This is a genomic window from Micromonospora sp. NPDC049257, assembly GCF_040678915.1.
Classification (GTDB): Bacteria; Actinomycetota; Actinomycetes; order Mycobacteriales; family Micromonosporaceae; genus Micromonospora; species Micromonospora antibiotica.
Map to the genome: position 1 here is coordinate 46,731 of NZ_JBFAQU010000005.1, position 55,302 is coordinate 102,032.

Annotated in this window: 56 protein-coding genes and 1 pseudogene; 26 read left to right on the top strand and 31 right to left on the bottom strand. The window is 72.7% G+C overall.

Annotated elements, in window-relative coordinates; all coding sequences use genetic code 11:
- Nucleotides 1–171 precede the first annotated feature (171 nt).
- The 3 genes from AB0K25_RS10340 to AB0K25_RS10350 all read left to right on the top strand — a co-directional run bounded on the left by AB0K25_RS10340 (nt 172) and on the right by AB0K25_RS10350 (nt 4,031).
- The gene (locus AB0K25_RS10340; protein WP_219464885.1) at nt 172–1,551 is read left to right on the top strand and encodes a GH1 family beta-glucosidase; all 1,380 of its coding nucleotides are present in this window, start codon (nt 172–174) and stop codon (nt 1,549–1,551) included.
- A gap of 19 nt (nt 1,552–1,570) precedes the next feature.
- Nucleotides 1,571–2,578 carry a LacI family DNA-binding transcriptional regulator gene (locus AB0K25_RS10345; protein ID WP_219464886.1) on the top strand — a complete coding sequence of 336 codons (1,008 nt, stop codon included), beginning with the start codon at nt 1,571–1,573 and terminating at the stop codon, nt 2,576–2,578.
- 439 nt (nt 2,579–3,017) lie between these two features.
- The gene (locus AB0K25_RS10350) at nt 3,018–4,031 is read left to right on the top strand and encodes a GNAT family N-acetyltransferase (protein WP_363819646.1); all 1,014 of its coding nucleotides are present in this window, start codon (nt 3,018–3,020) and stop codon (nt 4,029–4,031) included.
- Nucleotides 4,032–4,063: 32 nt separating this feature from the next.
- Here AB0K25_RS10350 and AB0K25_RS10355 read toward each other — a convergent pair whose 3' ends face one another.
- Nucleotides 4,064–4,882, bottom strand: a complete 819-nt coding sequence (locus tag AB0K25_RS10355; protein ID WP_208567898.1) for an EI24 domain-containing protein — start codon at nt 4,880–4,882, stop codon at nt 4,064–4,066.
- 84 nt (nt 4,883–4,966) lie between these two features.
- Between AB0K25_RS10355 and AB0K25_RS10360 the strand changes: the two genes are divergently transcribed.
- Nucleotides 4,967–5,959 (top strand): YafY family protein, encoded by a 993-nt coding sequence (locus tag AB0K25_RS10360; RefSeq protein ID WP_219464888.1) that lies wholly within the window; start codon nt 4,967–4,969, stop codon nt 5,957–5,959.
- A 22-nt stretch (nt 5,960–5,981) separates the two neighbouring features.
- Here AB0K25_RS10360 and AB0K25_RS10365 read toward each other — a convergent pair whose 3' ends face one another.
- Nucleotides 5,982–6,899, bottom strand: coding sequence for an SDR family oxidoreductase (locus AB0K25_RS10365; RefSeq protein WP_208567896.1), 918 nt, complete (start codon nt 6,897–6,899; stop codon nt 5,982–5,984).
- 76 nt (nt 6,900–6,975) lie between these two features.
- Between AB0K25_RS10365 and AB0K25_RS10370 the strand changes: the two genes are divergently transcribed.
- Entirely contained in the window at nt 6,976–7,653 is a 678-nt protein-coding gene (locus AB0K25_RS10370; RefSeq protein ID WP_219464889.1) for a nucleotidyltransferase domain-containing protein, read from the top strand.
- Nucleotides 7,654–7,701: 48 nt separating this feature from the next.
- Here the strand turns inward: AB0K25_RS10370 and AB0K25_RS10375 are convergent, their stop codons facing one another.
- The 5 genes from AB0K25_RS10375 to AB0K25_RS10395 all read right to left on the bottom strand — a co-directional run bounded on the left by AB0K25_RS10375 (nt 7,702) and on the right by AB0K25_RS10395 (nt 11,627).
- Entirely contained in the window at nt 7,702–8,259 is a 558-nt protein-coding gene (locus AB0K25_RS10375) for a nuclear transport factor 2 family protein (RefSeq protein WP_219464890.1), read from the bottom strand.
- A 408-nt stretch (nt 8,260–8,667) separates the two neighbouring features.
- Nucleotides 8,668–9,555, bottom strand: coding sequence for an alpha/beta hydrolase (locus AB0K25_RS10380; protein ID WP_219464891.1), 888 nt, complete (start codon nt 9,553–9,555; stop codon nt 8,668–8,670).
- Nucleotides 9,552–9,866 carry a DUF2516 family protein gene (locus AB0K25_RS10385; RefSeq protein ID WP_091242743.1) on the bottom strand — a complete coding sequence of 105 codons (315 nt, stop codon included), beginning with the start codon at nt 9,864–9,866 and terminating at the stop codon, nt 9,552–9,554. Before AB0K25_RS10385 ends, AB0K25_RS10380 begins: the two co-directional genes overlap by 4 nt.
- Before the next feature lie 70 nt (nt 9,867–9,936).
- Complete coding sequence (locus tag AB0K25_RS10390; RefSeq protein WP_363819652.1) at nt 9,937–10,746, bottom strand: hypothetical protein; 810 nt, start codon at nt 10,744–10,746, stop codon at nt 9,937–9,939.
- The gene (locus AB0K25_RS10395) at nt 10,743–11,627 is read right to left on the bottom strand and encodes a helix-turn-helix domain-containing protein (protein ID WP_363819655.1); all 885 of its coding nucleotides are present in this window, start codon (nt 11,625–11,627) and stop codon (nt 10,743–10,745) included. The genes AB0K25_RS10390 and AB0K25_RS10395 overlap by 4 nt, the downstream gene beginning before the upstream one ends.
- Nucleotides 11,628–11,744: 117 nt before the next feature.
- Between AB0K25_RS10395 and AB0K25_RS10400 the strand changes: the two genes are divergently transcribed.
- The gene (locus tag AB0K25_RS10400) at nt 11,745–12,545 is read left to right on the top strand and encodes an alpha/beta hydrolase (protein ID WP_308290921.1); all 801 of its coding nucleotides are present in this window, start codon (nt 11,745–11,747) and stop codon (nt 12,543–12,545) included.
- Nucleotides 12,546–12,608: 63 nt separating this feature from the next.
- Here AB0K25_RS10400 and AB0K25_RS10405 read toward each other — a convergent pair whose 3' ends face one another.
- The 4 genes from AB0K25_RS10405 to AB0K25_RS10420 form a co-directional block, all read right to left on the bottom strand.
- Nucleotides 12,609–13,568, bottom strand: coding sequence for an asparaginase (locus AB0K25_RS10405; RefSeq protein WP_219464895.1), 960 nt, complete (start codon nt 13,566–13,568; stop codon nt 12,609–12,611).
- Nucleotides 13,569–13,751: 183 nt separating this feature from the next.
- The gene (locus AB0K25_RS10410; RefSeq protein ID WP_357538087.1) at nt 13,752–14,579 is read right to left on the bottom strand and encodes a 3-keto-5-aminohexanoate cleavage protein; all 828 of its coding nucleotides are present in this window, start codon (nt 14,577–14,579) and stop codon (nt 13,752–13,754) included.
- 303 nt (nt 14,580–14,882) lie between these two features.
- Nucleotides 14,883–15,995 carry a glycine cleavage T C-terminal barrel domain-containing protein gene (locus tag AB0K25_RS10415; RefSeq protein WP_219464900.1) on the bottom strand — a complete coding sequence of 371 codons (1,113 nt, stop codon included), beginning with the start codon at nt 15,993–15,995 and terminating at the stop codon, nt 14,883–14,885.
- Nucleotides 15,992–16,396 carry a Fur family transcriptional regulator gene (locus tag AB0K25_RS10420; RefSeq protein WP_219470400.1) on the bottom strand — a complete coding sequence of 135 codons (405 nt, stop codon included), beginning with the start codon at nt 16,394–16,396 and terminating at the stop codon, nt 15,992–15,994. The genes AB0K25_RS10415 and AB0K25_RS10420 overlap by 4 nt, the downstream gene beginning before the upstream one ends.
- Before the next feature lie 139 nt (nt 16,397–16,535).
- Here AB0K25_RS10420 and AB0K25_RS10425 point away from each other — a divergent pair, with 139 nt between their 5' ends.
- Nucleotides 16,536–17,378, top strand: coding sequence for an aminotransferase class IV (locus AB0K25_RS10425; protein ID WP_219464902.1), 843 nt, complete (start codon nt 16,536–16,538; stop codon nt 17,376–17,378).
- Between the two features lie 69 nt (nt 17,379–17,447).
- Here the strand turns inward: AB0K25_RS10425 and AB0K25_RS10430 are convergent, their stop codons facing one another.
- Nucleotides 17,448–18,035 (bottom strand): FABP family protein, encoded by a 588-nt coding sequence (locus AB0K25_RS10430; protein ID WP_208567886.1) that lies wholly within the window; start codon nt 18,033–18,035, stop codon nt 17,448–17,450.
- 114 nt (nt 18,036–18,149) lie between these two features.
- Nucleotides 18,150–18,254: a small membrane protein MtfM gene (gene mtfM, locus AB0K25_RS10435; protein ID WP_067315095.1), complete on the bottom strand. Its 105-nt coding sequence runs from the start codon at nt 18,252–18,254 to the stop codon at nt 18,150–18,152.
- A gap of 12 nt (nt 18,255–18,266) precedes the next feature.
- On the opposite strand from mtfM, the gene AB0K25_RS10440 reads away from it, so the two are divergent.
- The 3 genes from AB0K25_RS10440 (at nt 18,267) to AB0K25_RS10450 (ending at nt 21,184) form a co-directional block, all read left to right on the top strand.
- Nucleotides 18,267–18,641, top strand: a complete 375-nt coding sequence (locus AB0K25_RS10440) for a DsrE family protein (RefSeq protein ID WP_208567885.1) — start codon at nt 18,267–18,269, stop codon at nt 18,639–18,641.
- A 111-nt stretch (nt 18,642–18,752) separates the two neighbouring features.
- Entirely contained in the window at nt 18,753–19,130 is a 378-nt protein-coding gene (locus AB0K25_RS10445; protein ID WP_219464904.1) for an SCP2 sterol-binding domain-containing protein, read from the top strand.
- Nucleotides 19,130–21,184 carry a glycogen debranching N-terminal domain-containing protein gene (locus tag AB0K25_RS10450; protein WP_219464905.1) on the top strand — a complete coding sequence of 685 codons (2,055 nt, stop codon included), beginning with the start codon at nt 19,130–19,132 and terminating at the stop codon, nt 21,182–21,184. The genes AB0K25_RS10445 and AB0K25_RS10450 overlap by 1 nt, the downstream gene beginning before the upstream one ends.
- A 180-nt stretch (nt 21,185–21,364) precedes the next feature.
- On the opposite strand, the gene AB0K25_RS10455 is transcribed toward AB0K25_RS10450, so the two are convergent.
- Nucleotides 21,365–22,141, bottom strand: a complete 777-nt coding sequence (locus AB0K25_RS10455) for a hypothetical protein (protein ID WP_363819887.1) — start codon at nt 22,139–22,141, stop codon at nt 21,365–21,367.
- Nucleotides 22,142–22,216: 75 nt separating this feature from the next.
- Nucleotides 22,217–22,717 (bottom strand): winged helix-turn-helix domain-containing protein, encoded by a 501-nt coding sequence (locus AB0K25_RS10460; protein ID WP_308290922.1) that lies wholly within the window; start codon nt 22,715–22,717, stop codon nt 22,217–22,219.
- 304 nt (nt 22,718–23,021) lie between these two features.
- On the opposite strand from AB0K25_RS10460, the gene AB0K25_RS10465 reads away from it, so the two are divergent.
- Entirely contained in the window at nt 23,022–27,404 is a 4,383-nt protein-coding gene (locus AB0K25_RS10465) for a S8 family serine peptidase (RefSeq protein WP_363819663.1), read from the top strand.
- Nucleotides 27,405–27,605: 201 nt separating this feature from the next.
- On the opposite strand, the gene AB0K25_RS10470 is transcribed toward AB0K25_RS10465, so the two are convergent.
- Together AB0K25_RS10470 and AB0K25_RS10475 are read right to left on the bottom strand one after the other, a co-directional pair.
- Nucleotides 27,606–28,520 carry a pentapeptide repeat-containing protein gene (locus tag AB0K25_RS10470; RefSeq protein ID WP_363819666.1) on the bottom strand — a complete coding sequence of 305 codons (915 nt, stop codon included), beginning with the start codon at nt 28,518–28,520 and terminating at the stop codon, nt 27,606–27,608.
- A 282-nt stretch (nt 28,521–28,802) separates the two neighbouring features.
- A complete protein-coding gene (locus tag AB0K25_RS10475; protein ID WP_219464908.1) occupies nt 28,803–29,042 on the bottom strand; it encodes a winged helix-turn-helix domain-containing protein in 240 nt (79 codons plus the stop codon).
- A 461-nt stretch (nt 29,043–29,503) separates the two neighbouring features.
- Here AB0K25_RS10475 and AB0K25_RS10480 point away from each other — a divergent pair.
- Both AB0K25_RS10480 and AB0K25_RS10485 read left to right on the top strand, forming a co-directional pair.
- Nucleotides 29,504–29,701, top strand: a pseudogene (locus tag AB0K25_RS10480) (DivIVA domain-containing protein); the annotation flags it as partial.
- Complete coding sequence (locus AB0K25_RS10485; RefSeq protein ID WP_219464910.1) at nt 29,698–29,952, top strand: hypothetical protein; 255 nt, start codon at nt 29,698–29,700, stop codon at nt 29,950–29,952. The pseudogene AB0K25_RS10480 and the gene AB0K25_RS10485, both read left to right, overlap by 4 nt.
- A 125-nt stretch (nt 29,953–30,077) precedes the next feature.
- Here the strand turns inward: AB0K25_RS10485 and AB0K25_RS10490 are convergent, their stop codons facing one another.
- The 5 genes from AB0K25_RS10490 to AB0K25_RS10510 form a co-directional block, all read right to left on the bottom strand.
- Nucleotides 30,078–30,398, bottom strand: a complete 321-nt coding sequence (locus tag AB0K25_RS10490; RefSeq protein ID WP_208567878.1) for a DUF1416 domain-containing protein — start codon at nt 30,396–30,398, stop codon at nt 30,078–30,080.
- A gap of 3 nt (nt 30,399–30,401) precedes the next feature.
- Nucleotides 30,402–31,250 (bottom strand): sulfurtransferase, encoded by an 849-nt coding sequence (locus AB0K25_RS10495; RefSeq protein WP_208567877.1) that lies wholly within the window; start codon nt 31,248–31,250, stop codon nt 30,402–30,404.
- A gap of 204 nt (nt 31,251–31,454) precedes the next feature.
- Nucleotides 31,455–31,583: an Ms5788A family Cys-rich leader peptide gene (locus AB0K25_RS10500; RefSeq protein ID WP_357538098.1), complete on the bottom strand. Its 129-nt coding sequence runs from the start codon at nt 31,581–31,583 to the stop codon at nt 31,455–31,457.
- 64 nt (nt 31,584–31,647) lie between these two features.
- Nucleotides 31,648–32,427 (bottom strand): DUF2993 domain-containing protein, encoded by a 780-nt coding sequence (locus tag AB0K25_RS10505; protein WP_219464911.1) that lies wholly within the window; start codon nt 32,425–32,427, stop codon nt 31,648–31,650.
- A gap of 163 nt (nt 32,428–32,590) precedes the next feature.
- Nucleotides 32,591–33,637, bottom strand: coding sequence for a hypothetical protein (locus AB0K25_RS10510; protein WP_208567875.1), 1,047 nt, complete (start codon nt 33,635–33,637; stop codon nt 32,591–32,593).
- Between the two features lie 274 nt (nt 33,638–33,911).
- Here AB0K25_RS10510 and AB0K25_RS10515 point away from each other — a divergent pair, with 274 nt between their 5' ends.
- From AB0K25_RS10515 to pstB, 7 genes are all read left to right on the top strand, one after another.
- Nucleotides 33,912–34,628, top strand: a complete 717-nt coding sequence (locus tag AB0K25_RS10515) for a response regulator transcription factor (protein ID WP_088643167.1) — start codon at nt 33,912–33,914, stop codon at nt 34,626–34,628.
- 176 nt (nt 34,629–34,804) lie between these two features.
- Nucleotides 34,805–35,683, top strand: a complete 879-nt coding sequence (locus tag AB0K25_RS10520) for a polysaccharide deacetylase family protein (RefSeq protein ID WP_357538101.1) — start codon at nt 34,805–34,807, stop codon at nt 35,681–35,683.
- 48 nt (nt 35,684–35,731) lie between these two features.
- Nucleotides 35,732–36,655 carry a mycothiol synthase gene (mshD, locus tag AB0K25_RS10525; RefSeq protein ID WP_363819671.1) on the top strand — a complete coding sequence of 308 codons (924 nt, stop codon included), beginning with the start codon at nt 35,732–35,734 and terminating at the stop codon, nt 36,653–36,655.
- Between the two features lie 326 nt (nt 36,656–36,981).
- Nucleotides 36,982–38,085: a phosphate ABC transporter substrate-binding protein PstS gene (pstS, locus tag AB0K25_RS10530; RefSeq protein ID WP_219464916.1), complete on the top strand. Its 1,104-nt coding sequence runs from the start codon at nt 36,982–36,984 to the stop codon at nt 38,083–38,085.
- Nucleotides 38,086–38,130: 45 nt separating this feature from the next.
- On the top strand, nt 38,131–39,225 hold the full coding sequence (pstC, locus tag AB0K25_RS10535; RefSeq protein ID WP_219464917.1) for a phosphate ABC transporter permease subunit PstC: 1,095 nt from the start codon (nt 38,131–38,133) through the stop codon (nt 39,223–39,225).
- Entirely contained in the window at nt 39,222–40,310 is a 1,089-nt protein-coding gene (gene pstA, locus AB0K25_RS10540; protein ID WP_208567871.1) for a phosphate ABC transporter permease PstA, read from the top strand. The genes pstC and pstA overlap by 4 nt, the downstream gene beginning before the upstream one ends.
- A gap of 17 nt (nt 40,311–40,327) precedes the next feature.
- A complete protein-coding gene (pstB, locus tag AB0K25_RS10545; RefSeq protein WP_208567870.1) occupies nt 40,328–41,104 on the top strand; it encodes a phosphate ABC transporter ATP-binding protein PstB in 777 nt (258 codons plus the stop codon).
- A gap of 420 nt (nt 41,105–41,524) precedes the next feature.
- Here pstB and AB0K25_RS10550 read toward each other — a convergent pair whose 3' ends face one another.
- Nucleotides 41,525–42,445, bottom strand: a complete 921-nt coding sequence (locus AB0K25_RS10550) for an NUDIX hydrolase (protein ID WP_363819676.1) — start codon at nt 42,443–42,445, stop codon at nt 41,525–41,527.
- 134 nt (nt 42,446–42,579) lie between these two features.
- Between AB0K25_RS10550 and AB0K25_RS10555 the strand changes: the two genes are divergently transcribed.
- Nucleotides 42,580–43,548: a Gfo/Idh/MocA family oxidoreductase gene (locus tag AB0K25_RS10555; protein ID WP_219464919.1), complete on the top strand. Its 969-nt coding sequence runs from the start codon at nt 42,580–42,582 to the stop codon at nt 43,546–43,548.
- A 54-nt stretch (nt 43,549–43,602) separates the two neighbouring features.
- Here the strand turns inward: AB0K25_RS10555 and AB0K25_RS10560 are convergent, their stop codons facing one another.
- The 3 genes from AB0K25_RS10560 to AB0K25_RS10570 form a co-directional block, all read right to left on the bottom strand.
- Nucleotides 43,603–44,607, bottom strand: coding sequence for an inorganic phosphate transporter (locus AB0K25_RS10560; protein ID WP_208567867.1), 1,005 nt, complete (start codon nt 44,605–44,607; stop codon nt 43,603–43,605).
- 4 nt (nt 44,608–44,611) lie between these two features.
- Nucleotides 44,612–45,238 (bottom strand): DUF47 family protein, encoded by a 627-nt coding sequence (locus tag AB0K25_RS10565; RefSeq protein ID WP_067311399.1) that lies wholly within the window; start codon nt 45,236–45,238, stop codon nt 44,612–44,614.
- A 119-nt stretch (nt 45,239–45,357) separates the two neighbouring features.
- Nucleotides 45,358–46,359 (bottom strand): PPK2 family polyphosphate kinase, encoded by a 1,002-nt coding sequence (locus AB0K25_RS10570; protein ID WP_219464920.1) that lies wholly within the window; start codon nt 46,357–46,359, stop codon nt 45,358–45,360.
- Between the two features lie 130 nt (nt 46,360–46,489).
- On the opposite strand from AB0K25_RS10570, the gene sigJ reads away from it, so the two are divergent.
- The gene (gene sigJ, locus AB0K25_RS10575) at nt 46,490–47,446 is read left to right on the top strand and encodes an RNA polymerase sigma factor SigJ (protein WP_363819680.1); all 957 of its coding nucleotides are present in this window, start codon (nt 46,490–46,492) and stop codon (nt 47,444–47,446) included.
- A 48-nt stretch (nt 47,447–47,494) separates the two neighbouring features.
- On the opposite strand, the gene AB0K25_RS10580 is transcribed toward sigJ, so the two are convergent.
- Nucleotides 47,495–48,001 carry a DUF402 domain-containing protein gene (locus tag AB0K25_RS10580; RefSeq protein ID WP_219464922.1) on the bottom strand — a complete coding sequence of 169 codons (507 nt, stop codon included), beginning with the start codon at nt 47,999–48,001 and terminating at the stop codon, nt 47,495–47,497.
- A 141-nt stretch (nt 48,002–48,142) separates the two neighbouring features.
- Between AB0K25_RS10580 and AB0K25_RS10585 the strand changes: the two genes are divergently transcribed.
- Nucleotides 48,143–50,335, top strand: a complete 2,193-nt coding sequence (locus AB0K25_RS10585; RefSeq protein WP_219464923.1) for an ATP-dependent DNA helicase — start codon at nt 48,143–48,145, stop codon at nt 50,333–50,335.
- A 64-nt stretch (nt 50,336–50,399) separates the two neighbouring features.
- Here AB0K25_RS10585 and AB0K25_RS10590 read toward each other — a convergent pair whose 3' ends face one another.
- Entirely contained in the window at nt 50,400–51,704 is a 1,305-nt protein-coding gene (locus tag AB0K25_RS10590) for an AI-2E family transporter (RefSeq protein WP_363819684.1), read from the bottom strand.
- A gap of 228 nt (nt 51,705–51,932) precedes the next feature.
- Between AB0K25_RS10590 and AB0K25_RS10595 the strand changes: the two genes are divergently transcribed.
- Both AB0K25_RS10595 and AB0K25_RS10600 read left to right on the top strand, forming a co-directional pair.
- Nucleotides 51,933–52,280, top strand: coding sequence for a co-chaperone GroES (locus AB0K25_RS10595; protein WP_208567861.1), 348 nt, complete (start codon nt 51,933–51,935; stop codon nt 52,278–52,280).
- A gap of 122 nt (nt 52,281–52,402) precedes the next feature.
- On the top strand, nt 52,403–52,570 hold the full coding sequence (locus AB0K25_RS10600; RefSeq protein WP_208567860.1) for a hypothetical protein: 168 nt from the start codon (nt 52,403–52,405) through the stop codon (nt 52,568–52,570).
- A 46-nt stretch (nt 52,571–52,616) separates the two neighbouring features.
- Here the strand turns inward: AB0K25_RS10600 and AB0K25_RS10605 are convergent, their stop codons facing one another.
- Genes AB0K25_RS10605 through AB0K25_RS10615 form a run of 3 tightly spaced genes read right to left on the bottom strand, consistent with a single transcriptional unit; the run spans nt 52,617 to nt 54,732 of the window.
- On the bottom strand, nt 52,617–53,882 hold the full coding sequence (locus AB0K25_RS10605) for a glycosyltransferase (RefSeq protein WP_208567859.1): 1,266 nt from the start codon (nt 53,880–53,882) through the stop codon (nt 52,617–52,619).
- Between the two features lie 8 nt (nt 53,883–53,890).
- The gene (locus tag AB0K25_RS10610; protein WP_219464927.1) at nt 53,891–54,517 is read right to left on the bottom strand and encodes a tetratricopeptide repeat protein; all 627 of its coding nucleotides are present in this window, start codon (nt 54,515–54,517) and stop codon (nt 53,891–53,893) included.
- A complete protein-coding gene (locus AB0K25_RS10615; protein WP_219464929.1) occupies nt 54,514–54,732 on the bottom strand; it encodes a hypothetical protein in 219 nt (72 codons plus the stop codon). Before AB0K25_RS10615 ends, AB0K25_RS10610 begins: the two co-directional genes overlap by 4 nt.
- Before the next feature lie 15 nt (nt 54,733–54,747).
- On the opposite strand from AB0K25_RS10615, the gene AB0K25_RS10620 reads away from it, so the two are divergent.
- On the top strand, nt 54,748–55,302 hold a 555-nt coding region (locus AB0K25_RS10620), incomplete at its 3' end, for a hypothetical protein (protein ID WP_363819689.1).

The window sequence follows — 55,302 nt, forward strand, 5'->3', positions numbered from 1 at the left end:
GAGCCGGTCTTGCGAGCCCCGCAGTCGCGAACGAAAGGAAGCACCGCGTGAGCGCGAGGAGTGAGCCGGTCTTGCGAGCCCCGCAGTCGCGAACGAAAGGAAGCACCGCGTGAGCGCGAGGAGTGAGCCGGTCTTGCGAGCCCCGCAGTCGCGAACGAAGGAGGTAGCCGCGTGAATGAGGTTCGATTTCCGGAGGGCTTCGTGTGGGGCGCGGCGACCGCCGCATACCAGATCGAGGGCGCGGCCCGGGACGACGGTCGCGGCGAGTCGATCTGGGACACCTTCAGCCGTACGCCGGGCAAGGTGTTCGCCGGGCACACCGGTGACGTCGCCTGCGACCACTACCACCGGTACGCCGACGACGTGGCGCTGATGGCCGAGCTGGGCCTGGCCGCGTACCGGTTCTCGGTGGCCTGGCCCCGGATCAGGCCGGACGGCACCGGCCCGGTCAACCCGCGCGGCCTGGACTTCTACGACCGGTTGACCGACGCGCTGCTCGACCGGGGCATCGACCCGATCGTCACGCTCTACCACTGGGACCTGCCCCAGGGTTTGCAGGACCGGGGCGGTTGGACCAGCCGGGAGACCGCCGAACACTTCGCCGACTACGCCCTGGCCGTGCACGCCCGGCTCGGTGACCGCATCCGCACCTGGACGACGCTCAACGAACCGTGGTGCTCGGCGTACCTCGGGTACGGCAACGGGGTGCACGCCCCCGGTGAGCAGGACGCGGGGGCGGCGTTCCGGGCCGTACACCATCTGTTGCTGGGGCACGGCCTGGCGGCGCGGGCGCTGCGGTCGGCGGGCGCGCAGACGGTCGGGATCACCCTCAACCCGGCGGACGTCGCACCGGCCGACCCGGACAGCGCCGCCGACGCCGCCGCGGTACGTCTCGTCGACGGCCTCCAGAACCGGATCTTCCTGGACCCGCTGACCGGGGCCGGCTACCCCGCCGACGTGCTCGAACACGTCGCCCGGATGGTGGAGCCCACGTTCATCCGGCCCGGCGACGAAAAGATCATCGCGGCGCCGCTGGACCTGCTCGGGATCAACTACTACGCACCGACCTATGTCGCGGGACGCCCGGACGGGGGCGGCAGCAGCGCCTACCCGGGCACCGAGGGGGCGGTGGAGTTCCTGCCGGCCAGCGGGCCGGTGTCCGACATGGGCTGGCAGATCGAGCCGGCCGGGCTGACCCGGCTGCTGGTGCGGATCGGCACCGACTATCCCGGGCTGCCACTGATGATCACGGAGAACGGCGGCGCGTTCCCGGACGACAGTGCCGGCCACGACGCCGACGGATCGGGCCGGATCGACGACACCGACCGGATCTCCTACCTTGACGGGCATCTGCGGGCCGCGCACGAGGCCATCTCCCGCGGCGTCGACCTGCGCGGCTATCTCGTATGGTCGTTGCTGGACAACTTCGAGTGGGCCGAGGGCTATCGGAAGCGGTTCGGGATCGTCCACGTCGACTACCTGAACCAGCGGCGCACGCCGAAGTCGAGCGCCCGGTGGTACCAGGAGGTGATCTCCCGGAACGGGCTGTGACGAGGCGGTGGTAACGGGTATGACGGCGGCACAGCGGCCCACCCTGGAGGAGGTCGCCCGGCAGGCCGGCGTGTCCCGGGCGACGGTGTCCCGGGTGGTGAACGGCTCCACCACGGTCGCCGAGCCGATCCAGGAGGCGGTCCGTCGGGCGGTGGCCGAGCTGGGGTACGTGCCGAACCTGGCCGCCCGCAGCCTGGTCACCCAGCGGACCGACTCGATCGCCCTGGTGCTGCCGGAGGCCGCCACCCGGGTCTTCTCCGACGACCAGGTCTTCCCCGGGCTCATCCGGGGTGCGGCCCAGGAGTTGGAGGCCGCCGACAAGCAGCTGGTGCTGATGCTGGCCGGCTCGCCCGCCGGGCACGACCGGGTCACCCGGTACACCACCGGCCGGCACGTCGACGGGGTGCTCTTCGCCTCGCTGCACGGGGAGGACCCACTGCCCGGCCGGCTCGCCCGGCTGGGGATACCGGTCGTGTGCAGCGGCCGACCGCTGGACGCGGCCGACGTGCCGTACATCGACGTGGACCACATCGGCGGGGTGGCCGCGGCGACCCGTTACCTGATCGACAACGGTCGCCGCCGGATCGCCACCATCGCCGGCCCGCAGGACATGGTCGCCGGCATCGAACGGCTCGCCGGCTACCGGGACACCGTGGTCGCCGCCGGCCTGCCCCAGATGATCGAGTACGGCGACTTCACCCGCGAGTCGGGGACCATCGCGATGCGTCGGCTGCTCGCCGCGTACCCCGATCTGGATGCGGTCTTCGCCGCCTCCGACCTGATGGCGCACGCCGCCCTGCGGGCGTTGCACGAGGCGGGCCGGCGGGTACCGGAGGACGTCGCGGTGATCGGTTTCGACGACATCGAGACGGCTGCCTACACCGAGCCGCCGCTGACCACCGTGCGGCAGCCGATCGTCGAGTTGGGCCGGAAGATGACCCGGCTGCTGCTGGCCCTCGCCGACGGTGCGGAGGTGGAGCGGGCGGTGGTGTTGCCGACGGAGCTGGTGATCCGACAGTCCGCCTGACCCCTGCACCGGCCTGCCCCGCCCGGTTTCCGGCCTGGCCGCACGCCCCGGCCACGTGAGCCGGGCCGCCCCTGCCCACCGGGCACCCACACGCGACGGCTGAACGTCGACCGCGACCGTCACCCTCAGCAACATTTCGTCGACCCCACCCCACCCAGGTTCACCCCCTTTGCTCTGCTGCCATCCACGCGACAGGCACCGAGGGTGACCGACTTGACGCCACATCCGCCCGAGCCATAAATGTGCATTAGCAGCTCAAATGCCTGTCGCCTCCATGGCAGCAGAGCAAAGGGGGCGAGGGTGATAGGGCAGGGGTCGACCGTGGATTACGGAGAGTGGGAAAGTCGCAACCAGAGAGAGGCGTTACCCAGAGTCATCGGCATGGCGGTTGGGGAAAAGGTGTGGCTGTGGACTCCGGCCGGTGCCTACGCTCGCGGGCATGCCTGACGCCGTTGCACCGCAGCCCGTGCCGACCAGCACCGAGCGGCAGCGCCGGCACCAGTTGCCGCCCGCCCGCGACCACACCGCGCGGTCCACCGGCCAACCGGGGGTGGGGTGGCGCATCCGCACCGCCCAGCCCGACGACGCGCCCGGGGTGGTGGCGCTGCGGTCCCTGGTCCATCCGTACCTGGTGCGGGGCATCGCGTCGACCCGGCAGATGATCGCCCAGCCACCACCCGAGGAGAAGTGGGCGGCCTGGGTGGCCGAGGCGGACGGCCAACTCGTCGGCTGGGCCTCGGCGTACCGGAACACGCAGACCTCCGTGCCGGACTTCGGGGACATCTCCATCCTGCACGTGCATCCGGAGCACCGGGGCCGGGGCACCGGCACCGCACTGCTCGCCGCCGCGCTGGCCCACCTGGAATCCCTCCGGATCCGCCGGGTGCGGACCTGGGCGCAGACCGACTCGCTGCCGTACGCCCGCCGGCACGGGTTCGCCCCCAGCCGGGAGCTGCGCTACTCGGCGCTCGACCTGCACCCGGCCCCACCGATGCCCGAGCCGCCCGCCGGGGTACGGCTGCTCCCGCTCGCCGGGATCGATCCGTACCAGGTCTACCTCCTCGACGCCGTCGCCTCGACGAGCGAGCCGGGCGACGTGCCGGTGGACGCGATCAGCTACTCCCACTGGCGCTCCGAGTGTTGGGAGAACCCGGGATTGGACCGGGACGCCAGCACGGTCGCCGAGGTCGACGGCACGTTGGTCGCGCTCAGCCTGGTCAAGCGGGACGGCGACCGGATGTGGTCCGACTTCACCGCGACCCGGCCGGAATACCGGGGTCGGGGGCTGGCCCGACTGACCAAGCAGGTCGCGCTGCACCGGGCCGCCGGTCGCGGAGTACGCACGGCCTACACCTCCAACGACGAGGCCAACGCGCCGATGCTGGCGGTCAACACCCGCCTCGGCTACCGGCCGGTGGCCACCGCCTGGTCCTGCCTGCGCGAGCTGCGCTGAGAGGCCCGACCACGACCGGCGGGCCGCCATGGTCACGCCGTCGGCCGGCCGCCGGCTCGGCTCTCCTCGATGTGCTGGCCCAGCGAGCGGCGGGCGAGCAGCGCGGCCCCGGCGACGGCGGCCGGCATCACCAGCACCGCACCCAGCGGGATCAGGAAGCACAGGAAGACCGCCACACCGAAACCGAGCGAGGTGGCCCGGTCCGCCTTCAGCCTGGCCCGCCGGTCCGGCAGCCGCAGCCCGCGCCGGGAGAACGGCGCACCGACCAACTCCACGGCGAGCAGCCAGCCGCCCACCGCCGCGCCGACCACCGGCACCACGGTCTGCCCGACCACCGGGATGAACCCGGCCGCGAAGAGCGGAATGCCGAACAGCACCGAGAGCCCGACCAGCCGCAGCGAGTCGACGATGCTGCGCCGCAGCGACGCCCCGAACGGCACCTCCACCGCGCCCGGGGTGCCGCCGAGCCGGTCCTCCACCCGCTCGGAGATCTTCTCGTAGAACGGGTCCCCGATGACCAGGGTGACCGCGGTGAAGCCGACCACGGTGAGCAGCCCGCCCAACCCGAGGAAGGCCAACCCGGCGATCACCCGGACCAGGCTGCGCGGGGTGTCCGACCAGTCGTCGGCGAACGGGGTCACCCACGCCGCCAGCTCGTCCACGAAGTAGACCAGGGTGGCGAACGCGGTGACGAAGAGCGCGGCGGACAACAGCGCCGGCACCACGCCGAGCAGCATCAGCCCCGGGCTGCGGACATACAGGCCGAGGCCACGCACGAGCAGGCCCACGCCGCCGAAGAAGCGGCGGGTGGCACCGGTGACCGGCGCGGCGAGGGTACGGGGTCCGTTCACGACCGCAGAGCCTACTGGCCGGGGGCCACCGCCACCGGGCACCCGACGGCACCGCCCGACGGGTCGGGCCGGCAGGATACGGGGGTGCGCGCCGCCCGGTTGATCTCCCTGGTGCTGCTGTTGCAGTCCCGCGAGACGATGACCGCCGCCGAACTCGCCCGTGAGCTGGAGGTTTCCGAGCGGACCGTCTACCGGGACGTGGTGGCGCTCTCCGCCGCCGGGGTGCCGGTCTATGCCGACCGGGGGCGGGCCGGGGGTTACCGGCTGCTCGGCGGCTACCGGACCCGGCTGACCGGGCTGACCCGGGACGAGGCGGAGGCGCTCTTCCTCACCGGACTGCCCGGCCCCGCCGGTGACCTGGGACTGGCCGACGCGGTGGCGTCCGCCGAGCTGAAGATGCTCGCCGCGTTGCCACCGGGCCTGCGTGACGCCCCGGCCCGTACCGGCCAGCGGTTCCACCTGGACGTCCCGGGCTGGTTCCGCGAGTCCACCCCGCCGCGCTGGCTGACCGAACTGGCCCGGGCGGTGTGGCGGGACGGGGTGGTCGCCCTGCGGTACCGGCGCGGCGACCGGGAGGTGACCCGCCGGGTCGAGGCGTACGGGCTGGTGCTCAAGAGCGGCACCTGGTATCTCGTGGGCCGGGTCGACGACACGATGCGCACCTACCGGGTGGACCGGGTGCTCGACGTCGTCGCCGACCCGGCGACCTTCACCCGGGACGACGGCTTCGACCTGGGCGGCTACTGGCGGGAGCAGGCCGAGGCGTTCCTGCGGGACATGCTCGCCGCACGGGTCACCGTGCGGCTCAGCCCCGCCGGTCTGCGCCAGCTCCGCTTCCTCGCCGACACCCCCTTCGCGTACGACGAGGCAGTGGCCGCCGCCGGCACACCCGACGGGCAGGGTTGGGTGGTGACCGAGCTGCCCGTCGAGTCCGTCGAGGTGGCGTACCCGCAACTGCTCGGCCTCGGCCCCGAGGTGGAGGTGCTCGACCCACCGCAGCTGCGTGCCCTGCTCGCCGACGCGGCGGCCCGCTCGGCCGCCCGCTACGGCGTCGGCCCGGACCACCCGACCCGCTGACGGCGACCGGGCCGACGAGCCGTCAGCGGTAGCCGGTGACGTCGGCGGGCCGGTCCGTCTCGACCACCTCGGTGAGGTAGCGGAAGGCGTCCGGCCGGCTGCCGTCGAGGTCGGTGAAGCCGTACACCCGGGCCAGTTCGCCGGCCGAGACGGACGCCTGGTTCCAGCGGGCCCGGTCCTCGTCGGCGGCCAGTGCGGCGACCGCCCGCCCGACGAAGGCCGGGGTTTCCGAGATGAGGAAGTGCGGGTCCGTCGCCGCGCCGTCGCGCCAGGTCTGCTCGGTCACCCCGAAGTGTTCCAGCATCGCCTCGGAGCGGATCCAGCCGGGGGTGAGCGCCACGGCGGTGCACCCGTGCGGCGCCAGCTCGTGCCCCCAGCTGTACGCGAGCCGGGTCACCGACACCTTCGCCAGGTCGTAGAAGACGGACAGCCGGTAGTGCGTGTCGTTGTACGCCCGGGTGCCGTCGCCGATCTCGACGACCAGGCCGCCGGGGCGGCGGATCAGCAGCGGCAGCGCGAAGTGGCTGGTGACGATGTGGGTGTCCACCGCCAGCCGCAGGGTGCGGAACCCGGCGTCCAGCGGCTGCTCCCAGACCGGCTTCTCCCAGGTGATCAGCGGGTCGGCGCCCCACACGTCGTTGACCAGCACGTCGAGCCGGCCCTGTTCGGTGTCGATCCGGGCCACCAGGTCGCGTACCTGCTCGGGCACCAGGTGGTCGACCCGGACCGCGATGCCGGTGCCTCCGGCGGCGGTGACCAGCTCGGCGGTCTCCTCGATGGTCTCGGCGCGGTCCAGCTCGGAGCGGCCGGCCCGGCTGCTGCGGCCGGTGGCGTAGACCGTCGCCCCGGCCGCGCCGAGCTGGACCGCGATCTGCCGGCCCGCGCCCCGGGTCGCGCCGGCCACCAGCGCGACCTTTCCTTCCAACGGTGTCGTCGTCATACCGTCGAGGGTGGCAGTGATACCTGACAACCGAAGTCCGGTTTCGCGGAGCGGTTCGGTCCGGCATGCTCCCGGCATGCACCTGCTGCTCTCCGGGATCGTCGGCTCGGTCGCCTACGGGCTGGCCGGCCCCGGCTCCGACGTGGACCGGATCGGCGTCTTCGCCGCCCCGACGGTGGCCTTCCACGGCCTGCGGCCGCCCCGGGAGTCGGTGGTCACCACCGACCCGGACGTCACCCTGCACGAGGCCGGCAAGTACGCCCGGCTGGCGTTGAGCGGCAACCCGACGGCCACCGAGCTGATCTGGCTGCCCGACGACTGCTACGAGACCCGTACGGAGCTCGGTGACCGCCTGATCGCCATCCGGTCGGCGTTCCTCAGCGCACCGCGTGTCCGCGACGCCTACCTCGGCTACGCGAGCCAGCAGTTCCGCAAGCTGACCACCCGCGACTCGACGGTGGGCGGCCGGCGCCGCTCGGCCAAGCACGCCCGGCACCTGGCCCGGCTGCTGCACCAGGGGCGGACCCTCTACGCCACCGGCGTGCTGGAGATCCGGCTGGCGGACCCGGCGTGGTTCCGGGCGTTCGGTGAGCGGGTCGCGGGCGGCGCGCTCACCGAGGCGGAAGCGCTGGTCGCCGAGGCGGAACGGGACTTCGACCGGCTCCGCACCCCGCTGCCCGACCGGCCCGACGAGGCGACGGTGGAACGCTGGCTGCGTGCCGTCCGCGCCGCCCACCTGCCGCCGCCTGACTGACCCACGGCAGCCGTTGCCGGGGTCCGTGCCGGGCCCGCGACGAGGCGATCAGACTGCTTCCACCCCGAGCTGGGTGGTGAGCAGCAGGGTGTCGGCGTTGAGCCAGTAGTCGGTGATCAGGCCGTGCCTCGTCCGCAGCGTGTCGGTGCCCGTGAAGCGGACCGTGGTGCCGGGCGCGGCTGTCGCCCCGGGGAATCCTCCGCCGTACGTGCCGTCGGCGACCCACCGCACGACCACGTGGCTGCCGTCGATGATCGGGCCGACCTCGACGGTGAAGCGCAGGTCGGGGAAGGCTCCCCGGATCTGGCCGATCAGGTCGACCATGCCGGCCGGGCCGTGCACGGCACTGCCGTCGCCGCCGTCGAGCAGCGCGGCCCGGACCCGGACGTCCGGCGCGATGAGGTGCTCGGCCAGCGCGTAGTCGCCGTTCCAGAGCTGGACCCAGTCGCGGGTCACCTGCTGCTGCGTCCGGCGGGTGTCGTCGGGCCCGTCGGGCCGCGTGTGGGTGGTGGCGGTGCCGCCAGCCAGCGCGGGAACGCTGCTGCCGGTCAGCACGCCACCGGCGATCAGGAGCGCGGTGAGGGTGACGGTGGACCTGCGGTTCATGATGACTCCTCCATGAATGAGATCAGCTCGCTTTAGTTATAGCCTATAACTACAGTGATTTGACGTCAACACGAGCGGAGTAGCGGAGTGGTGGCGGGGCGATCGCGGGCCTACCGGTCCGGGCAGACGGACGGCAACGGCGGCAGGCGGGGCCGCACAGGCGGCAGGCCGAGCCGGGGGCAGCCGGGCCGGGGGCAGCCGAGCCGGGGCGGGCGGGCCGGGGCGGGGCAGGCGGGCCGGGGCGGGGCAGGCGGGCCGGAGGCGGGCGAACGCCTGGAACGAGTGCCGGGGCCGGCACCGGGGACATCCGTCCACACCGGACTGCCAGCTCGGATCCGACGGTCCGCCGGATCCCGACCGGGCGGAGGCCACGGGCGGACAGAACGCGTCCCGGGCCCGGCCCGGGGCCTAGTCGTTGAGGAAGGTGGAGATCCGGTCCCGCAGGTCGGCGCGGTCGGTCCAGGCGAACCCGGGACGGTCGTAGACGTGCAGTGTCGCCTGCGGCAACGCGTCGGCCAGCTCGGCGGCGATGTGGGTGGGGTGCAGGTCGTCGCCGACGCAGCCGATCACCAGGGCCGGTGCGGTCACCCCGGCCAGGGCGGCGAGGTCGGCCAGCGGGGACTGCTCCGGCAGGTCGGACAGACCGGCGGCGAGCCCGTCCCGCAGCAGCTGGTCGAGTCGCTGACGCAGGTAGGCCCAACCGGCCGGGGTGTTGCGGACCGACGGCGGCAGTTCCAGGGCGACCACGTCCGCCACGGCCGAGGCGTCGCCCCCGGCGACCGCGTCGAGCAGGTCGGCCAGTCGTTGCCGGGCGACCGGGCCACGTGGCCGGTCGAGGACGGCGGGCAGCAGGAAGACCAGTTTCTCGAACCGGTCCGGGCTCTCGACGAGCAGCCGGCAGAGCGCGCCCGCGCCGAGGCTGGCGCCGAACGCCCGAGTGGCGCCGCTGAGGTCCGCCACCGCCCGCAGGTCGCGGGCCAGGTCGAGGTAGCTCCACGGGCCGGGCGGGGCGTCGGAGCGGCCGTGCCCCCGGAACTGGAAGAAGACCCGTCGGCCGGTGACGGCGCTGCCGAACGGGCGGGTGGTGGCGATGCCGTTGCCGAATCCGTGGGCAAACACGGTGACCGGGTCACCGACGCCGGTGACCAGCCGTTCCAGCTGTACGTCGTGCGGGGTGGCGACCAGCTCGGTCTCCGGTTCCGGCAGGGCGGGTCGCCCGGTACGCGGTGCGCCGGGCCCGGGCCCCCAGGTGCGGGGTCCGCCGTCCGGCGGTGGCGGCCAGCGGAAACCCCTCACCAGAACCCTTTGCCGTCGTGCAGGTCACGCAGCCCGACCCGGACGTCCAGCAGGTAGATCAGGCCGGCCGCGATGCCGATCAGCCCGAAGATGCTCAGCGCGCCGAAACCAAGCAGGGTGAGCAGCATGCAGACGGCCAGGATGGCGATCCAGCCGCCCTTGGGGAGGGTGCCGATGGCCGGGAAGGCGTCCGAGCGCTGGGTGAACGCGTGCACCAGCGAGATGCCCTGCACAGCCAGGGCGAACACGAGCAGGATCAGATCGATCACGTAGACGAGGTGGAACACGAAGATCGGCGCGGCGATGGCCATGCCGGCCAGCATATGCCGACGGCCCCGGAAACGTCCGTCAGGACGCCCCCGGGGCCGGTGTCGGCGACGGTCACTCGGCGGCCGGGCGGGTCCGCTTCGTGGTCTTCGGCTGCTTCGCTGTCGGGTCGGTGGCGACGGGCTTGGCGGCGGCCTTGGTCGCGGCCGGCTTGGTCGCGGCCTTGGTGGCCCGGGACCGGGTGACCTTGGCTGCGGCCGGCTTGGCCTCGACGACCTGCGCCACGTCCGCCGGGGTCGGCGGGTGGTCCGTGTCGGCCTGCGCCACGGCAGCCGGGGTCGGGGTGCGGTGCTGGTCGGTCCCGGCCTGCGCCCCGGCCGGGACGGTGGCGTCGGTCGCCTCGATGTCGGCGTTGACGGTCTCGGCGGCCTCCAGCACCCCGGCACCGACCACCCGCTCACCCCGGGCGATCAACGCGCCGTACGCGGCCAGTGCCCGTTCCTGGGCCGCCTGCGCCCCGGCGAGCACCACGGCGGCGTTGCGGGTGGCGGCACCGCGCAGCTTGTCGAGGTCCAGCTCGGCGCGGAGCTTGTCCAGGTCCAGCTCGGCGCGGAGCTTGTCCAGGTCCAGCTCGGCGCGGAGCTTGTCCAGGTTCAGCTCGGTGGGCGTGGCCTTCTCGCGCAGGCCGGTGGCGGTCAGGTTGGCGGTACGGAAGGTCTCGGTGGCCTTCTGGCGCAGCTCGAACCCGGTCACGACGGCCTTGCCGCCCCACTCGGCGGCGACCTTGGTGCCGTCGGCGACGACCCGGTTGCCCAGCTCGCTCACCACGGTCGGCAGCTTGCGCAGCTGCTGGATGGCCAGTTCCCCGGCACCGGCGGCGGCGTAGACGGGGGCCGGAATGCGGTTGGTCTTCGGCTGGGTCATGACAACTCCTCCTCGGCCGCTCCGGCGGCCTTGTCGTTGCTGGTCGTGGGCGCGGCATCCGCCGTGCCGTCATGGGTGCCGGCGGCGGGCGCGGTGCGCGTCCCGCTGGCGGTGGGCGCGGTGCGCGTCTCACCGGTCGCCGGTGGGGTCCCCACCCCACCGGTGGTGGGTGCGGTGCGCGTCTCACCGGTCGCGGGGGCGGGGGCGGTGCCCGCCTCGGTGACGGCGACCGATTCGAGGACGGCCTCGGTCGGGGTGCCCTCCGGGGTGACCGGTCCGGTGGCGGCCGGCGTCACCGTGGCCGCCGCCTCCGTCGGCCCGGTCGGCGTCGGTACGGCGTACGCGGAGGTCGGCGCGGCCGGTCCGGGGCCGGCGTCCGGGCGGTCCACCGCGGCGGCGGTCCGATCGGTGACGACCGGTTGATCCGTGCCGGCGACCCCATCGGGGACCGTCTGGTCGGTGCCGGGGCGGTTCGTGCCGGCCGGCTCGTCCGTGCCGGGTTCCGCCGGGGCGGACTGGTCGGCGGTGGCCTCGGACAGCCGGGTGTTCTCCCGCCGGAAGGTCTCGTATATCTGGCTGAGCGACTGTTTCTGCGCCATGGTCAGGTCGGGGTCGACCGCGATGGCGGCGAGCACTCCCTGACCCTCCTTGTCGTCGAGCAGCCCGGCCCGCAGGTACATCGCCGGGGTGGAGACCCGCAGCGCGCTGGCGAGCTGCTGGAGCACCTCGGCGCTGGGCTTGCGCAGGCCCCGCTCGATCTGACTGAGGTAGGGGTTGCTCACGCCGGCCTGCTCGGCGAGCTGGCGGAGCGAGATCTTGGCGTTCCGCCGCAGGTCACGGATGAATCCGCCGACGTCGGGTAGATCCTTGGGTGCGGCCATACCCCAACGGTAGTCCGCGCTGCTAGCTCCAGCAAGCAAAACGCTAGCCAGAGTTAGCAAGGTAACAGGAGGCAAAGTACGTTGCGGCCCGGGATGTCCGGTCGTAACTTGCACGGCGTGACCCAACAGATCGCTGTCAACGGCACCACCCTCGGCTACGACGAGGTCGGCACCGGCACGCCGGTGCTCCTGCTGCACGCGGGCATCGCCGATCGGCGGATGTGGCGCGAGGTGTGCGCCGCCCTCGCCGACCGGCACCGGACGATCGCGCTGGACCTGCGCGGCTATGGGGACTCGGCGCTGCCGCCGGAGTCCTTCGCCCACCGCGACGACGTGGTGGCGGTGCTGGACGCGCTCGACATCGACCGGGCCGCCCTGGTCGGCTGCTCCTTCGGCGGGGCGGTGGCGATCGACACCGCGCTGGCGTACCCGCAGCGGGTGTCGGCCCTGGCGCTGTTCGGCACCGCCGTCTCCGGGCACGAGTGGTCGCCGGACACCGAGGAGTTGTGGGACCGGCTGGTCGGTGAGGTCGACGAGGAGGACCTGGCGGCGAGCGCGGCCGGTGAGGTCCGGTTCTGGGTGGTCGGCCCGCACCGCCGTCCGGAGGATCTCGACCCGGCGCTCATCGCCTTCGCCGAGGAGTCGGACCGGCGGGCCCTCGCCGCCGAGCAGGCGTTGAGCGCGGTCGACGTCGTCGACCTCGACCCGCCCGCCATCGGCCGCCTCGACGAGTTGGACCTGCCGGTCCTCGTCACCGCCGGTGCCGTCGACATCCCGGACATCATCCGGCTGGCCGACCGGATCGCCGCCGAGGCCCCCCGGGCCGTCCGCCTGCCCGACATCCCCGAGGCCGCGCACCTGATCCCGGTGGAACGCCCCACCGAGGTGGCCGAGGCCCTCCGCGCCTTCCTGCCCTGACCGGCCCCGCACCCCGGGCCCGTCCCGCACCCTGGTGCGGCCCGGCCACGGATCGCCCGCAGCTCACCAGACGGGACGCACTCCACCGACCGGAAGAGCACCGCCGAGCAGGGGAACCTCCGCGTACTCGGTGAGGACGGGGGCCCGCACACCGAGCCGGCGCAGCGCGGAGACCAGCACCGGCATCCGGGCGCGGGTGGCACCGTCGTCGATCTTGAGGGTGACCGCGCCGACGCCGGGCAGCGCCGCCGCGATCACCCCCTCCGCGCCGATCTTGGCCAGCATTCCGGGTACGCCGCGCATCAGGCGGGTGTCGTCCGCCACGGTGCCGCCGACCACCTCCGGGTACGCCCGCATCGCGTCCGCCACCGTGCGCTCCGGGGAGCCGGGCTCGGCGGCCACCAGCCGCAGGTAGGCCCGGGCCAGCCCGGTCAGCGAGACCGCCAGCACGGGCGCACCACAACCGTCCACGCCGACCGCCGCCGCCGGCTCGCCGGTGAACTCCTCGATCGTGGCGGTCAGCCGCTGCTGCAACGGGTGCTCCGGCCGCCAGTACCCGTCCACCGGCCAGCCGGCCGCCAGGCAGGTCAGCAGCATCCCGGCGTGCTTACCGGAGCAGTTCATCGCCAACCGGCTCGGGCCACCACCGGCCCGCAGCACGGCCTCCCGGGCCGCCTCGCCGAACGGCAGGTCGGGCGGGCAGTGCAGGGCCCCCGGGTCCAGGCCCGCGGAGCCCAGCAGCGCCGCGACCCGGGCCAGGTGGAACTCCTCACCGGCGTGGCTGGCCGAGACCACCGCGACGTCGGCGGGGTCGGTCACCGCGAGCCCGGCCCGGAGCATCCCGAGCGCCTGCAACGGCTTGCTGGCCGAGCGGGGAAAGATCGGCGGGACGCCGTTCCCGGCACCGGCCACCGGCGCACCGGCGGCGTCGAGCACCACCACCGAGCCCCGGTGCACACCCTCCACGAACCCGGACCGGACCACCTCGGCGAGCGGCTCGCCACCCTCGTACGTCTTGGACACCTGGCGAAGGTACCGACGGGGGCCGGCACCCCGACACCCGGGTGACCTGCGACGTCGACCACCGGCGTACAGGAGTGCCGGGGCAGGCGCGGCTTACCGGGCGGACCTGCCCCGGCCGGGCCCACGGCGGGCCCCGACCCGGAACCGCAGCACCGGCCGGACCGGTCCGGCCCGCCGGGCGGGCTAGCGGAACAGCAACTGACGGGCTTCGGTGGTGGTCAGCGGGGGGCGCTGGGCGAGCTGCGCGAACCCGACCGCGCGGGCCACCAGCTGCATGTTGGACTCCACCGGGCGACCCTTGGCGTACGTCACGGTGTCCTCCATACCGACCCGCAGGTGACCGCCGGTGGAGAGCGAAGCCAGCAGCACCGCGATGGTGCTGCGACCGACGCCGGTGGCCGAGAAGGTGGTGCCCGCCGGCAGGTCACGCAGCATCTGCTGGGCGGCGACCAGGGTGGCGGTGGTGCCCGGCATCCCGCCCGGCACCCCCATCACGAAGTCGACGTGCACGTGCCCGCCGTACGGCAGGCCGTGCCGGTCCAGCAGGCGTTGCAGGGCGGTGAGGTGACCGAGGTCGAAGATCTCGTACTCGGGGAGGATGCTGCGCTCCTGCATCCGGGTGTGCAGGTCGACGATGAACTCCCACCGGTTGAGGAAGACGTCGTCGCCGAAGTTGACCGTGCCCATGGTGCAGGAGGCCATGTCCGGCGCGGCGTCCAGCACGGCCAGCCGGTCGGCCTCCGGATCGGTCACCGCCCCACCCGAGGAGAGCTGCACGATCAGGTCGGTGCTCTCCCGCAGCGCCGCCACGGTCTCCCGCAGCCGCCCCTGGTCGAGGGTGGGCCGGGCCTGGTCGTCGCGGATGTGGACGTGGATCACGGAAGCGCCGAGCGCCTCGCACTCCTTGGCGGTGAGCAGCAACTCGTCGAGGGTCACCGGCAGCGCCGGCACCTGCTCCTTGGCCGACTCCGCGCCCGTCGGGGCAACCGTGATCAACGTCCCTGTCGTCATGCCGGCGATGGTAGCCGCCCCGGCCGCCCCCGGTCGACGCCGCAGGCCGGCCCGACAGGAAGAACCGCACATCAGGAGAGAGAGACGCGAAGAAATTCCCGCCGAATCGGCTAGCGGTAGGCATCCTTACTTCGCCGACGAGCACAACCGGAGGCGAACCCACCGCCCGGGCGACGCCGGGAAGCACGGACCCACCGCCCGGGCCACGCCGGGAAGCACGGACCCACCGCCCGGGCGACGCCGGGAAGCACGGACCCACCGCCCGGACCATGCCGGAAAGCGCCACCCACCGGCCGGGACGGGCTACTCCGGGTCGATGGCCGCGGCGGTGTCGCCCACCGACAGCCGGGCGTCGTCGGCGAGGTTGCGTTTGACCACGGCGAGCGCGACCTGACCCAGCTCGTAGTGGTGCACGGCGGTGCCGACGAAGCCGACCGTCCGGCCGTCCAGGGTGACCGGGGTGCCGGACGCCGGCAGCTGGTCGGTGGTCACCCCGTCCAGGTGCAGCAGGACGAGCCGACGCGGCGGCCGGCCCAGGTTGTGCACCCGGGCGACGGTCTCCTGCCCCCGGTAGCAGCCCTTGTCCAGGTGCACCGCCGGGGCGATCAGGCCCGCCTCGGCGGGGATCGTCCGGTGGTCGGTGTCCACCCCGACCCGGGCCCGTCGGGCGGCCACCCGCACCGCCTCGTACGCCCACAGGCCGGCCGGGGGGACGCCGTGCTCGCGCAGCGCGGCGACGACCTCGTCCAGGGCGGGCCGGGGCACCAGCAGGTCCACCCCCAGCGGGACCCGACGGGCCCAGCCACCACCGGTCAGCGGCTGGACGTCGTACGAGACGGTGGGGCGGGGGGGCAGCTCGCCGGAGCGGAACTTCGGACCCGGCACCGCGAGCACCTCGGGGGCGGTCAGGCCGGTGACGCCCAGCGTGGCGACGGCCTCGGTGGCCTGCGGCCCGACCAGCGAAAGCAGCGCGTGGCCGGCGGTGACGTCGCGCGGCTCGACCTGGCTGAAGAACCGCATCTTCTCCAGGTACGTCAGCAGGTCGGCGGTCATCCCCGGCTCGGTGTCCAGCCAGGTGGTCGTGCCGTCCTCGGCGACCATGGCGTGCTGCTCGACGTGCCCGTGCGGGCTGAGCACCAGCAGCTCGGTGCCCTGGCCGGGGCCGAGCGCGGCGAGGTGCTGGCTGGTCAGGGTGTGCAGCCAACCGATCCGCTCCGGGCCGGTGACGGCGACGACACCCCGGTGCGAGCGGTCCACCAGGCCGACCCCGGTGGCCAGGGTGCGCTGCTCGCGCATCGGGTCGCCGTAGTGCGCGGCGACGCCCCGCACCCCGGCCGCCCGGTGCCCGGCGTCCGGCTGGTCCCGGCTGGCCTCGTCGATCGCCTCGACGGCCACCGCTCCCGCGATGTCGATCATGTTGGTTCCCCGTCCTCACAGTTGCCGCAGACGCCGAAGAGCGCCACGTGCCCGATGTCCACCTGGAAGTTCCGCTCGGTGGCGAGCCGGTCGGCCAGCGGGCGCATCAGCTCCGGGTCGATCTCGTCGACCGCGCCGCACTCCCGGCAGACCAGGTGGATGTGCTGGTGCTCACCCGCCGCGTGATAGGTCGGCGAGCCGTGCGACAGGTGGGTGTGGGTCACCAGGCCGAGCCGTTCCAGCAGCTCCAACGTCCGGTAGATGGTGGTGATGTTGACCCCGGCGGCGACCTCCCGGACCGCCGTGTGCACCTGCTCGGGTGTGGCGTGCCCCAGGTCGAGCACGGCCTGCAGGACCAGTTGCCGCTGCGCCGTCAGTCGCAGCCCACGCGAGCGGAGCATTTCCGCCAGGGAGGATTCGGACACCGTCCGATCATAGTTCGGCCCGCGCCGGTCACCGCCCGCCCGCCACCGGGCCGCCGGGCGGGTCACGTCACCGGGCTCGGGGGTGCGACGGGTCACGCCGTTAGGCTCGGCGGTCATGGTGGCATCGAGGGTCGCCGTGCTCGGTCGGGGCGTCGTCCCCGCGACGGAGCCGGTGCTACGCGGGAACGACCTGGGTGTGCTGCGCGGGGACGGGCTGTTCGAGACCATGCACCTGCGCGGCGGAAACCCCTGGTTGCGTACCGCCCATCTGGCCCGACTGCGGGCCGGGGCCGCCGCCCTGGAACTCCCGCTGCCCCCGGACGGGGCGCTTGTGGAACTGTTGGACGGCATCGCCGCCGGCTGGCCCACCGAGGTCGAGGGCGCATTGCGCCTGGTCTGCACGCGGGGGCCCGAGGGGGGTGGGCTGCCCACCGTGTACGCCACCCTGACCGAGGTGCCGGCCGCCGCGAAACGGCTCCGCGACGTCGGGGTCACCGTCGCCACCCTGCCCCTCGGGGTGCCGGCGACCGCCCGCCCCGAACTGTCCTGGCTCCCGGCGGGCATCAAGTCGATCTCGTACGCGACCAACAGCGCCGCCCGCCGCTGGGCCGCCCGCAGCGGGGTCGACGACGTGCTCTGGGTCTCCACCGACGGCTACGTGCTGGAGGGGCCCAGCGCGAACGTCGTCTGGCTGGACGGCGACACGCTCTGCACCGTCCCGGCCGCGCGTACCGGCATCCTGCCCGGCACCACCTGCGGCTGGCTGCTCGACCACGCCGCCGGGCTGGGCCTGGGACGGGCCGAACGGATGGTCACCCCGACCGGGCTGCACGCCGCCGCCGGGATCTGGCTGACCTCCTCGGTACGCGGTCTGGTCGAGGTCAGGTCCCTCGACGGCACCGGCCGCCCACCCGCCCCGCACACCCCCCGCCTCCAGGAACTGCTGGGCTTCGCCTGACCGGCCCGACCGGCGGGTTGGCGGAGGTCAGCCGCCGGTCGGCTGAGTCCGGTGGCCGGTGGCGGAGGGTCAGCCGGCGACCCGGACCAGGCGGGCCGACAGGTGCGGGGAAAGGCTGTGACCCACACCCGCCATCTCCTGGGCGTAGAGCAGTGCCCCCTCCACGATGCCGAAGAGCCGGGCGCCCGCCGTCACCTCCTTGGCCGTGGCGGTACGCACCACCGCGTCGGTGGCGAACTCGATCTGGGTGCCCGTGCGCTTGCCGATGTGCAGCTCCATGATCCCCGTCGGGGTGGTCATCAGCGCTTCCAACTCGTCGGTGACCCGCTCACCATCCAGCACCGGACGCCACCAGCCCACCTCGCGCCCGGCCGGACGGATCGGACGGCTCTCCTCGTCGAGCAGCCACGCCCGCGACTCGTAGAACAGGAACGGCCGGCCGTCGTGGCTGATCCGGATCTCCTGGGCGTAGTCGAAGTCCTCGATGGTGGGGAACCCGCCCCGACCCCGACCCCGCCACACCCCGACGTACGGCAGCAGGCCGTCCAGCGCCGGGTGCAGCTTCGGACCGACCCGCAGGTCATGGCTCTCCTGGTAGGGGTACTCCTCGACCGGCGGCGCGTTCAACCACGGCGGCTGAAGGGGATTCTCGCTCACCGGCTCTCCTTCGTTCGCGACTGCGGGGCTCGCAACCCCGGCTCGCTCCTCGCGCTCACCCGGCCACCTTCGTTCGCGACTGCGGGGCTCGCAACCCCGGCTCGCTCCTCGCGCTCACCATTTACCTCTCGACAGGCGTACGGCCAGGTAGACCAGGCCACCGGCGAGCGCGCCGAGGCCGGCGACCAGCAGGCTGACGAACCCGATCTCGGTAACCATCATGGTCATCCTATGCTGGGTCCCATGGGCCGCACTCTCGTCGTCAAGGCCACCGCCGGAGCGGACGCCCCGGAGCGGTGCGCGCAGGCGTTCACGGTGGCCGCCACGGCCGCCGCCGCCGGGGTGCCGGTGTCGCTCTGGCTGACCGGTGAGTCCGCCTGGTTCGCCGTGCCCGGCCGGGCCGAGCAGTTCACCCTGCCGCACTCCGCGCCGCTGGCCGACCTGCTGGGCGTCATCCTCGCCACCGGGCAGGTCACCGCCTGCACGCAGTGCGTCGCCCGGCGGGACATCGGCCCGGACGACGTGCTGCCCGGCGTCCGGATCGCCGGGGCGGCCGTCTTCGTCGAGGAGGCGATGGCCGAGGGCGCGCAGGCGCTGGTCTACTGACAGCCGGCTGCGGAACGCACCCGCCTCCACCGTTCGGCCACACCGTTCGCCCGTTGTACGCGCACTGCCGATCCTGAACCCAATTGTCGTTTTGCTGCCTACCATTCGGGGGTGAGCCAGGCGACGGAGGAGTTCTTCGCATCGTTGCCGGCGCGCGCCCCGGCGATCCTGCGCGCCCCGGTCACCGGCACCCTCCAGATCGATCTCACCACCGACAACCGCACCGACCACTGGCTGGTACGGCTCAGCCCCGGCAGGGCCGTGGTGGACCGGGCCCGGGGCCCGGCGGACGCGGTGTGGAGCAGCAGCGCCGACCTCTTCGAACGGCTGGCCACCGGCACCGCCCAGAGCATCTCGGCGGTGCTGCGCAACGAGTCCACGTTCAGCGGGAACGTGATGCTGTTCCTGGTCTTCCGGCAGTTCTTCCCCACCCCACCCGGCGTCCGCGACCCCCGGGAGACCGCCCGCGAGCAGACCGGGCGGGCCTGATGCAGCAGCGGGTGAGCATCCTCGACGGCAACACCTTCCTGGTCTGCGACAGCAGCGGGGACGTCGAGCCGTCGTTCGACTTTCCCACCGGGATGTTCTCCTTCGACACCCGGTTCCTCTCCACCTGGCTGCTCACCCTCGACGGGGAGCGCCTGCACGCCCTCTCGGTCGACGACGCGCACTCCTACCAGACCCGGTTCTTCCTCGTCCCCGGCGAGCCGACGCACTACCTCGACGCCAAGGTGTCGATCATCCGCAGCCGGTCCATCGGCGGCGTCTTCACCGAGGAACTCACCGTGCTCAACCACTCCGGCCGGGAGGCGCGGTTCCAGTTGCGGCTGGAGATGGGCTCGGACTTCGCCGACCTGTTCGAGATCAAGCACCAGCGGCCGAAGAAGGGTCGGACCAGCGCGGAGGCCGGTGAGAACAAGCTGCGGCTGACCTACCGCCGCGAAGCCTTCCACCGGGAGGCGCTGATCGTCAGCAGCACCGACGCCCACGTCGACGAGCGCGGGATGACCTGGTCGATCACCGTCGAGCCGCACTCCGGGTGGAGCACCTGCGTGACCGTGACGCCGATCATCCACGGGGCCCGGGGCGAGGACGTCCGGGCGATCACCGCGCTGGGCGCCGCGCGCGGCCCGGCCGTCATCCGTGACGAGCAGGAGGCGCTGGTCGGTCGGGCCCCGCAACTCGGCTGCGACTGCGAACCGCTCGCCGGGGCGTACCGGCAGAGTCTGCACGACCTGGCGGCGCTGCGGTACGAGTCGATCACGTTGGGCGTCCGGCTGCTCGCCGCCGGTCTGCCCTGGTTCATGACCCTTTTCGGGCGGGACAGCATGCTCACCTCGTTGCAGGTGCTGCCGTTCCTGCCGGAGCTGGTCCCGCCGACGATCCTGATGCTGGCCGGGCTCCAGGGTTACCGGCTCGACGACTTCCGCGACGAGGAACCCGGCAAGATCCTGCACGAGCTGCGGTACGGCGAGACCGCCGGCTTCGAGGAGCAGCCGCACTCCCCCTACTACGGTGCGGCCGACTCGACCCCGCTGTTCGTCATCCTGCTCGACGAGTACGAGCGCTGGACCGGGGACGCCACGCTGGTCAAGCAACTGGAAACCCCGGTCCGGGCCGCGCTGCACTGGATCGACACCTACGGCGACCTGCTCGGCACCGGTTACGTCTGGTACCGCAGCCGCAACCCGGAGACCGGCCTGGAGAACCAGTGCTGGAAGGACTCCTGGGATGCCATCTCCTACGCCGACGGCCGGCTGCCCGGCTTCCCCCGCGCCACCTGCGAGATCCAGGGGTACGCCTACGACGCCAAGCGGCGCGGGGCGCGGATGGCCCGGCTGTTCTGGAACGACCCGGAGTACGCCGACCGGCTGGAACGGGAGGCGAAGGCGCTCAAGGAACGCTTCAACCGGGACTTCTGGATTTCCGAGAAGAACCACTACGCCCTCGCCCTGGACCCGGACGGCCGGCACGTCGACTCGCTCACCTCCAACATCGGTCACCTGCTGTGGAGCGGCATCGTCGACGAGCCCCGGGCCGCCCTGGTCGCCGAGCACCTGCTCGGCCCGAGGCTCTTCTCGGGTTGGGGGGTCCGCACCCTGGCCACCGACGAGGGCCGCTACAACCCGATCGGCTACCACGTGGGCACGGTGTGGCCGTTCGACAACGCCTTCATCGCCTGGGGTCTGAGCCGGTACGGCTTCCGTGAGGAGGCCGGCCGGATCTGCGAGGCGATGATCAACGCTTCGCGGTACTTCGATGGGCGGCTGCCCGAGGCGTTCGCCGGTTTCGACCGCACCCTCACCGACTATCCGGTGCAGTACCCGACGGCGTGCAGTCCGCAGGCGTGGTCGGCCGGCACCCCGCTGCTGCTGTTGCGGGTGATCCTCGGCCTCGAACCGCAGGGCGAGCATCTGATCATCGATCCGTTGGTGCCGGAGGGGATGGGCCGGGTCGAGCTGCTGGACATCCCGGGCCGGTGGGGTCGGGTCGACGCCCTGGGCCGCAGCCGCACCCCGCACGACCACGATCACCGCGACTGACCCGGCAACGGACGGACCGGCGGGCGGGGCGGGCCACGGCCCGATCAGGTGGGGCAGGCGTCGGTCCGATCAGGCGGGGCGGGCGTCGGCCCGATCAGGTGGGGCAGCCGGGCAGGGGTCGACCGGATCAGGCGGGGCAGCCGGGCGGGCGTCGACCGGACCAGGCGGGCAGCCGGGCGGTCAGGCGGGGCAGCCGGTGGAGACGGAGAGCCGCAGCTGCGCGCCGGTGCCGTCGGCCAGCACGGTGGTCGGGCCGCTGCGGTAGGCGTACACCTCGGGGAGGTCGACCACCGGGGGGCCGGCGGCCAACGGGCGCAGGCCGGTCAGCGCGGCCGGTGCGGCCCCGGCCGTGACGGCGACGGTACGGGCGGTGCCGCCGCCCGGGCAGGGGGCGGTGACCGGTTGCGGGGCGGTCTGCGCCGCGCGGCCCAGGGCCGCCAGCGCGGCGTCCAGCGTCGGATCGGCCGACGCAGCCGGGGGTTGCGGATAGCCGGCGCCGACCGGGCGGCAACCGGTGTCGGCGGTCAACCGGACCCGGCCGCCGCTGGTGACCCGCCCCTGCACGGTGACGAACCCCCCCGCGTCGGCGCGCAGCCGGGGCCCCGCCGAGCCGGAGCGCACCCCGGCCTGCCAGTCGGCCGGCAGCCGGTCGGCGACCCGGTCCAGCAACGCCCGCTCGCCACCCTCGGCCACCAGCACGTCCAGCCCCCGGCTCAGGGTCGCACCGGCGGACATCGGGGTGATCCGGCAACCGCGCTCGACCTGTGGCCCGGTCAGCGCCCAGGCCCCGTCGCCGACCGCCACGACGAGTCGACCGAGGGCCCGGTCCACCACCGGGCCGGCTTCGGCGAGGGTGCGCTGCTCCCGCACGGTCGGCGCGTCGTTGCGCGCCGACCACCAGGTGAGCACACCCAGCAGCACCGCCCAGGCCACCGTCACCACCAGCAGCCAGCGCAACCGGCGGCGCGGCGCGGACGGGCCGGGCGGTGGGGCGTACCCCGGATGGACGGCACCACTCACCGGATCATCGTGTCACGGCCCCACCGCAGGCCGGCCGGGCGGTACGCCGAGCCGGTAGCCGACACCGCGCACGGTCTGCACCTGCGGGCAGCCCGGCACCGCGCGCAGCTTGCGGCGCAGCCGCTTGACCGCCGAGTGCAGGATCGCCGCGTCGCCCAGCCAGGCACCGCCCCAGACCGAGCCGAAGATCCGTTCGTAGCTCCAGACCGCCCCCGGGTCACCGGCCAGCCGGGCCAGCAGCTCCCGCTCCAACCGGGTCAGCGCCAACGGCTCCCCCCGCCAGGTGACCAGGTGACCGGCCGGGTCGACGACCAGGTCGCCGCAGCGCACCGGGGTCGGCCCGGTCGGTGGCGCGGCGGACGCCGGCGGGGTCGGGAAGAGCATGGCGCGTAGTTCGGCCAGGTCGGCACAGATCACCACCGGGCCGAGGTCGTCGAGCCGGCGGACCACCCGCTCCCGGACCGAGACGTCGGCGCTCACACAGACCACGAACGGGATGTCGACACCGGTCACACGTCCTCCCCAGGAGCGCACCTGCCGCCCGCTGCCGACGGTCCCGTCCGCCCACGACAGGTGCCGACGCGGCTGGAGTCAGCCTAACGGTCAGCGTGGCGCCTGGTTACTGACCAAATACTGACCGACCCGATCCATTGATCAGTATGGTTCTCCGGCTGAGCATGATGCACAGCGGCCGTGGGGGGCCGGCCCTCCAGCACCCACCACCGGCCGTCTCCCCCAGCCGCTCCGCGTGGCCACCACCACGGCACACGCGGCCGGGTCCGAACCGATCGGGCCCGACGACGTGGGGAGGAACAGCGTGCTCAGACGACCGACCGGACGACCGTCCCGGTGGCGATTGGTGGCCGCGCTCGCGGCCGGACTGTTGGGCCTCACCGCCCAGCCCGCACTACCCGCCGGTGCCGCACCGGCCGCGCCCCGGGCCACTGTGGACCAGCAGGTCCTCGACGGGCTCGCCGACGGCACCGAAACCTTCCTGGTCTACCTGCGCGAGCAGGCCCCGCTCGCCGACGCGGCCCGGCTGCGCAGCCCGGACGCCCGCGCCGGTGAGGTGCACCGACTGCTCACCACCACCGCCGAGCGGACCCAGCGCGACCTGCGCGCGGTGCTCGACGACCGCAAGGCCACCTACACCGCGTACTGGATCGCCAACGCGCTACGGGTGACCGGCGACCGGGCGCTGCTGGACGTCGTCGCCGCCCGTCCCGAGGTCGCCCGGATCTCCCCGACCCGCAGCTACCCGCTGATCCGCCCGGTCCGCAGCACTGACGCGCGGGCCGGCACCGACGCCGTCGAGTGGGGGTTGACCAACATCGGCGCACCCCGTGTCTGGGACGAGTTCGGCGACCGGGGTGAGGGCCTGGTCGTCGCCAACATCGACAGCGGCGTCCAGTTCGACCACCCGGCGCTGGTCAACTCCTACCGGGGCAACCTCGGTGGCGGCACCTTCGACCACAACTACGACTGGTACGACCCGGCCAACGTCTGCCCGCAGGACGCCCCCTGCGACAACAACGACCACGGCACCCACACCATGGGCACGATGGTCGGCACCGACGGGTCCGCCAACCAGGTCGGGGTCGCCCCCGGCGCGAAGTGGATCGCCGCCAAGGGCTGCGAGTCCAACAACTGCTCGGACGCCTCACTGCTGGCCGCCGGCCAGTGGGTGCTCGCCCCGACCGACCTCAACGGCCAGAACCCCCGCCCCGACCTGCGCCCCGACATCGTCAACAACTCCTGGGGCGGCGACGGCGGCGACCTGTGGTACCAGCAGACCGTGGCCGCCTGGCGGGCCGCCGGGATGTTCCCGGTCTTCTCCGCCGGCAACGACGGCCCGGCCTGTGGCAGTGCCGGCTCCCCCGGTGACAACTCCAACGCGTACGCGGTCGGCTCGTACGACGTGAACAACAACATCTCCGGCTTCTCCGGTCGGGGCAACGCCACCGACCCGGCCGGCTTGAAGCCGAACATCGCCGCGCCCGGCAGCAACGTGCGCTCCAGCGTCCCCGGCAACGGGTACGCGTCGTTCAACGGCACCTCGATGGCCGCCCCGCACGTGGCCGGCACGGTCGCCCTGGTCTGGTCGGCCGCGCCCAGCCTGCGCGGTGACATCGCCGCCACGGAGGCACTGCTCGACCGCACCGCGACCGACGTCGACGCGACCACCTGCGGGGGCACCGCCGCCGACAACAACGTCTTCGGCGAGGGCCGGCTCAACGCGTACGAGGCGGTCCGGCAGGCCCCGCGCGGGCCGGTGGGCCAGGTCAGCGGCCGGGTCACCGACGCGGCCGGCGGCGACCCGGTGGCGGGTGCCACCGTCGCCACGGGCGAGCGCAGCGTCACCACCGGCACGGACGGCCGGTACACGCTGACCGTGCCGGCCGGCGAGACCACGCTGACCGTGTCCGCGTACGGCTTCCGGACCGCGACCGGCACCGTGACCGTCCCGGAGGACGGCACGGTCACCCGGGACTTCGCCCTGACGGCGACCCCGACGGTCACCGTCTCCGGTCGGGTCACCGACGGCTCCGGGCACGGCTGGCCGCTGTACGCCAAGATCGAGGTCGCCGGCCGGCCCGGCGCACCGGTCTTCACCGACCCGGTGACCGGCCGGTACTCCTTCACCGTGGCCGGCAACACCGACTACAAGCTCACCGTCACCGCGAAATACCCGGGCTACCGGACGGTGACCAAGGACCTGACCGTCGGCGCAACGGCCACCACCGCGGACATCCCGGTCCCGGTCGAGGCGGCCTGTGTCGCCGCCGGTTACACCGGCAGCCTCAGCGCGCCGCTGTTGTCGCAGAGCTTCGACGGCACCACCGCACCGGAGGGCTGGTCGGTGCGCAACCGCACCGAGAAGGGCGGCTGGGTCTTCAACGACCCGGGTGCGCGGGGCAACCTGACCGGCGGCACCGGCGGGTTCGCGATCGTCGACAGCGACAAGCTGGGCACCGGCAACACCCAGGACACCGACCTGATCGCCCCGCCGGTCGACCTGTCCGCCTCGGCCGCTCCGCTGCTGCGGTTCCGCAGCGACTGGCGGGCGGTCGGGATCAGTGACACCGCCGACGTGGACGTCTCCACCGACGCCGGGGCGAGCTGGACGAACGTGTGGCACCAGACCGCCAGCCGGCGGGGCCCCCGCGTCGAGGAGGTGCCGCTGACCCCGGCGGCCGGCGCGACCGGGGCGCTGGTGCGCTTCCGGTTCAAGGGCACCTTCGCCTGGTGGTGGCAGGTGGACGACGTCCAGCTGGTCAACCGGGACTGCACCCCCGTGCCGGGTGGCCTGGTGGTCGGCAACACCACCGACCGCAACACCGGCGCGGCCGTCAACGGGGTGACGGTGACCAGCGTCGACCGGCCCACCGACACGGCCGTCTCGGCGGCCACCCCGGACGACCCGAACCTGCCGGACGGCTTCTACCACCTCTTCTCGGGGCTGACCGGTGCCCACCCGTTCACCGCGTCCCGGCCGCCGTACACCCCGGTCACCCAGCAGGTGACGGTGGTGGCCGACAGCACCCGCCGGGCCGACCTGGCCCTGGCCGCGGGGCGGCTCACCGTCAGCACCACCACGATCGAGGCCCACCAGCCGTACGGCAGCACCCGCAACGCCAAGGTGACGGTCCGCAACACGGGCTCCGCCCCGGCGACCGTGGAGCTGCTGGAACGCGGTGGCGGGTTCGAGGTGCTGTCCACCGGCGGCGCACCGCTGCGGGAGCAGGTGGTCAAGGGGATCAGCACCGGCCGTACCGGTGCCCGGTACGGCGGCGGGAACGCCGACGCCGCGCCGCAGGCCGACGACGCCTGGACGCGGATCACCAACCTGCCCGCCGCGATCTACGACAACGCGGCGGCCAACCTGGACGGCAAGGTCTACTCGGTCGGCGGCGGTGGCGACACCGGCAACGAGCGCAAGGCCTGGGTGTTCGATCCGGCTACCGGCGTCTGGACGGCGCTGCCCGACCTGCCGCACGCCCGTTCCAAGCCGTCCGCCGTGGGCATCAGCGGCAAGCTGTACGTGCTCGGCGGCTGGGGCGACGGCACCGGTGCCGAGCCGACGGTGGACGTCTTCGACCCGGCCAGCGGTTCGTGGAGCACCCTGGCCGGGGCGGTCAACCCGGCCCCTGCCGCCGCAGCCGGCACCGCCGTGGCGGGTGGCAAGGTGTACCTGGTCGGTGGCTGCGTCGACACCACCTGCACGGAGAGCAACAAGCTGGTGGTGTTCGACCCGCGTACCGGGACGTTCCGGGCCGGAGCGGCCTACCCGCACCCGGTCTCCTGGCTGTCCTGTGGCGGGATCGGTGCCCAGGTGTACTGCGCCGGTGGCGTCGCCGACGACGAGTACACCGACGCCTGGCGGTACGAGCCGGCGTCGGACACCTGGAGCCCGCTGCCGAACCTCCCGGTCGACCTGTGGGGCTCCCAGTACGCGTCGGCCGGCGGCATGCTGGTGCTGGCCGGCGGGGTGACGGGCGGCTCGACGTCGGTCACCAACCGGACGGTCGGCTTCGACCCGGTCGCCGGGGCGTGGCGGAACCTGCCGAACGCCCAGTTCAACAGGTACCGGGGCGCTGCCGCCTGCGGGGCGTACAAGATCGGTGGTTCGCCCAGCTCGTTCGTCGGCTCGGCGGACAGTGAGCGGCTCGGTGGGCTGGAAGGCTGCGCCGACGCCAGTGACCTGCCGTGGCTGTCCACCGCACCGACCAGCTTCACGCTGGCCCCGGGGGCGTCCCAGACGGTCACCGTCACGCTGACCGCCACGGCGGCGGCCGGGGTGCTCCAGCCCGGGGCATACTCGGGTGAACTGGGGATCACCTCGGACACGCCGTACCCGGTGTCGTCGGTCGGTGTCGAGATGAACGTCTCGCCGCCGAACAACTGGGGCAAGATCCAGGGCACGGTGACCGGGGTGACCTGCGGCGGCCAGACCGTCGGCGTCCCGGCCACGATCCGGCTGAACCTGGTCGGCTCGACCACCGGCACCACGCTCACCGCCGATGCTCAGGGCCGCTACGCCTGGTGGCTGCCGAAGGGCAAGTACGAGGTGATCGTGGCGAAGGACAGCTGGGTGCCCCAGGTCCAGCGGGCCGTCGTGGAAGCAGGCATCGTCGGCACGCTCGACTTCCGCCTGGCTCCGACGTCGACCTGTGCGGGCGCACGGGCCTCCGGCCTGTAGACCGGCTGACCGGCCCCACCCGGTGGCCGTCGACCCCGCCCGGGGTCGGCGGCCACCGCCATTCTCTCCCCCCGCCCTTTGGGCGGCGTCCGTCGTGATCCATCGCTATTGGGCCGATGTAGCGGTATCGGAGCGGGCGGATACCGCTACATCGGCCCAATGGTTGAGCTATCCCAGTGTGTGCGGCGGTGACGCCGCTCATCAGGAGCACGATTTCGGACGGACCACTCCTGCCGGCAGCCGGGTGTCGTCATTCGTTCTGGCACATCCCAAACGCGCGTTGCGCAGTCCGGTACCCCTCAGATCCGCCCCGAACAGGTTCGCGCCGCTCAGATCCGCCCCGAACAGGTTCGCGCGGCTCAGATCCGCCCCGAACAGGTTCGCGCCGCTCAGGTCCGCGCGGATCAGGTGAGCGCCGCCCAGGTTCGCGCCGCCCAGGTACGCACCCCTCAGATCAGCATGTTCCAGGATCGCGCCATCCAGATCCGCCCGGAGCAGGACCGCATCCCGCACATTCGCGTGGCCCAGGTCCGCACCCTTCAGGTCCGCCTCACCCAGATTCGCGTTGGCCAGATTCGCGTTACTCAGATCCGCGCCGAGCAGGTGCGACCCTTTCAGGTTGGCGCGGAGCAGGTCCGCGCCGCTGAGGTCCGCGCCGCTCAGGTCCGCGCCGGAGAGATTCAACCGGCGGGGACTCGGGTCCTCGTCACCCGCACCGACAGTGCCGTCGCGGGCGCTGTCGCGGCGGCCGAGCACGGTCAGCGCGGCCTGGATGTCAACCGGCGGGTTGGACCGGGCCAGGGAGCCTCGCGGGGAGCGGGAGGGCGTCGGAACGGCCGTCGCGGGGGCGTGGACCCGGACGAACGTGGCGAGAATGTCGACGACCGCGGGTTGGTCCGCAGCCGAGTCACGCATGATGCGTTCCAGTGCATAGATCGCGCCCAGTCGTACGTCGATCTTCTCCGCGCCGGCCTGGCCGAGTTGCTCGATGGCCTTGGAGAACCGGTCGGTGATCTGCCCCTGCGCGGTGAGCCGCTGCTGTTCCCGGTTGGCTTCGTTGGTGAGGTAGAGGCCGATGGCCACGAACAGAACCGACAGGATGCTGCCGACAGCCACCAGCCGCTGCCACGGGTCAGCTACGACGTCGATCTTTCCGGCTGGGACGAGTTCCAGCCGGGTCGTCGTAGGTCGGGAGGGACGTAAAGCCCTGTTCCTGGTCGGTGGCTGACCCGCAGCCCGCCATGGCCGTCTCGATGCGGGCACACCACTGTGTGGACCTCGCGCAGGCGGTTGATCGGCATCCGTGGACACAGGCACCATTAAACGCGGTGTGGGCCACTCTCCGAACACATGCGATCACCCTGCCACGGCGGTGGTAGCTGAACCGTCAGCTAGCGGTCAGGGCTTGCGCAGCCAGGTCGCCGGGTCGGTGATGTAGATGCCCTTGCCCTGGTGGCGGCTGATCACTCCGAGCGCCTCCAGCCGCACGTTGACCAGGTTGATCGTCGACGGACTGACGTTGAACCGGCTGCACTGCTCGCTGATCGAGGGCAGCTTGTCTCCCGGCTTGTACTTACCCGACCTGACGTCGGCGACGATCTCGTCGGAGATCCGGAGGTAGTCCGGGGTCGCAGGCATGGCACTCCTCGCGTGGCACCCGCGATTCGATCACGCTCTCATCACGGCGTGCAACTACGCGCTGCAACCGGTCGTTGACTCTTTCAAGTTCCTCAAATAAGTTGGTCGGCGAGCGCTCCTCGCGTGGCAACGAGCAGGGCTCTCCCCCGGCCGGGGTGGGTGCAGTGGAAGGGAAACCGCCCGCCCCGGCCACCTTCCACGGCAGCACGATCCCCCGCTGCCCCCTGCGGAGAGGTGGTCCCATCGTGTGCAGGTTCCTCCGGCTGTTCCGCCGGAACCGTTCGACGGCAACCGACCGACCCCCGACCAACCAGGTCCCGACCAGCCGTGCCGCGAGCAGCCGGACCGGCAACCGTCCCGTCAGGCGGTCCGGGCCGTCGGGGCGGCAGAACACCGGGCACCATCACGGTCCGGCGGCCCACCACCACCGACCGGTGGGGTACCGGCCGCTCTGCACGAGCCAGCTGCGGCAGCAACGGTTCCGGCGGTCCCGGCACGGGCTGGACCCGGCCGAGGTGGACGGCTTCCTGCACCGGATCGCCGACGAGCTGGCCGAGCTGCACGCCGAGCTGGCCCGTACCCGTGAGGAGAACGCGCGGATCAAGGGTGCGCTGCGCGACTGGCAGTCCCGGTTCGCACCCCGGGTGGTGCGGACGTGACCGCCGCGACCGGGCGCGAGCGGTTCGTCGTACACCTGACTGTCGCTGCCGACGACCTGCCGGCGGCGCGGCTGCTGGCCCGCGCGATCGGCCGGTCCCTGGCGTTCCTGCCGGAGCTGGTGCTCGGCGAGACGACCGTCTCCGAGGAGGGCGGGTCGGAACCGCAGCACCAGGTCTTCTGCGACCGGCGGCTCGGTGGGCGTCGCCGCTGCGTCCGGCGGATCGACCACCAGGGCGGCTGCACCTCGTGACGCGCCCGCCGGACGACCCGGGCGACTGCCGGGGCGGTGCCGACGCGAGGTGCCGGAGAGGGCTACGGCGCGGGGCCGGTCACCCCGGATGGGGTGACCGGCCCCGGGCCGATCGTGAGCGTGGGTCAGGCCACCGTGACGGAGACCTCGTTGATGCCCCGGTTGGCGGTCACGGCGGTGTCGCCGTTGCCGTGCCGGGACAGCGCCCGCAGGGTCCAGTTGCCCGGCGCGGCGAAGAACCGGAACTGCCCGGTCGGCGAGGTGACGACCTCGGCGGTGAACTCGCCTGTCGAGTCCAGCAACCGGACGTACGCGCCGGGCACGACGTCGCCCGACTCGGCCAGCACCTGGCCGGTGATGACGGTTTCCTTCTCCAGGTCCAGGCTGGCCGGCAGGGGCGCGGACTGGTCCGGCGCGGCGCAACCGGCGGCGGTGGGAGCGGTCATGGCTCAGGCCTCCCCGGGCTCGTCGCCGAGCGCCACCGGCACACCGACCAGCGAGCCGTACTCGGTCCAGGAACCGTCGTAGTTCTTCACGTTGGGGTGGCCGAGCAGCTCCTGCAGGACGAACCAGCTGTGCGAGGAGCGCTCGCCGATCCGGCAGTAGGCGATGGTCTCCTTGCCGTCGTCCAGCCCGGCGTCGGCGTAGATCTTGCGCAGCTCGTCGTCGGACTTGAAGGTGCCGTCCTCGTTGGCCGCCTTGGACCACGGCACGCTGATCGCGGTCGGGATGTGCCCGGCCCGCTGCGCCTGCTCCTGCGGCAGGTGCGCGGGGGCCAGCAGCCGGCCGGCGAACTCGTCGGGGCTGCGCACGTCGACCAGGTTCTTGGTGCCGATCGCGGCGACGACCTCATCGCGGAACGCGCGGATCGAGGTGTCCGGCTCCTGCGCGACGTACTGGGTGGCCGGGCGGGTCACCGCGTCCTTGACCAGCGGACGGGCGTCCAGCTCCCACTTCTTGCGACCGCCGTCGAGCAGCTTGACGTCGCGGTGGCCGTAGAGCTTGAAGTACCAGTACGCGTACGCGGCGAACCAGTTGTTGTTGCCGCCGTAGAGGACCACGACGTCGTCGTTGCCGATGCCCCGCTCGGAGAGCAGCGCCTCGAACTGGGCCTTGTTGACGAAGTCCCGGCGGACCTGGTCCTGGAGGTCGGTCTTCCAGTCGAGCTTGATGGCACCGGCGATGTGGCCGGTGTCATAGGCGGAGGTGTCCTCGTCGACCTCGACGAAGACGACGCCCGGGGCGTCGAGGTTCTTCTCGGCCCATTCGGCCGAGACGAGTGCGGTGTCGCGACTCATCAGATCACTCCCTGGTGAGGATGGGTGGTGAGCCAGCGCGGGTGGTGGAGATCGGTGATGTCGCACCATGCGCGGGACCCATAGAGGAACGGATCACGGGTTCGTGCGACGGCGCCGCTGCCGGGCGTTTCGGAGGGTGGGCACCGCAGGATCAGTGGGACCCCGGGTGCAGTGGCCGCTGGGCGGCCGGAGACAGCCCCGCCGTCAGATGACGGAGCGACACAGGCAGGTGGCCACGCGGCACAGGTCGACCGCGCGCCGTTTGGTGAGGTGCGTCCCCATGGTTTCGGAGCCTACCAGCCGTCCCGGAGAGTGCCAGGGGCCGACCACCATACGGGACGCGACCCGGCCGGCAAGGGACCCCGGGGCCGGGCCGCGTTCAGAACTGAGCGGTGGGTCAGCTTGCCGAGTTGATCGGGACGTCCTTCGCGTCGGCGGTCACCGTCAGCCCCTCCGGGCGCGGCTCGACCTTGCGCACGTTGAGCTGGAACGGCAGCGCCGGCAGGGGCACGTCGACCGAGATACCCCGGGCGTAGTTGTTCAGCAGGGTCCGGGCCAGCGCCACGTTCGGCAGCCCCTGGGCATTCAGGTCGCTGAACTTCAACGCCACCTTGCCGCCGTCCGCCACGGTCACCTCGGCGGTGCCGGTGACGGTGAGCTTCTGGCCGAGGATGTCGACCGGCGCGGTGACGGCCAGCTTGCCGTTCTGCTCACCGAGCTTGAGCCCCGGCCGGTCCAGCAGCTTGGCCAGGCTGTCGTAGGTGACCGTGCCGGTGCCGGCCACCGTCTCGGCCACCACCTCACCCTGCCCCGAGCGGATGGTGTCCAGCGAGGCACGCACGTTGCGGGCGTCCACGTCGAGCCGGGGCAGGCTGACCGCGTTGCCCTCCACGGAGCCCTTGACGTCGGTCAGCACGATCGAGATCCGCTCGTACCGGCCGTCGACCACCTGGGTGAGGAACGGGAACCCGCCCACGTCCACCTGGGGCGGCGCGGAGCTGGCGTTCTGCTTGGCGACCTCCTGGGTGACCTGGTCGGCGATGGCCCGTTCGGCCAGGCCGGCCGCCACCCGGTCGGCCACCACCAGCAGCCCGCCCAGGATCAGGACCAGGACGACCAGTACGACGAGCCACCTGCGCCCGCGCCGCCGGGGCCGCTCCTCGTACGTCTGCGCCACGCCCGCCTCCGTCCGTCGTCGCCGTCGCCGTCGCGCGACGTGCCGTCGTGGCCGTCGCGGTCCCGCGACGTGCCGTCATCGATGCCGCCGCCCGCGGCGCACCGCTACTACCCGAGCGCCGTCGCGCCCAACCGCGCCGCGCGCCCACCGCCGTCGACCGGCGTCAGAGAAAGAGCACACACATGGCGTACGCCGCAGGAGCGGCCAACGCGAAGCCACCCAGCGGGCCCTGCATGTGCCGGGCGATCCACATGGTGGGTGGTTCGCCCGCCATCAGCCGGCCCGCCTCGGCGTAGCCGACGGCGAGGTCGGCCAGCACGGCGGTGGCTGCGGTGACCAGCCCGATCAGCGCGGCGCTGGTCGGGGTGAAGCCCACCAGGTAACTGCCGAGCAGGGCGCTGGTGAGGGTGCCGGCCATCGCGCCGACCACCACCCCGGCGGCACCCCGGGGCACCTGCGGCGCCAGCCGGGGCCAGGCCAGCACGGCGTCGGTGAGCCGCGCCACGGTGAGCGCGACGCCGGTGGCGACCAGGCAGACGGTGATCGCCTGGGTGCCGGCGGGAATCCGGCTGAGCGTGATCAGGGTGGCGAACGCCACCACGCCGACCACGATCAGCAGCGTGGTGCCGAGCGAGTCGGTCACCCGGACCCGGTCCACCCGGCGGACGAGTTGACCGAGCACGCCGAGCAGGAACCCGCCCAGCGCCACGAACCCGAGCGGGGCCAGCCCGGCGACGTCGGTCTGCACCGCGGCGACGTCGGCCGCCGCGGCGACCACGCCGCTGGTCAGCGCGACCAGCAGCAGCGCGGGTGGGCGCATGGCCATGGTCCAGGCCAGCACGAAGAGCAGTTGAACGCCGAACACGATGACCGCGAACGGCAGCCGGTGTCCGGGCCCGGCGGTCTGCGCACCGAGCACCAGGCCGACGCCGAGCAGCGCCGCGAAGCCGGCGACGGTCAGCGAGAGCGGCCGGTGCACCTCGACCGGCTCGATCGGCTCCTCGTCCGGCTCGACGTCGTCGTCCTCGCTCCGGCGCGGGGCACCGCCCTTACGGAACCGGCGCGGGCCACGCTCGCGGCGGCTCCCGGTGTCGTCGTCCGGGGCGGGGCGCGGCCCGGGTGCGGGTCCGCCGGCCGGGCCGGCGGGCCCGTCGGGGGCGCCGTCGGCCCACGGGTCACGGCCGGTGTCGGGCGAGGTGGAGGGAAACACGCCCCGATCGTGCCAGACCGACGGGGTCCGGCGGGGATCACGGGGCGTCCGGCGGGGGATCACGGTTTCGGCGACGTTAAAACCTGGGCGGTGATCACGGGCAGATCCGACAAACAGGAAAGGACGCCGGGGCGACGACGGGGCGATCGGTTACGCTCAAGCCGTTACCCGCCCGTCAGCGACGCCGGGACCCACGCAAGTTCTCAGCGCCCCGCCCACCGGCGGGTCAGCTGGTCGCGTGCGGCCATTGAGCCGCCGGGACGGAGGTGATCGTGTGGAGCTCCTGCTGCTGGTGACCGCGCGTGCAGGTGAGCCCTCGGCGGTGCTGCCGGCACTCGACCTGTTGCCGCATTCGGTGCGTACCGCGCCGCGCGACGTGCGCACCCTGGTTTCCGGGCCCAGCCCGGACGCGGTGCTGGTCGACGCCCGGTCGGAGTTGAGCGAGGCCCGTGCCACCTGTCGCATGTTGCACGCCACCGGCCTGGGTGTGCCGCTGGTCGCGGTGGTCACCGAGGCCGGCCTGATCGCCCTCAACGCCGACTGGGGCGTCGACGACGTGATCCTGGCCGGTGCGGGCCCGGCCGAGGTGGAGGCCCGGCTGCGGCTCGCGGTGGGCCGGCTGAGCAACGCCACCTCCGGGGCCGGCGGTTCGATCCGGGCCGGCGAGCTGAACATCGACCCGGACACCTACGCCGCCAAGCTCAAGGGCCGGCCGCTCGACCTCACCTACAAGGAGTTCGAGCTGCTGAAGTTCCTGGCGCAGCACCCGGGCCGGGTGTTCACCCGGGACCAGCTGCTCCGCGAGGTCTGGGGCTACGACTACTTCGGCGGCACCCGCACGGTGGACGTGCACGTCCGACGACTGCGGGCCAAGCTCGGCTCGGAGTACGAGTCGATGATCGGCACCGTGCGCCAGGTGGGTTACAAGTTCGTCGTCCCGCCGTCGTCCCGGTCCCTGCCGGAGTCCGAGCCCGCGCCGCTGCCGGTCTGATCCCGGTCCGCAGCACCACCGGCCGAGCGCACTGTTTCCGATACGCCCCTTTTGCACCTGTTGTCGGCTCTATTCTTATTGCCGTAATCAGCAGGAGTGAAAGGGGCGACGGTGCGTGCACTGACCACGGGGGCGACGAGAGGGCCGTCCCGTCATCCTGACCGGTGGGGGCACTGATGCGCCCCCGGTCCACCGGCGGGACCGTCGGCGTCGTCACCCTGGTGCTGGCCGCCCTGCTCGGGTCCACCTACGCCCTCGGGCGCAGCATGACCCCGGGCCCACCCCGGCAGCCGACCGGCGCGTCGACGCAGATCGCCGGCGCCCAGTACGGCGAGCAACCCGCCGACCCGGACGCTGCACCGACCGGCCCGGACGGCACCGGCCCCACCGGCGCCCCCACCGCCGACGGGACCGATCCGGACTCGGCCCAGCCGGCCAGCGGCGGCGACGGCCCGTTCGGCAGCCACGCCAGCACCGGCACCGGCGAGGTCGCGCTGACCTTCGACGACGGGCCGGACCCGACGTACACACCGCAGGTGCTGGACGTGCTCCGCGCGTACGGGGTCAAGGCGACGTTCTGCGTGGTCGGCGAGAACGCCCAGGACCATCCGGAGCTGCTCCAGGCGATCGTCGCCGACGGGCACACCCTGTGCAACCACTCGTGGCACCACGACGTGCTGCTCGGCAAGCGCTCCCCCGCCCTGATCCGGGCCGACCTGATCCGGACCAACGAGGCCATCCACGCCGCCGTGCCGGACGCCCGGATCAGCTACTTCCGGCAGCCCGGCGGGGCCTGGACGTACCCGGTGGTGTCGGTCGCCGAGGGGCTGGGGATGACCCCGCTGCACTGGACCGTCGACCCCAACGACTGGCAGGTCCCCGGTGCCGCGAAGATCACCACGGTGGTCACCCGGGACACCGGGCCGGGCGCGGTCGTGCTCATGCACGACGCCGGTGGTGACCGGCAGGGCACCGTGGACGCGCTGCGCCGGATCCTGCCCGACCTGCTCGCCCGGTTCCGCCTGGAGGCGCTGCCGCCCGGCGGGGCCAACTGAACCGATCGACGGGCGGGACGATCGGGCGGATCCCGCTACGGTGATCAGATGAGCAGCGGCGAGTCGACGACCGACCGGTTGACCCAGAGCGACCGGCTCACCCCGGCCGAGGTGACCGAGGTGCTGGCCCTGGCCCGCCTCGCGGGCGACACCGACGGAGCCGACCCCTTCGACGAGCACACCCTGCTGCGGCTGCGCGACCCGCAGGCGGCAGCCCGGCACCTGACCATCCACGCCCTCGACGGCACCCTGACCGGGTACGCCCACCTGGACACCACCGACCCGACGTCCGGTGTCGGGGTGGAGCTGGTGGTGCGCCCGGGTTTCCGGCGGCGGGGCACCGGACGGGCGCTGGCCCGGGGCGTACTCGCGGCGACTCCCGGACCACTGCGGGCCTGGGCGCACGGCGACCACCCGGCCGCCGCGGCGCTCGCAGTCGACCTGGGCTTCGCGCGGGCCCGGGTCCTCTGGCAGTTGCGCCGCTCGTTGACCGACCCGGTGTCGGAACCCCACCTGCCCGCCGGGGCGACGCTGCGTTCCTTCCGCCCCGGCGAGGACGACGACGCCTGGCTCGCGCTCAACGCCCGCGCCTTCGCCGGGCACCCGGAGCAGGGCCGGTGGACCACCGACGACCTGCGGGCCCGACTGGCCGAGCCGTGGTTCGACCCGGCCGGTTTCCTGCTCGCCGCCGACGCCGCCGGGCGGCTGCTCGGCTTCCACTGGACCAAGGTGCACGAGCGGCCCGGCTCGGCCCGCATCGGCGAGGTCTACGTGGTGGGGGTGGACCCGGACGCGCACGGTGGTGGCCTGGGCCGGGCGCTCACCACCGCCGGGCTGGCCTACCTGCGGGACCGGCGCGGGCTGGACCGGGTGATGCTCTATGTCGACGAGTCGAACACGGCGGCCGTCTCGCTCTATGAGCGGCTCGGTTTCGCCCGCTGGTGCGGGCACGTCAACTACCACCGGGGCTGACGCTCTCCCGTCCGCTCCGCCCCGGCCGGTGCCCGGCCGGGGCACGACCGGTGCGGTCTCCGTGCGGTAACGGCGGGGCCACGCCCGGATAACGGCTGCCCGGATATATCGCATCAATGCGGATACCGGGACGGCAGTTCACCTAACGGACAACCCTCCCTCAGGCAGCGGTCACCTTCCCGGCCGGGGCTGTTCATGCCCCGTTCACTTCCGACCGGCGAACCGTCTACCTGGCACTTCTAGCTTTCGTGTCAGCCGGTCAGCGCGCCGGCACTCGGGCCCCAATCCGGGCGACCTGACCAAAGACGTGAAGGGAAACCCCTCAGGTGAAGCTCCAGCGGCACGGCGCCATTGCCTGCCTCGCTCTTACCGCGGTCCTCGGCCTCAGCGCCTGCGGCTCGGACAACAACGAGCCGGCCAGCGCCTCCGCCTCCGGCTCGGCCAGCGCGGCCGACTGTGGCAAGGGCACCCTGAACGCGCAGGGCTCCTCCGCGCAGAAGAACGCCATGGCCGAGTGGATCAAGGCCTACCAGCAGAAGTGCGCCGGCACCACGATCAACTACGAGGCCAGTGGCTCCGGCGCGGGCATCCAGGCGTTCATCGCCGGCACCGCCGACTTCGCCGGCTCCGACTCCGCCCTCAAGCCGGAGGAGCAGCCGCAGGCCGACGCCAAGTGCACCGGCGGCGCGGCACTCAACCTGCCGATGGTGATCGGCCCGGTCGCGGTCGTCTACAACGTCGGCGGCCTGGACAACCTCCAGCTCAAGCCGGCCACCCTGGCGCAGATCTTCGCCGGCAAGGTCACCAAGTGGGACGACCCGGCGATCAAGGCCGACAACCCGAACGCCACGCTCCCCTCCACCGCGATCCAGACGGTGCACCGCTCCGACGAGTCGGGCACCACCGACAACTTCACCAAGTTCCTGTCGAAGACCGCCGCGACGGACTGGACCTTCGGCAACAACAAGGCGTGGAAGGCCCCGGGCGGGCTCGGCGCCCCCAAGTCCGACGGTGTCGCCGCCAAGGTCAAGAGCACCGAGGGCACGATCAGCTACGTCGAGTGGTCGTACGCCGAGAACTCCGGCCTCAAGAAGGCCAAGGTGCAGAACGGTGCCGGCGAGTACGCCGAGCTGACCGCCGAGTCGGCCGGCAAGACCATCGCCGGGGCCAAGATCGAGGGCCAGGGCGACGACCTCAAGATGTCGATCGACTACGCCACCAAGGAGGCCGGGGCGTACCCGATCGTCCTGGTGACCTACGAGATCGTCTGCAGCAAGGGCCTCGCCGCCGACAAGCTGCCGCTGGTCAAGGGCCTGCTGGGCCACGCCGCCAGCACCGAGGGCCAGGCCGAGCTGGTGGAGCTGGGCTACGCCCCGCTGCCCGACTCGGTCCGCACCAAGGTCGAGACCGCAGTCAAGAACCTCGGCTGACCCTCCCGAGCGACAACACCTCCTCAAGTCGAAGCGAGCGAGCAGATGGGTGAAACCCCTCACCGCTCGGCACACGCCGGCACCGGTGGGCATGCCGTGACCCAGGGTCACGAGCGGTCCGCCGGTGCCTCGGCGCGTGTGGCCGAGGCACCAGTCAGCACCCGTACCCCCCACGACGACGACCACGGCCTGGGCGGGGGCGGCGGGCTGCCCCGGGCCCGCGCGTTCGGCGCGGAACGGGCGTTCCGTGGCGTGACCCTGGCCGCCGGTGTCACCGTGCTGGTCGTCATCGCGGCCATCGCGGTCTTCCTGGTCGCCAAGGCCGTGCCGGCGCTGCGGGCCAACAGTGCGAACTTCTGGACCTTCGAGGGCTGGTTCCCCAACGACGATCCACCCACGTTCGGCATCGGCGCGCTCGCCTTCGGCACCCTGCTCACCGCGCTGCTGGCCCTGCTGGTCGCGGTGCCGGTGGCGCTGGGCATCGCCCTCTACCTGTCGCACTACGCGCCGCGGCGGCTCGGCACCGCCCTGGGCTTCGTGATCGACCTGCTGGCCGCCGTGCCGAGCGTGGTGTTCGGCCTGTGGGGGCGGGACTACCTGGTCGGGCCGGTCGCCGACCTGTCGGCCTGGCTGAACCGGTACTTCGGCTGGATCCCGATCTTCGGCGACGGCCCGTACGGCAACTCGATCCTGCTCGGGTCCCTCGTCCTGGCGATCATGGTGCTGCCGATCATCACCTCACTCTCCCGCGAGGTGTTCCTCCAGACCCCGACCGCCAACGAGGAGGCCGCCATCGCGCTGGGGGCCACCCGCTGGGAGATGCTGCGCACGGCGGTCCTGCCGTACGGCCGGCCCGGCATCATCGCCGCCGTCATGCTCGGCCTCGGCCGGGCGCTCGGCGAGACCATCGCGCTCGCGCTCACCCTTGGCTCGACGTACGCCATCTCGTTCAACATCCTCGCCAACGGCGGCAACAGCATCGCCGCGAACATCGCCAACCGGTTCGCGGAGGCCAACGAGACCGGCCGGGGTGCGCTCATCGCGTCCGGCCTGGTGCTCTTCGCCATCACGCTGGTCGTCAACATCACCGCGCGGGCGATCATCTACCGCCGCCGCGAGTTCACGGAGTCGGCCGCATGACCACCACGCTCACCCCCCGCCGTTCCCGCCCACCGGCCCAGCCGGACAGCCTGCGGGCGAAACGCCTGCCCGGGTACGCCGCCCCCGCCCTGGCGGTGCTGGCCCTGCTGGTCTCCGCCGGCCTCGTCTACGGCGTCGACCTCGGCGGCCCCGTCCTGGTCGTGGTGCTCGGCGCGCTGCTCTACCTGGCCGGCCTGTTCGCCGCCGCCAACGCGGTGGAGGGCCGCCGGTCGGCCCGCAACCGGTTCTGGAGCGCCCTGATCCACTCCGCCCTGGTGCTGGCCGTGCTGCCGCTGGCCTCGGTGGTGTGGACGCTGTTCAGCAAGGGCACCGCCCGGCTCGACGGCGACTTCTTCGGCAGCTCGATGAACAACATCGGGGCCCGCGACGCCAACGGCGGCGCGTACCACGCCATCGTCGGCACCCTGGAGCAGGTCGGCATCGCCACCGCGATCACCGTCCCGCTCGGCGTGCTCTGCGCGATCTACATCGTCGAGTACGGGCGGGGCCGGTTCGCCTTTACCATCCGGTTCTTCGTCGACGTGATGACCGGCATCCCGTCCATCGTCACCGGCCTGTTCGTACTGGCCTTCTGGGTGCTGATCGTGTCCCCGTGGTTCAACGACGGCCAGCCCGGTTTCTCCGGCTTCGCCGCCGCGCTCGCGTTGAGCGTGCTGATGCTGCCGACGGTGGTCCGCTCCACCGAGGAGATGCTGCGGCTGGTCCCCGCGCCGCTGCGCGAGGGGGCGTACGCCCTCGGCGTACCCAAGTGGAAGACCATCCTGCGGGTGGTGCTGCCCACCGCGCTGCCCGGCATCGTCACCGGCATCATGCTCTCCATCGCGCGGGCCGCCGGGGAGACCGCCCCGGTGCTGCTCGTCGCCGGTGGTGGTGCGGCGATCAACTTCAACCCGTTCGAGAACAACCAGTCGTCGCTGGCCCTGTTCGTCTACCAGCAGGCCGGCGAGGCGTCGAAGTACTCACCGGCAAGGGCCTGGACGGCGGCGTTGACCCTGGTCGTCCTCGTGCTCGTGCTCACCGTCGCCGCGAAGCTGCTGGCCCGCCGCAACCGGCTCGGCCGATGAACCCCGGAGGTACCACCATGGCCAAGCGCATCGACGCCACCGACGTGACCGCCTACTACGGCGGTTTCAAGGCGATCGAGAACATCAACCTGACGGTCGAGCCGAAGACGGTCACCGCCCTGATCGGCCCGTCCGGCTGCGGCAAGTCGACCTTCCTGCGGTCGATCAACCGGATGCACGAGGTGCTGCCGGGCGCCCGGGTCGAGGGCAGCCTGACCATCGACGGTCAGGACGTCTACGACCGCGACGTCGACGTGACCGCCGTCCGCCGCATGATCGGCATGGTGTTCCAGCGACCGAACCCGTTCCCCACCATGAGCATCTTCGAGAACGTGGTGGCCGGGCTGCGGCTCAACGGGGTGCGCAAGAAGTCCATCCTGGACGAGGCCGCCGAGAAGGCGCTGCGCGCGGCGAACCTGTGGGACGAGGTCAAGGACCGCCTCGGCAAGCCCGGCGCGGGCCTGTCCGGTGGTCAGCAGCAGCGGCTGTGCATCGCCCGGACCATCGCGGTCGAGCCGCAGGTGGTGCTGATGGACGAGCCCTGCTCGGCGCTGGACCCGATCTCGACGCTGGCCATCGAGGACCTGATGTTCCAGCTCAAGGACAAGTTCACCATCATCATCGTCACCCACAACATGCAGCAGGCGGCCCGGGTCTCCGACCGCACCGCCTTCTTCTCGATCGAGAAGACCGGCGACCCCGGCCGGCTCATCGAGTACGACAACACCCAGAAGATCTTCAGCAACCCCAGCCAGAAGAAGACCGAGGACTACATCACCGGCCGCTTCGGCTGACCCCGGCCGCTCCGCTGCGCCGGGGCGTGCGGGGGTGGGAGTCCCTGCGGGGCGACCGCCGCAGCAGTGGGGGCGGGGGTCTCGGAACACTCCTTCGGGCCCTGTCGAGCTGATGACGTCGACGATTCACCCGCCCGGCGACGTCACCGGTACCACCCCTGACGAGGGTCCCGCCCCGGTGCCATGGCGAAGTGCCCGCACCGGCGGTGCTGGTGAGCCGCCAGCGTCATCAGCTCGAAAGGGCCCGAGGTGGACCTACACGGGGTGGAGGCGCAGCGGCACCAGCTGCGGCGGGAACCGGCTGCGGCGGGGCACAGCGGCACCGACCCGCACCGACCGGAGCAGACTGGCCCACACCGACCAGCTGCGGTGGAGGTCGGCAGCCGCTGGACCGCCCGCCCGACGCGGAACGTGGCCGGGTCAGGCGAGGGTGAAGTGCGGGGTACCGTCCTCGGCGACGTGGAGGCGGGGGGTCACCGGGGTGGCCGCGTCCCGGGCCGCCGAGGCACGCGCCACCGCAGCAATGCAACGGGCACCATCACCGGCGGCAACACCGGTGCCGGCACCGGCACCGGCAGCGCCGTCGGCAGCAGCAGCCGCGGCCACCTCGGCCAGGGTGACCAGGGTGGGCGGGAGCATGGTCAGCTCACCGGCCCGTGCGCGGGCCAGGGCGTCCGCCGGGCGGACCCACATGGTGTGGTCGGCCTCGCCGGAGACGTCCCGGGTCCGCTGCCCCTCGGGCAGCAGAGCAACGAAGAAGTACGTGTCGAAGCGACGCGGCTCGAACTCCGGAGTGATCCACCGGCTCCAGGGCAGCAGCAGGTCGGACCGGAGGGTGAGCTGCCGCTCGGCGAGCAGCCCGGCGAAGCCCCGTCGACGTGCCTCCAGATCCTGCCGCGCGGTCTCCCAGTCGTCCCCGCTGACGTCGCCCACCACCGAACCGCCGACGTCGCCGGTCACCGGGCCGCCGCCGGGTCCGGCCAGCAGCACGCCGGCTTCCTCGAAGACCTCCCGTGCGGCGGCGCACACCACCGCCTGCGCGGCGTCGGGAGTGACGCCCAGCCGTCCCGCCCAGGCCGCCGGATCGGGGCCGGTCCAGTCCAGGTGCGCCTCGGAGTCCGACGGGTCGACGCCACCGCCGGGGAAGGCGTACACCCCGCCGAAGGCCATCGCGGCGACCCGGCGGATGACGTACACCTCGAAGTCGGTGCCGGCCGGGCGGAGCAGCAGCACGGTGGCCGCGACCCGGGGCGTCACCGGGGTGGCCCCCTCGGCGTGGAACCGACGGGCGTGCTCGACCAGGGCCGGCGGGGCGGGAAAACCGGGACTGTCGATCGTCATGGGCCGAGCCTAGCCCCGACACACCGACCACCCCAGGGCCGACGACCCCCGGTGGTACGCCGCCGCCGGGCGGGCCAGCGACCGGGCCGGACAGTGGCGGCGGGCCGGCCTGGGCGGCGGGTTAGCGTGAACCCATGACACGTTGGGGGATTCTGTCCACCGGCCACATCGCCGGCCGGTTCGCCGAGGACCTACGGCTGGTGCCCGGGGCCGAGCTGGTCGCGGTCGGCTCACGGACGACGGAGAGCGCCGAGCGGTTCGCCACCCGGTACGGCGCCGGCCGGGCGTACGGCTCCTGGGCGGAGCTGGCCGCCGACGACGAGCTGGACGCGATCTACGTGGCCACCCCGCACGCCGCCCACCACGAGGCCGCCCGGGTCTGCCTGGAGGCCGGGCGGGCGGTGCTGCTGGAGAAACCGTTCACCCTCGACCTGGCCACCAGCACCGAGCTGGTCGACCTGGCGCGGGCCCGGGGGGTCTTCCTGATGGAGGCCATGTGGATGCGGACCAACCCGCTGATCCTGCGCCTGGTCGAGCTGGTCCGGGCCGGGGCGATCGGCGAGGTGACCGGTGTGCGGGCCGACTTCGGGGTGGCCGGGCCGTTCCCGCCGGAGCACCGGATGCGCAATCCGGTGCTGGGCGGCGGCGCCCTGCTGGACCTGGGCGTCTATCCGGTGAGCCTGGCCCACCTGCTGCTCGGTGCGCCGCAGCACGTGCATGCCTGGGCGAAGCTCAGCCCGGAGGGGGTGGACGAGAACACCGGCATCGTCTTCGGGTACGACTCGGGTGCGGTCGCCACGCTCGGCTGCGGCATGGTGGGGGCGACCCCGCTGACCGCCGCGATCACCGGCACCACCGGCCGGATCGAACTGCCCGAGCCGTTCTTCCGCCCCGGGTCGGCGGTGCTGCACCGGGCCGGGGCCGAGCCGGAGACGCTCACCGACGACCCGGCCGGCGGCGGCTACCAGTACGAGGCCGCCGAGGTGCAGCGTTGCCTGGCCGCCGGGCTGACCGAGAGCCCGCTCGTGCCGCACGCGGTCACCCTGGAGGTGATGGCCCTGCTGGACGACATCCGGGCCCGGATCGGCGTCGACTACGCCTGAGCACGGCGTCTCCGAGGGGCACCCCGGGACCGGGGCGCCCCTCGGAGACGGCGGTCAGAACAGCGGGCGGACCACCAGGTAGGTGAGGCAGGCGATCAGCGCGGCGGCCGGGAAGGTGATGATCCAGGCGAGCACGATGTTGCCGGCCACGTTCCAGCGCACGGCGGAGAGCCGCTTGGTGGCGCCCACCCCCATGATCGCGGAGGTGATCGTGTGGGTGGTGGAGATCGGGGCCTTGAGCACCAGGGCGTTGAAGTAGAGCACCGCGCTGGCCACCGTCTCGGCGGCGAAGCCCTCCGGCGGGCCCAGGTCGATGATCTTGCGACCGAGGGTCCGGATGATCCGCCACCCACCGGCGTACGTGCCGAGCGCCAGCATCGTCGCCGAGGTCCAGAAGACCCAGCCCGGGATGTGCGTCTTGTCGTCCTGGAAACCGCCCGTGTAGAGGGCCAGCACCACGATGCCCATGGTCTTCGCGGCGTCCTGCATGCCGTGGCCGACCGACATGGCCGCCGCCGAGGCGGTCTGCGCCCAGCGGAAGCCCCGGTTGAGCTTGCCGGGCTGCCCCTTGCGGAACGCCCACAGGATGGCCAGCATCAGCAGGTAACCGAGGGTGAGGCCGACGATCGGCGACAGGACCATCGGCAGGATGACCTTCTCGCCGATGGTGACCCACTGCACCACACCGCCGGTGGAGAGCAGGGTCGCCCCGACCAACCCGCCGAACAGCGCGTGCGAGGACGACGAGGGCAGGCCGAAGTACCAGGTGATCAGGTTCCAGGCGATGGCACCGAGCACCCCGGCGAAGACCACTCCGAGGCTGCCCACCCCGGTGGGCAGGGTGACCAGGCCGTCGCCGACGGTCTTGGCCACGCCGGCACCGAAGTGCGCGCCGACGAAGTTGCCGACCGCGGCCAGGCCCAGGGCGAGCCGGGGGGTCAGCGCCCGGGTGGAGACGCTTGTCGCGATCGCGTTGGCGGCGTCGTGGAAGCCGTTGGTGTAGTCGAACGCCAGGGCCACCGCGATCACCGCCAGCACGGCGATGAGTTCGGGACTCACAGGATCAGGACTCCTTGACCGCGATGGTCTCGACGGTGTTCGCCACGTGCTCGAAGGCGTCGCAGGCGGCCTCCAACTCGTCGGCGACCTCCTTCATCTTCAGCACGGTCAGCGCGTCGTACTCGCCGGAGAAGAGCCGGACCAGCAGCATCCGGTACGCCTGGTCGCCGTCGTTCTCCAGCCGGTTGCACTCGATCCAGTAGTCCTCGAGATCCTTCATCGACTTGAGCCGGGGCATCGCCTCGGCGGTCAGCTTCGCCTGGAGGTCGAGCACGTTGACCAGCTCGTGCAGCTCGCGCGGCAGCGACGGGAGCTTGGTGAGGCCGTAGAGGTAGAGCAGGTTGCCGACCGCCTCCAGGTGGTCCATCACGTCGTCGAGCAGCGAGCCCAGCCGGTAGATGTCCTCCCGGTCGAACGGGGTGATGAAGGTGGAGTTGATCTTCTTGTAGAGATCGTGGGTGATCTGGTCGCTGTCGTGCTCGACCTCGGTCAGCCGCTCGCTGACCGACTGCACGTCGACGCCGGGCAGGGCCAGCTCGTTGAGCAGCTCGGTGCCCTTCACCAGATTCTGCGCGGCCCTGGTGAAGAGCTCGTAGAAAGCGCCCTCGGTGGGACGGAAGGAAAACTTCACAGCACGGACCTCGTCGTGTCGGTGGAAGGGTGGCCGCCGCCCCAGGGGGCGCCCGCTGAAGCATGCTAGGTACCCCACCGGAGTGGGCCTCCGTCGGCCCACCCCTGGTCAGACCCGATTCACCGCTCGTTCATCTGCTGTTCACCTCGGCCGCCACCGCCGCCACTCGCCAACCGCTGGCGCTCCCGCTCCACGTCGAAAGCCGCAGCGGGATACCCCAGATCAAGACCCTCGAACGTCTCCCGCAGCAGATGCGCCACCGCCCAGTCCCGGTACCACTTACGGTCCGCCGGCACCAGGAACCACGGCGCGGCATCCGTGTCGCACCGCCCCAACGCCTCCGCGTACGCGGCCTGGTAGTCGCCCCAGCGGGCCCGGGAGTCGAGATCGCTCGGCTGGTACTTCCAGAACTTCGTCGGGTCGGTCAACCGATCCGCCAACCGCCGCGCCTGCTCCTGCGGGGAGATGTGCAGCATCACCTTCACCAGGGTCACCCCGCCGTCGGTCAGCTCCCGCTCGAAGGCGTTGATCCGGTCGTACCGGGCCCGCCAGGTCTCCTCCGGCACCAGGGCGTCGACCCGGGCCACCAGCACGTCCTCGTAGTGCGACCGGTTGAAGACGCCGACGTACCCGGGTGGGGGCAGCGCCCGGCGGATCCGCCACAGGAAGTCGTGCCGCAGCTCCTGCCGGGTCGGCGGGCCGAAGGACCGGATGTGCAGGCCGAGCGGGTTCATCGCGCCGGCCACCCGCTTCACGGTGCCGTCCTTGCCCCCGCAGTCCATCGCCTGGAGCACCAGCAGCAGCCGCCCCGGCCGCCCCGGCCGCAGCTTCGACCCGCCACCGGTCGGAGCCGAGGTGGGCGCGTCCGGCTCACCGGCCGCCTTGGCGGTGGCGAAGAGCATCTCCTGCTGCCGGGCCAACCCGGCACCGATCAGCTCGACCTGCCGGCGGGCCCAGGGCTTACGGTCCTTCCCCCCGCCCGCCGCCGCCGGCAGACCCGGGGTGGACCGGGGGTCGACCGCCCCCAGGTCGACCGGTCCGTCGCCGGAGGGCACCCGCAACAACTCCCGCACCGTCCCACCCTCGGGTGCGACGATCTCCGTCTGCTCGTCTGCGCGCATCCCCCGATCCTCGCCCACCACCGCACCCACCGCCTCCCGGGCGCGGTGTCACATCCGCCGCCGCCGGCCCGTCCGGTGGGTGGGGGAGAATCCGCTCGACCCCGGGGAGGTTGTGGTGACGGTGGACCTGGTGACGGAGTTCGAGGCCGAACGCGGGCGGCTCACCGCGGTGGCGTACCGGATGCTCGGCAGCCGCAGCGAGGCGGAGGACGCCGTCCAGGAAACCTGGCTGCGGTACTCGGGGGCGCTCGCCGACCCGGCCGACCGGGCCGAGATCAGGCACCTGGGCGGCTGGCTCACCACCACCTGCGCCCGGATCTGCCTCGACGTGCTCCGCTCGGCCCGGGTCCGCCGCGAGACGTACCCGGGGCAGTGGTTGCCGGAGCCGGTGGTCACCCCGCTGGGCGGTGGCGTGCCGGGACCGGACGGTTTCGCCCCCGACCCGGCCGACCGGGCCGTCCGGCGCGACCAGGTCGGCACCGCCCTGCTGGTCGTCCTGGAACGGCTCAGCCCCGAGCAGCGGGTCGCCTTCGTCCTGCACGACGTGTTCGCGGTGCCGTTCGCCCGGATCGCCGAGGTGCTGGCGAGCACCCCCGAGGCGGCCCGCCAGCACGCCTCCCGGGCCCGTAGGGCGGTCACCGCCGACGACGTGCCCCGGCACACCGCCGACCCCGCCGAGCAGCGCCGGGTGCTCGCCGCCTTCGCCGCCGCGACCGAATCCGGCGACCTCGACGCGCTCGTCCGGGTCCTCGCCCCGGACGTGGTGCTGATCGGCGACGGCGGCGGGCACTTCCCGACGGCCCGGCGACCGATCGTCGGCGTCGACCCGGTGGCCCGCTTCCTGCTCGGCCTCTTCGCCCGGGCCGGCCGGTACGGCCAACGCCTGCGCGCCGCGCCGGTGCTGGTCGACGGGGTGCTCGGCCTGCACCTGGAGACGGTCCAGCCCGACGGCCGGCTGCTGCGGATGGTCACCGGGTTCGCCGTGCACGACGGCCGGGTCACCGGCCTGTTCCACCAGCTCAACCCGGACAAGCTCCCCCGGCTGCCCAAGCTGGCCCCCGACGCCACCTGGCCACCGCGCTGGTGACCCGCCCCCGTCGACCGACCGGCCCCGGGCGGACCAGCCGGCCCCGGATCAGACCACCAGGGCCAGCCACTTCCGGTACGCCGAGGCGAACGGCTCGGTGCCGTCACCGAGAGCGGTGAGCAGCCGGGCCGCCGCCGCCTGGGCCTGCGCCACCACCTCGTCCGGATAGCCGAACCGGACCCGGTGCTCGGCGAACTCGTCCTCGTCGCGCAGCTCCACCAGCCCGGTGCCCCGGCGGCGCACCACGTCCAGGTCGAGGTCGATCAGGTGCACGGTGTCGTCGCCCTCCCAGCGGGCCGGGGTGGCGATGTCGCAGTAGACCTCGCTGGTCCGTGGCGGCGGGTTGAACATCCCCGTCCACCAGGCCCGGTGCGGCACCAGCAGGACGAAGGGGATCCGCTCCACCGAGGGGCGGCCGTGGTAGACCGACTCGGTGCCCTCGGTCACCCCCAGCCACACCCCGAGGTCGTCCTCGGCCAGCCGGCGGGCCGGGTAGTCACGGTGGGCGCTGCCGTCGTACTTGCGGTAGATCACACGGATCGTGTCGCTCGGCATGAGTCGCACCCTAGCCGATTCCACCCACTCGTCGCCGTAGGGAATTGACCGGTACGGGGTGGCGACAATCCGGACGGTGACCGCGCCACGCGGGGGGGCAGCGGCGCGTCCACTGTCGGCGGCGGCGGGTACCGTCGCACGGTGACTCCGCCCCGTACCGCCGCCGGCCCCAGCACCCCGTCGGCCCGCTCCGGCCGACGGCGCGGTGGCCGACCGAGCGGCACCGAACTGCTCGCGGCGGCGGTCGGCGCGGTCCCCGGCGGCGCGACCCGGCCGGGCCAGCAGCAGATGACCGAGGCGATCGAGCGCAGCGTCGCCGCCCGCGAGCACCTGCTGGTGCAGGCGGGCACCGGCACCGGAAAGTCGCTTGCCTACCTGGCCCCGGCGTTGACCGTGGACGGGCCGGTGGTGGTCTCCACCGCCACCCTGGCGTTGCAGTCCCAGCTGGTCGAGCACGACCTGCCCCGGCTCGCCGACGCGGTCGAGCCGCTGCTCGGTCGCCGTCCCACCTTCGCCGTGCTCAAGGGCCGGCACCACTACCTCTGCCTGGCCCGGTTGGACAACTCCACCGAGGACGAGCCGGAGGACACCCTCTTCGACGCCCCCGCCGCCCGTCCCGCCGGCGGGACGAAGTGGCTCGGCGAGGCCGGCCGGATGGGCAAGCAGATCCAACGGCTGCGCGACTGGGCCGAGAAGACCGACACCGGCGACCGGGACGAGCTGGACCCGGGGGTCGACGACCAGGCGTGGCGGCTGGTCTCGATGCCCGCCCGCGAGTGCGTGGGGGCGTCCCGCTGCCCGTTCGGCCAGGAGTGCTTCGCCGAGGCGTCCCGGGCCCGCGCCCGGGAGGCCGACGTGGTGGTCACCAACCACAGCCTGCTCGCGGTGGACATGCTGGCCGGCCGGCACATCGTCCCGCCGCACAAGCTGCTGATCGTCGACGAGGCGCACGAGCTGGCCGACCGGGTCTCCTCGGCCGCGCAGGCCGAGCTGGTGCCGGAGCTGATCGACCGGTCCGCCCGGCGGGCCCGCCCGCTGCTGCGACCGGACGTCGCCGACCGGCTCACCGAGGCCGGTGACGCGCTCGCCGTCGGGCTGGCCGAGGCACCCGCCGGTCGGCTCACCGGTGGGCTGCCCGGCCCGTTGCGCGAGGCGTGCACGTTGCTCGACGCGGCCACCCGGGCCGCGCTCGACGCGATCGGCGACGTCAAGGCCGACGACCCGGACCCGGTCCGTAAGCAGCAGGCCAAGGCGGTGCTCGACGAGCTGTCGACCACCGCGCAGCGGCTGCTGGAGGAGGGTGACCACGACGTGGCCTGGGTGGAGAAGCCGGACAACGGCAGCCGCCGGGCGCTGGTGGTCGCGCCGCTGTCGGTCGCCGGCACCCTCGCCACCCACCTGTACGACGAGCGCACCGTGGTCGCCACCTCGGCGACCCTGGCGCTGGGCGGCCGGTTCGACACGGTGGCCCGGGCGTTGGGCCTGGACGCGCCGCCGCCCGCCCCACCGTCCCCGGCCGCCGCCGCGTTGGCCACCGCCGCCGCCGGCCGGTCGACCGGCGTCGTCCCGGGGGGCACCGCGTCCGCCGCACTCCAGGCCGGTGGGGTCGCCACCACACCGGGCAGCCGGGCCGCCACCGGCGTCGTACCGGCCACGTCGGGGCCGGGCTGGTCGTCCCTCGACGTCGGCTCACCGTTCGACTACGCCCGGCAGGGCATCCTGTACGTCGCCGCGCACCTGCCCCGGCCCAGCGTCTCCGGGCTGCCCGAGGCGGCCGGCGAGGAGTTGCTGCGGCTGGTCGGCGCGCTCGGTGGTCGTACCCTCGGATTGTTCTCCTCCCGGCGGGCCGCGCAGCAGGCCGCGGAGCTGGTCCGGGCGCGCACCGACCTGCCGGTGCTGCTCCAGGGCGAGGAGGCGTTGCCGCTGCTGGTGCGCCGGTTCCGCGAGGATCGGTCGAGCTGCCTGTTCGGGGTGATGTCGCTCTGGCAGGGGGTGGACGTGCCGGGCGACGCGTGCCAGCTCGTGGTGATCGACCGGCTGCCCTTCCCGCGCCCCGACGAGCCGCTGGCGGCGGCGCGGGCGGCGGCGGTGGACGCGGGCGGCGGTTCCGGCTTCTCGGCGGTCAGCGTGCCGATCGCTGCGGTCCGGTTGGCCCAGGGCGTGGGTCGGCTGATCCGGGCCACCGGCGACCGGGGGGTGGTGGCGGTGCTCGACTCGCGGCTGGAGACGGCGCGCGGCTACGGCCCGTTCCTGCGCCGCTCCCTGCCACCGTTCTGGTACACCACCCGGCCCGAGGTGGCCCAGGGCGCCTTGGAGCGCCTCGCCAAGCTCTGACCACGCGACAGCCGCCCGCTCCCACAGGGGAACGGGCGGCTGCCGGGGTGTCGTCGGTCTGTGGTCAGGGGGCCTGGGCGGCGACCACCACGGCGTCGGGCGGGGTGTCCGGCACGCTGCGGGCGGCGAGCCGGCGGACGGCGGTGTTGAGCACCGCGATCAGCGGCACCGCGACCAGCGCGCCGGTGATGCCGGCGAGCACCACCCCGGCGGCGATCCCGATGATCACCGCGAGCGGGTGGATGGCCACCGCCCGACCCATGATCAACGGCTGGAGCAGGTGCCCCTCGACCTGCTGCACACCGATCACCACACCCAGGATGATCAGGGCGGTCACCGGGCCGCTATCGACCAGCGCCACCAGCACCGCCACCACCCCGGAGAGGAACGCGCCGACGATCGGAATGAACGCCCCGAGGAACACCAGGGCGGCCAGCGGGAACGCGAACGGGACGTCGAAGACCACCAGGAAGATGCCGATGCCCACCGCGTCGATGAACGCCACCAGCACGGTGGCCCGCACGTACGCGCCGAGCGTCGCCCAGGAGGCCCGACCGGCGTCGTCGACCTTCCACCGGGCGGCGACCGGCAGCAGGCGGACCAGGAACCGCCAGATGCGGCTGCCGTCACGCAGGAAGAAGAAGGTGGCGAAGAGCACCAGGACGGCACCGGTGAGCAGCTCGGCCAGGGTGGTGGCGGTCGCGAGCGCCCCGCTGGTGAACTTCTCGGTGTTGCCGTTGATCCAGGTCTGCGCCTCTTCGATGTAGCGGTTGAGCTGGCTGTCGGACAGGTGCAGCGGGCCGGTCTTGAGCCAGTCCTGGATCTGCCGCACCCCCTGCGACGACTTCTCGCTCAGCTCCGGCACACCCTGGATGAACTCGTTGACCACCAGGGTCAGCGTGCCGAAGACCGCGACCAGCCCGCCGACCATCACCACGGCGGTGGCCAGCGAGCGGGGGAACCGGGCCCGCAGCAGCCAGCCCACCGCCGGGGCGAGCAGCGCGGAGAGCAGCAGCGCCACCGCCAGCGGGATGACCACGATGCTGATCGTCCCGACGATCCTCAGCAGCGCCCAGGTGACCACGCCGATCACGATCAACCGCCACGACCAGGCGGCGGCGATCCGCAGCGCGTGCGGCACGTCCGCGTCGTCGCGGCTGGAGGTGGAGTTGTGCATGGCCGCCGGAGGCTCGACCCCGACCACCGTCGCCGACGGGGCGGCCGGCGGGCCGGGCGACGCGGGGGTGGCCAGTGCGGCGCCCTCGGGTACGTCGACCGGGTCGGCACGCCCCGCGCGGACCGACTCCCGTCCGGACTCGTACGCGCGGCGGAGCCGGCCGCGTACCCGCTCGAAGCGGCTCAAGCGCACCTCCTGAAGAACGACGCCGGATCGCCGACGGCGACGGCCCGGACAGGGTACGCCCGGATGCCCGCCACCGTAGGGCAGTTCCGCCACCCAATGCCCCGCGCGGCACCGGCTCAACCTGCCCGAACCGCACCATCTCCAGCCACCCGCGCCCGCCTCGACCCCACCGCCCGCACCCCGTCGGCTCCACCACCAGGTGGACGCCGCCGCAGCACACGGTAGCGTCTTGGCGTGACCGTCGACCCGAACCTCGACACCGGCCTGCCGATCCGCCTGCTGCACGACCGGGTGCTGGTGAAGGTGGACGGCAGCGAGGGCGAACGCCGTTCCACCGCAGGCATCGTCATCCCGGCCACCGCCGCCGTCGGAAAGAGACTGTCCTGGGCCACCGCCGTGGGGGTCGGCCCGCACGTGCGGGCCGTGGTGGCCGGCGACCGGGTGCTCTTCGACCCCGACGACCGCTCCGAGGTCGAACTACACGGCCGGGGGTACGTCCTGCTGCGTGAGCGGGACGTGCACGCGGTCGCCGCCGAGCGGGTGGAGAGCGAGTCCACCGGCAGCACCGGCCTCTACCTGTAGGACGGCCCACCGGCTCGACCGGCCTCCCCGGTTCGTCGCGGCCCCCCGACCCGGCCTGCTTCCCGGTTTGTCCGGCTTCCTGGCGGGAAGCCAGGCACATCCAGGTGCCCTGGGGAGGGACGATGCCGGTTCTCGTGAAGAAGGTGCTGCTCTGGGGCAGCGTCGCCTTCCTGATCTACTTCATGGCGTTCCGCCCGGACGGGGCGGCGCAGTTGTTCAAGGGGATCGGGGCGGCCCTGATGGCGATGGCCCAGGGCCTCGGCGACTTCCTCACCACCCTGATGACCTGACCGGTCCCGGCCGGGCACGACCCGATCGCCGGCGCGGGACGCGGGGTCAGATGTTCAGCAGGCCGCCGTTGCGCAGGGCGTCGTCCTTGATCGCGATGAGGTTCGCCGAGACGTACGGGATGTTGTGCGCCTGGTGCCATTCGCTGGGGAAGTACGTGACCAACCGCGACGCCTGGAATCGGCACCGGATCTCCGGCACGAAACGGGAGTAGTTGGCGTCCGTGAAATACCAGAACGAGTTCTCGTTGTAGAACGCCACGTGTGTCGGGTCCTGGTAGGCACCCCGGCCGTCGGTGCTGGGGGTCAGCGACAACAGCATCCCGTTCGGGGCGAGCAACCGGTACAGCTCGTTGAAGAGCGCGATCTTGTCCGGGATGTGCTCCAGGAAGTCCACGGCCCGAATGACCCCGACGCTCCCGTCCGGCAGGTCGACCCCCTTCGTCACGTCGCCAACCAGGTCGACGCCCGGCCCGTCGCGACAGTCCAGGCCGAGATAGCCCTCCGGCTTGTTGTGGGCCGCACCCAGGTCGAGTGCCAGAAGTCCTTGTCGCCGCGACCAGGCCAACGCGTTGTGTTGGACGTTCCGGTCGTAGATCTCGACCGTACGCTGCTGGATACGGGCATTGAACTCCGGCATGCGCTGCGTGTTCTTGGCGTGCATGCGCTGCAGGTAGAGACACTTCTGGATGTGGTGGAACTCGCTCACCTGGTAGATCCGAGCCATCAGGTCGGCGTCGTCCGCGACGTCGAGCGACTCGTCGTATCCGCCGACCTTCTCGTAGATGTCCCGACGGAAGGCCCGCACGTGGTTCGGCGCGTACCAGATGTAGCTCACGTTGTGCGGCGTCGGCGGCAACGCTCGGCAGACCAGCACCTCGCGGCCATCCACCTTCTCGTCGTAGTGCCGCCAGCCGAACGAACTCGCGAAGCGGTCCTCACAGCGACCACCGTCCTCCTGGATCTGGGCGGTGTCGCTGTAGACGAACCCCACCTCCGGGTGGGAGTCGAAGGCCTCGACGATCTCCTGCAGGCAGTCGCTGCTGAGCAGATCGTCGTCGTCGAGTTCGACCAGGATGTCCCCGACGGCCTCGGCGCAGGCGAACCCCTTCACGGCACCCACACCATTGAGGTCGTCCTGGACGATGAGCCGGATGCGATCGTCGTGAGTCTCGGGCCGCCACCGGGACCCCTGGTTGAGAACGACAACCCACTCCCAGTCGGTGAAGGTCTGCGCCACCAGCGAACGGAAGCACTCGTCGATGAACCGGGTACGGTTGCTCCCGGTGAAGACCGTGACGCGCGGTGTGTGCATCGGGTCAGTCACCTGCCCGCCGGCGTGGAGGCCCGAGCCGTCGGGGCCGGCCGGTACTTGGCCGGAACGGCAGAGGTGAGCCGCTTGTCCAGCCGGATGGCCGCCTTGAAGGCATCCCGCGCCGCCGCGTCGTCACCGGACTTGGACAGCAGCACGCCCAGTCGGAGATAGGCGGTCGACGCCTTGTCGTCGATGGACACGACCTTGCGGTAGATCTCCATCGACGTCGTCGGCGCACTGCCCTCCAGGACGATGGCCTTGTTGTAGAGGGCCGGCTTGTATTCGCCGTCGGCCGACAACGCCTTGTCGTAGTTGCTGATCGCCTCGTCGGCCTGGTTGCGCGACTGGGCGATGAAGCCCAGGTTGAACCAGGCGAACTTGTTGTCGGCCTCGGCGGCCAGCACCTTCTCGAAGCTGGTCTTCGCCGCGTCGTAGTCACCGGCCTGGCCCTGCTCGACACCGAGTTTCAACAGATCAGCCGCAGTGGTTCCGGTGGGGGAACCGCCGTTCGCACTGTCGCTGCTGCCGGAACTGCTGACCTGCGGCTTGTCGTCGGGTTTCGCACTGCATGCCGGGACTCCGGCGAGCAGGACCGCACCACAGGCGAGTGAACCCAGGATCTGACGTGTGCTCATTTCTCCTCCTTGACGGAACCGGGGCGGTCCGACTTGCGGTTCGGCCGGCTGGTACGGCTGCTGTCCGCCGTTGCCCGATCCGACCTGTCGGCGGTAGGGGCAAACGCCAGCGGGGTGCTGGGCGAGATGCAGGACACCCAGATGTCGGCACCCCCGCCGGTGAAGGTGAACTGGTAGCCACTGATCGAGAGCGGCTGGATCAGCACCGGATTCACGCCCGCACCCGACAGTTGGTATCCGGTGCCGACAGCGATGTCTCCGGGCACACACCCGAAGTCAACGGGCGTGTCCGCGATCACGGTCAGCGGGCCCTGGATGTAGGCCGCCTGAATTCCGTTACCCGCCGTTCCCTGCGCGCCCTGCGCGCCCTGGACGCCCGCGTCGCCCTGCGGTCCCTGAGCACCCTGCGGGCCCACGTCGCCCTGGGCACCCTGAACGCCCTGGGGGCCCTGGATACCCTGTGGACCGATATCGCCCTGCGGTCCCTGAGCACCCTGCGCGCCGGCGTCGCCCTGGAAACCCTGCGCACCCTGCGCGCCTGCCGCACCCGCGACACCCTGCGGCCCCTGGGCACCCGTCTCGCCCGCGACACCCTGCGGACCCTGCACACCCGCGACACCCTGCGGCCCCTGCACGCCCGCATCGCCCTGCGGCCCCTGAGCACCCTGCGCCCCTGCATCACCCTGCGGCCCCTGAGCACCGGTCGCACCCTGAGCACCGGTCGCACCCTGAGCACCTGCGTCGCCCTGAGCACCCTGGAAACCCTGTGCGCCCTGCGCACCAGC

What these genes read in the sequence shown, in the direction of transcription:
- AB0K25_RS10450 (WP_219464905.1), top strand. Translation starts at nt 19,130, where the DNA reads ATGCAGCAGCGGGTGAGCATCCTCGACGGCAACACCTTCCTGGTCTGC.
- AB0K25_RS10395 (WP_363819655.1), bottom strand. Translation starts at nt 11,627, where the DNA reads ATGGCCGCACCCAAGGATCTACCCGACGTCGGCGGATTCATCCGTGAC.
- AB0K25_RS10370 (WP_219464889.1), top strand. Translation starts at nt 6,976, where the DNA reads ATGCACCTGCTGCTCTCCGGGATCGTCGGCTCGGTCGCCTACGGGCTG.
- AB0K25_RS10385 (WP_091242743.1), bottom strand. Translation starts at nt 9,866, where the DNA reads ATGGCCATCGCCGCGCCGATCTTCGTGTTCCACCTCGTCTACGTGATC.
- AB0K25_RS10350 (WP_363819646.1), top strand. Translation starts at nt 3,018, where the DNA reads ATGCCTGACGCCGTTGCACCGCAGCCCGTGCCGACCAGCACCGAGCGG.
- AB0K25_RS10610 (WP_219464927.1), bottom strand. Translation starts at nt 54,517, where the DNA reads ATGAGCACACGTCAGATCCTGGGTTCACTCGCCTGTGGTGCGGTCCTG.
- AB0K25_RS10475 (WP_219464908.1), bottom strand. Translation starts at nt 29,042, where the DNA reads ATGCCTGCGACCCCGGACTACCTCCGGATCTCCGACGAGATCGTCGCC.
- pstC (WP_219464917.1), top strand. Translation starts at nt 38,131, where the DNA reads ATGGGTGAAACCCCTCACCGCTCGGCACACGCCGGCACCGGTGGGCAT.
- AB0K25_RS10550 (WP_363819676.1), bottom strand. Translation starts at nt 42,445, where the DNA reads ATGACGATCGACAGTCCCGGTTTTCCCGCCCCGCCGGCCCTGGTCGAG.
- AB0K25_RS10605 (WP_208567859.1), bottom strand. Translation starts at nt 53,882, where the DNA reads ATGCACACACCGCGCGTCACGGTCTTCACCGGGAGCAACCGTACCCGG.
- AB0K25_RS10390 (WP_363819652.1), bottom strand. Translation starts at nt 10,746, where the DNA reads ATGACCCAGCCGAAGACCAACCGCATTCCGGCCCCCGTCTACGCCGCC.
- AB0K25_RS10345 (WP_219464886.1), top strand. Translation starts at nt 1,571, where the DNA reads ATGACGGCGGCACAGCGGCCCACCCTGGAGGAGGTCGCCCGGCAGGCC.
- AB0K25_RS10425 (WP_219464902.1), top strand. Translation starts at nt 16,536, where the DNA reads ATGGTGGCATCGAGGGTCGCCGTGCTCGGTCGGGGCGTCGTCCCCGCG.
- AB0K25_RS10580 (WP_219464922.1), bottom strand. Translation starts at nt 48,001, where the DNA reads ATGCCGAGCGACACGATCCGTGTGATCTACCGCAAGTACGACGGCAGC.
- AB0K25_RS10555 (WP_219464919.1), top strand. Translation starts at nt 42,580, where the DNA reads ATGACACGTTGGGGGATTCTGTCCACCGGCCACATCGCCGGCCGGTTC.
- AB0K25_RS10375 (WP_219464890.1), bottom strand. Translation starts at nt 8,259, where the DNA reads ATGAACCGCAGGTCCACCGTCACCCTCACCGCGCTCCTGATCGCCGGT.
- AB0K25_RS10495 (WP_208567877.1), bottom strand. Translation starts at nt 31,250, where the DNA reads ATGAGTCGCGACACCGCACTCGTCTCGGCCGAATGGGCCGAGAAGAAC.
- AB0K25_RS10365 (WP_208567896.1), bottom strand. Translation starts at nt 6,899, where the DNA reads ATGACGACGACACCGTTGGAAGGAAAGGTCGCGCTGGTGGCCGGCGCG.
- AB0K25_RS10410 (WP_357538087.1), bottom strand. Translation starts at nt 14,579, where the DNA reads ATGACGACAGGGACGTTGATCACGGTTGCCCCGACGGGCGCGGAGTCG.
- AB0K25_RS10490 (WP_208567878.1), bottom strand. Translation starts at nt 30,398, where the DNA reads ATGACCGCTCCCACCGCCGCCGGTTGCGCCGCGCCGGACCAGTCCGCG.
- AB0K25_RS10570 (WP_219464920.1), bottom strand. Translation starts at nt 46,359, where the DNA reads ATGCGCGCAGACGAGCAGACGGAGATCGTCGCACCCGAGGGTGGGACG.
- pstB (WP_208567870.1), top strand. Translation starts at nt 40,328, where the DNA reads ATGGCCAAGCGCATCGACGCCACCGACGTGACCGCCTACTACGGCGGT.
- AB0K25_RS10520 (WP_357538101.1), top strand. Translation starts at nt 34,805, where the DNA reads ATGCGCCCCCGGTCCACCGGCGGGACCGTCGGCGTCGTCACCCTGGTG.
- AB0K25_RS10440 (WP_208567885.1), top strand. Translation starts at nt 18,267, where the DNA reads ATGCTGGGTCCCATGGGCCGCACTCTCGTCGTCAAGGCCACCGCCGGA.
- AB0K25_RS10600 (WP_208567860.1), top strand. Translation starts at nt 52,403, where the DNA reads ATGCCGGTTCTCGTGAAGAAGGTGCTGCTCTGGGGCAGCGTCGCCTTC.
- AB0K25_RS10415 (WP_219464900.1), bottom strand. Translation starts at nt 15,995, where the DNA reads ATGATCGACATCGCGGGAGCGGTGGCCGTCGAGGCGATCGACGAGGCC.
- pstA (WP_208567871.1), top strand. Translation starts at nt 39,222, where the DNA reads ATGACCACCACGCTCACCCCCCGCCGTTCCCGCCCACCGGCCCAGCCG.
- mtfM (WP_067315095.1), bottom strand. Translation starts at nt 18,254, where the DNA reads ATGGTTACCGAGATCGGGTTCGTCAGCCTGCTGGTCGCCGGCCTCGGC.
- mshD (WP_363819671.1), top strand. Translation starts at nt 35,732, where the DNA reads ATGAGCAGCGGCGAGTCGACGACCGACCGGTTGACCCAGAGCGACCGG.
- AB0K25_RS10420 (WP_219470400.1), bottom strand. Translation starts at nt 16,396, where the DNA reads ATGCTCCGCTCGCGTGGGCTGCGACTGACGGCGCAGCGGCAACTGGTC.
- AB0K25_RS10500 (WP_357538098.1), bottom strand. Translation starts at nt 31,583, where the DNA reads ATGGTGGTCGGCCCCTGGCACTCTCCGGGACGGCTGGTAGGCTCCGAA.